Origin of the sequence: Halomonas salsilacus (assembly GCF_051216275.1) — a bacterium.
In the GTDB taxonomy this organism is placed as follows: domain Bacteria; phylum Pseudomonadota; class Gammaproteobacteria; order Pseudomonadales; family Halomonadaceae; genus Halomonas.
In genome coordinates this window covers 224,776-278,944 of sequence record NZ_JBPKAQ010000004.1, presented here as the reverse complement: position 1 = coordinate 278,944, position 54,169 = coordinate 224,776, and the positions used below count along the sequence as shown (strand labels likewise).

Annotated in this window: 56 protein-coding genes and 2 tRNA genes (1 of these 58 cut by a window edge); 21 read left to right on the top strand and 37 right to left on the bottom strand. The window is 67.1% G+C overall.

Going from position 1 to position 54,169, the window contains the following annotated elements:
• The 4 genes from gpt to ACR80S_RS08460 all read right to left on the bottom strand — a co-directional run.
• A protein-coding gene (gene gpt, locus ACR80S_RS08475) for a xanthine phosphoribosyltransferase (protein ID WP_435399835.1) crosses the window boundary here: on the bottom strand, nucleotides 1-165 show its 5' end (the start). Its footprint begins 315 nt before the window's first position; 165 of the gene's 480 nt are visible here — the first part of the coding sequence; its start codon is at nucleotides 163-165; the stop codon falls past the left edge of the window.
• Nucleotides 166-169: 4 nt separating this feature from the next.
• Nucleotides 170-715, bottom strand: coding sequence for an adenine phosphoribosyltransferase (locus tag ACR80S_RS08470; RefSeq protein WP_435399836.1), 546 nt, complete (start codon nucleotides 713-715; stop codon nucleotides 170-172).
• Nucleotides 716-751: 36 nt separating this feature from the next.
• Nucleotides 752-2,056: an NCS2 family permease gene (locus ACR80S_RS08465; RefSeq protein ID WP_435399837.1), complete on the bottom strand. Its 1,305-nt coding sequence runs from the start codon at nucleotides 2,054-2,056 to the stop codon at nucleotides 752-754.
• Nucleotides 2,057-2,270: 214 nt separating this feature from the next.
• A complete protein-coding gene (locus ACR80S_RS08460; protein WP_435399838.1) occupies nucleotides 2,271-2,900 on the bottom strand; it encodes a riboflavin synthase subunit alpha in 630 nt (209 codons plus the stop codon).
• Nucleotides 2,901-3,339: 439 nt separating this feature from the next.
• Here ACR80S_RS08460 and ACR80S_RS08455 point away from each other — a divergent pair, with 439 nt between their 5' ends.
• The 4 genes from ACR80S_RS08455 (at nucleotide 3,340) to ACR80S_RS08440 (ending at nucleotide 6,472) form a co-directional block, all read left to right on the top strand.
• Entirely contained in the window at nucleotides 3,340-4,425 is a 1,086-nt protein-coding gene (locus tag ACR80S_RS08455; RefSeq protein WP_435403004.1) for a methionine ABC transporter ATP-binding protein, read from the top strand.
• On the top strand, nucleotides 4,406-5,059 hold the full coding sequence (locus ACR80S_RS08450) for a methionine ABC transporter permease (RefSeq protein ID WP_435399840.1): 654 nt from the start codon (nucleotides 4,406-4,408) through the stop codon (nucleotides 5,057-5,059). The genes ACR80S_RS08455 and ACR80S_RS08450 overlap by 20 nt, the downstream gene beginning before the upstream one ends.
• A gap of 91 nt (nucleotides 5,060-5,150) precedes the next feature.
• Entirely contained in the window at nucleotides 5,151-5,945 is a 795-nt protein-coding gene (locus tag ACR80S_RS08445; protein ID WP_435403003.1) for a MetQ/NlpA family ABC transporter substrate-binding protein, read from the top strand.
• Nucleotides 5,946-6,004: 59 nt separating this feature from the next.
• Nucleotides 6,005-6,472 (top strand): GAF domain-containing protein, encoded by a 468-nt coding sequence (locus ACR80S_RS08440; RefSeq protein ID WP_435403002.1) that lies wholly within the window; start codon nucleotides 6,005-6,007, stop codon nucleotides 6,470-6,472.
• A gap of 53 nt (nucleotides 6,473-6,525) precedes the next feature.
• Here the strand turns inward: ACR80S_RS08440 and ACR80S_RS08435 are convergent.
• The 3 genes from ACR80S_RS08435 to glpK all read right to left on the bottom strand — a co-directional run bounded on the left by ACR80S_RS08435 (nucleotide 6,526) and on the right by glpK (nucleotide 8,266).
• A tRNA-Val gene (locus ACR80S_RS08435) sits at nucleotides 6,526-6,602 on the bottom strand.
• 20 nt (nucleotides 6,603-6,622) lie between these two features.
• A tRNA-Val gene (locus ACR80S_RS08430) sits at nucleotides 6,623-6,699 on the bottom strand.
• Between the two features lie 79 nt (nucleotides 6,700-6,778).
• Nucleotides 6,779-8,266: a glycerol kinase GlpK gene (glpK, locus tag ACR80S_RS08425; RefSeq protein WP_435403001.1), complete on the bottom strand. Its 1,488-nt coding sequence runs from the start codon at nucleotides 8,264-8,266 to the stop codon at nucleotides 6,779-6,781.
• A 170-nt stretch (nucleotides 8,267-8,436) separates the two neighbouring features.
• Between glpK and ACR80S_RS08420 the strand changes: the two genes are divergently transcribed.
• The 7 genes from ACR80S_RS08420 to ACR80S_RS08390 all read left to right on the top strand — a co-directional run bounded on the left by ACR80S_RS08420 (nucleotide 8,437) and on the right by ACR80S_RS08390 (nucleotide 14,434).
• Complete coding sequence (locus ACR80S_RS08420; RefSeq protein WP_435403000.1) at nucleotides 8,437-9,198, top strand: DeoR/GlpR family transcriptional regulator; 762 nt, start codon at nucleotides 8,437-8,439, stop codon at nucleotides 9,196-9,198.
• A gap of 187 nt (nucleotides 9,199-9,385) precedes the next feature.
• On the top strand, nucleotides 9,386-9,523 hold the full coding sequence (locus ACR80S_RS08415) for a hypothetical protein (protein ID WP_435399845.1): 138 nt from the start codon (nucleotides 9,386-9,388) through the stop codon (nucleotides 9,521-9,523).
• Nucleotides 9,524-9,769: 246 nt separating this feature from the next.
• On the top strand, nucleotides 9,770-10,792 hold the full coding sequence (gene phnD / locus ACR80S_RS08410) for a phosphate/phosphite/phosphonate ABC transporter substrate-binding protein (RefSeq protein ID WP_435402999.1): 1,023 nt from the start codon (nucleotides 9,770-9,772) through the stop codon (nucleotides 10,790-10,792).
• Nucleotides 10,793-10,859: 67 nt separating this feature from the next.
• Entirely contained in the window at nucleotides 10,860-11,678 is an 819-nt protein-coding gene (phnC, locus tag ACR80S_RS08405) for a phosphonate ABC transporter ATP-binding protein (protein WP_435402998.1), read from the top strand.
• Nucleotides 11,665-12,477, top strand: a complete 813-nt coding sequence (phnE, locus tag ACR80S_RS08400; RefSeq protein WP_435399848.1) for a phosphonate ABC transporter, permease protein PhnE — start codon at nucleotides 11,665-11,667, stop codon at nucleotides 12,475-12,477. Before phnC ends, phnE (ACR80S_RS08400) begins: the two co-directional genes overlap by 14 nt.
• Entirely contained in the window at nucleotides 12,471-13,280 is an 810-nt protein-coding gene (phnE, locus tag ACR80S_RS08395) for a phosphonate ABC transporter, permease protein PhnE (RefSeq protein ID WP_435399849.1), read from the top strand. The genes phnE (ACR80S_RS08400) and phnE (ACR80S_RS08395) overlap by 7 nt, the downstream gene beginning before the upstream one ends.
• 89 nt (nucleotides 13,281-13,369) lie before the next feature.
• Nucleotides 13,370-14,434 carry an endonuclease/exonuclease/phosphatase family protein gene (locus ACR80S_RS08390; protein WP_435399850.1) on the top strand — a complete coding sequence of 355 codons (1,065 nt, stop codon included), beginning with the start codon at nucleotides 13,370-13,372 and terminating at the stop codon, nucleotides 14,432-14,434.
• 3 nt (nucleotides 14,435-14,437) lie between these two features.
• On the opposite strand, the gene ACR80S_RS08385 is transcribed toward ACR80S_RS08390, so the two are convergent.
• Nucleotides 14,438-15,817 carry a class II fumarate hydratase gene (locus ACR80S_RS08385; protein WP_435402997.1) on the bottom strand — a complete coding sequence of 460 codons (1,380 nt, stop codon included), beginning with the start codon at nucleotides 15,815-15,817 and terminating at the stop codon, nucleotides 14,438-14,440.
• A 218-nt stretch (nucleotides 15,818-16,035) separates the two neighbouring features.
• On the opposite strand from ACR80S_RS08385, the gene ACR80S_RS08380 reads away from it, so the two are divergent.
• The 3 genes from ACR80S_RS08380 to ehuB all read left to right on the top strand — a co-directional run bounded on the left by ACR80S_RS08380 (nucleotide 16,036) and on the right by ehuB (nucleotide 18,110).
• Nucleotides 16,036-16,419, top strand: a complete 384-nt coding sequence (locus ACR80S_RS08380; RefSeq protein ID WP_435400088.1) for a phasin family protein — start codon at nucleotides 16,036-16,038, stop codon at nucleotides 16,417-16,419.
• Nucleotides 16,420-16,585: 166 nt separating this feature from the next.
• Nucleotides 16,586-17,140, top strand: a complete 555-nt coding sequence (locus ACR80S_RS08375; protein WP_435399852.1) for a carboxypeptidase-like regulatory domain-containing protein — start codon at nucleotides 16,586-16,588, stop codon at nucleotides 17,138-17,140.
• A 103-nt stretch (nucleotides 17,141-17,243) separates the two neighbouring features.
• Nucleotides 17,244-18,110 (top strand): ectoine/hydroxyectoine ABC transporter substrate-binding protein EhuB, encoded by an 867-nt coding sequence (ehuB, locus tag ACR80S_RS08370; protein ID WP_435402996.1) that lies wholly within the window; start codon nucleotides 17,244-17,246, stop codon nucleotides 18,108-18,110.
• 2 nt (nucleotides 18,111-18,112) lie between these two features.
• Here ehuB and hda read toward each other — a convergent pair whose 3' ends face one another.
• Together hda and ACR80S_RS08360 are read right to left on the bottom strand one after the other, a co-directional pair.
• Nucleotides 18,113-18,814, bottom strand: a complete 702-nt coding sequence (gene hda / locus ACR80S_RS08365; RefSeq protein ID WP_435402995.1) for a DnaA regulatory inactivator Hda — start codon at nucleotides 18,812-18,814, stop codon at nucleotides 18,113-18,115.
• The gene (locus tag ACR80S_RS08360) at nucleotides 18,811-19,887 is read right to left on the bottom strand and encodes an AI-2E family transporter (protein ID WP_435399855.1); all 1,077 of its coding nucleotides are present in this window, start codon (nucleotides 19,885-19,887) and stop codon (nucleotides 18,811-18,813) included. The genes hda and ACR80S_RS08360 overlap by 4 nt, the downstream gene beginning before the upstream one ends.
• 177 nt (nucleotides 19,888-20,064) lie before the next feature.
• On the opposite strand from ACR80S_RS08360, the gene purM reads away from it, so the two are divergent.
• On the top strand, nucleotides 20,065-21,132 hold the full coding sequence (purM, locus tag ACR80S_RS08355) for a phosphoribosylformylglycinamidine cyclo-ligase (RefSeq protein WP_435399856.1): 1,068 nt from the start codon (nucleotides 20,065-20,067) through the stop codon (nucleotides 21,130-21,132).
• On the top strand, nucleotides 21,129-21,875 hold the full coding sequence (gene purN / locus ACR80S_RS08350) for a phosphoribosylglycinamide formyltransferase (protein WP_435402994.1): 747 nt from the start codon (nucleotides 21,129-21,131) through the stop codon (nucleotides 21,873-21,875). The genes purM and purN overlap by 4 nt, the downstream gene beginning before the upstream one ends.
• Nucleotides 21,876-21,929: 54 nt before the next feature.
• Here the strand turns inward: purN and ACR80S_RS08345 are convergent, their stop codons facing one another.
• The 6 genes from ACR80S_RS08345 to ACR80S_RS08320 form a co-directional block, all read right to left on the bottom strand.
• Nucleotides 21,930-23,858, bottom strand: coding sequence for an autotransporter domain-containing protein (locus tag ACR80S_RS08345; protein ID WP_435402993.1), 1,929 nt, complete (start codon nucleotides 23,856-23,858; stop codon nucleotides 21,930-21,932).
• A gap of 138 nt (nucleotides 23,859-23,996) precedes the next feature.
• Nucleotides 23,997-24,563, bottom strand: a complete 567-nt coding sequence (gene dcd / locus ACR80S_RS08340; protein WP_435399859.1) for a dCTP deaminase — start codon at nucleotides 24,561-24,563, stop codon at nucleotides 23,997-23,999.
• 93 nt (nucleotides 24,564-24,656) lie between these two features.
• On the bottom strand, nucleotides 24,657-25,457 hold the full coding sequence (gene apbC, locus ACR80S_RS08335) for an iron-sulfur cluster carrier protein ApbC (RefSeq protein ID WP_435400089.1): 801 nt from the start codon (nucleotides 25,455-25,457) through the stop codon (nucleotides 24,657-24,659).
• Between the two features lie 171 nt (nucleotides 25,458-25,628).
• A complete protein-coding gene (locus ACR80S_RS08330; RefSeq protein WP_435402992.1) occupies nucleotides 25,629-26,693 on the bottom strand; it encodes a coiled-coil domain-containing protein in 1,065 nt (354 codons plus the stop codon).
• Between the two features lie 179 nt (nucleotides 26,694-26,872).
• Nucleotides 26,873-27,616, bottom strand: coding sequence for an RNA pseudouridine synthase (locus ACR80S_RS08325; RefSeq protein WP_435402991.1), 744 nt, complete (start codon nucleotides 27,614-27,616; stop codon nucleotides 26,873-26,875).
• A gap of 25 nt (nucleotides 27,617-27,641) precedes the next feature.
• A complete protein-coding gene (locus ACR80S_RS08320; protein WP_435399862.1) occupies nucleotides 27,642-28,316 on the bottom strand; it encodes a spermine/spermidine synthase domain-containing protein in 675 nt (224 codons plus the stop codon).
• 92 nt (nucleotides 28,317-28,408) lie between these two features.
• Here ACR80S_RS08320 and ACR80S_RS08315 point away from each other — a divergent pair, with 92 nt between their 5' ends.
• Nucleotides 28,409-29,452: a serine hydrolase domain-containing protein gene (locus ACR80S_RS08315; protein WP_435402990.1), complete on the top strand. Its 1,044-nt coding sequence runs from the start codon at nucleotides 28,409-28,411 to the stop codon at nucleotides 29,450-29,452.
• Here ACR80S_RS08315 and ACR80S_RS08310 read toward each other — a convergent pair whose 3' ends face one another.
• From ACR80S_RS08310 to ACR80S_RS08290, 5 genes are read right to left on the bottom strand one after another with little or no spacing between them, the layout of a single operon-like run.
• Nucleotides 29,453-30,874 carry a glycosyltransferase family 2 protein gene (locus ACR80S_RS08310; RefSeq protein ID WP_435399864.1) on the bottom strand — a complete coding sequence of 474 codons (1,422 nt, stop codon included), beginning with the start codon at nucleotides 30,872-30,874 and terminating at the stop codon, nucleotides 29,453-29,455.
• Nucleotides 30,871-31,998: a HEAT repeat domain-containing protein gene (locus tag ACR80S_RS08305; protein WP_435402989.1), complete on the bottom strand. Its 1,128-nt coding sequence runs from the start codon at nucleotides 31,996-31,998 to the stop codon at nucleotides 30,871-30,873. Before ACR80S_RS08305 ends, ACR80S_RS08310 begins: the two co-directional genes overlap by 4 nt.
• Nucleotides 31,988-32,788, bottom strand: coding sequence for a YaiO family outer membrane beta-barrel protein (locus ACR80S_RS08300; protein ID WP_435399866.1), 801 nt, complete (start codon nucleotides 32,786-32,788; stop codon nucleotides 31,988-31,990). Before ACR80S_RS08300 ends, ACR80S_RS08305 begins: the two co-directional genes overlap by 11 nt.
• Entirely contained in the window at nucleotides 32,788-33,177 is a 390-nt protein-coding gene (locus ACR80S_RS08295) for a response regulator transcription factor (RefSeq protein ID WP_435402988.1), read from the bottom strand. The genes ACR80S_RS08300 and ACR80S_RS08295 overlap by 1 nt, the downstream gene beginning before the upstream one ends.
• The gene (locus tag ACR80S_RS08290; protein WP_435402987.1) at nucleotides 33,170-34,720 is read right to left on the bottom strand and encodes a GAF domain-containing sensor histidine kinase; all 1,551 of its coding nucleotides are present in this window, start codon (nucleotides 34,718-34,720) and stop codon (nucleotides 33,170-33,172) included. The genes ACR80S_RS08295 and ACR80S_RS08290 overlap by 8 nt, the downstream gene beginning before the upstream one ends.
• A 229-nt stretch (nucleotides 34,721-34,949) precedes the next feature.
• Here ACR80S_RS08290 and ACR80S_RS08285 point away from each other — a divergent pair, with 229 nt between their 5' ends.
• Nucleotides 34,950-35,882: a YihY/virulence factor BrkB family protein gene (locus tag ACR80S_RS08285; protein WP_435399869.1), complete on the top strand. Its 933-nt coding sequence runs from the start codon at nucleotides 34,950-34,952 to the stop codon at nucleotides 35,880-35,882.
• A 34-nt stretch (nucleotides 35,883-35,916) separates the two neighbouring features.
• Here the strand turns inward: ACR80S_RS08285 and ACR80S_RS08280 are convergent, their stop codons facing one another.
• Both ACR80S_RS08280 and ACR80S_RS08275 read right to left on the bottom strand, forming a co-directional pair.
• Nucleotides 35,917-36,144 carry a LapA family protein gene (locus ACR80S_RS08280; protein WP_435399870.1) on the bottom strand — a complete coding sequence of 76 codons (228 nt, stop codon included), beginning with the start codon at nucleotides 36,142-36,144 and terminating at the stop codon, nucleotides 35,917-35,919.
• 97 nt (nucleotides 36,145-36,241) lie between these two features.
• Complete coding sequence (locus ACR80S_RS08275) at nucleotides 36,242-37,666, bottom strand: phospholipase D family protein (protein WP_435402986.1); 1,425 nt, start codon at nucleotides 37,664-37,666, stop codon at nucleotides 36,242-36,244.
• Between the two features lie 340 nt (nucleotides 37,667-38,006).
• On the opposite strand from ACR80S_RS08275, the gene ACR80S_RS08270 reads away from it, so the two are divergent.
• Nucleotides 38,007-39,425: a xanthine/uracil/vitamin C permease gene (locus tag ACR80S_RS08270; protein ID WP_435399872.1), complete on the top strand. Its 1,419-nt coding sequence runs from the start codon at nucleotides 38,007-38,009 to the stop codon at nucleotides 39,423-39,425.
• 88 nt (nucleotides 39,426-39,513) lie between these two features.
• Here the strand turns inward: ACR80S_RS08270 and ACR80S_RS08265 are convergent, their stop codons facing one another.
• Nucleotides 39,514-40,272, bottom strand: coding sequence for a glycerophosphodiester phosphodiesterase family protein (locus ACR80S_RS08265; RefSeq protein WP_435400090.1), 759 nt, complete (start codon nucleotides 40,270-40,272; stop codon nucleotides 39,514-39,516).
• Nucleotides 40,273-40,490: 218 nt separating this feature from the next.
• Here ACR80S_RS08265 and ACR80S_RS08260 point away from each other — a divergent pair, with 218 nt between their 5' ends.
• On the top strand, nucleotides 40,491-41,045 hold the full coding sequence (locus tag ACR80S_RS08260; RefSeq protein ID WP_435399873.1) for a hypothetical protein: 555 nt from the start codon (nucleotides 40,491-40,493) through the stop codon (nucleotides 41,043-41,045).
• Between the two features lie 114 nt (nucleotides 41,046-41,159).
• Entirely contained in the window at nucleotides 41,160-42,137 is a 978-nt protein-coding gene (locus tag ACR80S_RS08255; RefSeq protein ID WP_435402985.1) for an NADPH:quinone reductase, read from the top strand.
• Between the two features lie 74 nt (nucleotides 42,138-42,211).
• Here the strand turns inward: ACR80S_RS08255 and ACR80S_RS08250 are convergent, their stop codons facing one another.
• The 13 genes from ACR80S_RS08250 to urtA all read right to left on the bottom strand — a co-directional run bounded on the left by ACR80S_RS08250 (nucleotide 42,212) and on the right by urtA (nucleotide 53,858).
• A complete protein-coding gene (locus tag ACR80S_RS08250; protein ID WP_435402984.1) occupies nucleotides 42,212-42,499 on the bottom strand; it encodes a hypothetical protein in 288 nt (95 codons plus the stop codon).
• Between the two features lie 41 nt (nucleotides 42,500-42,540).
• A complete protein-coding gene (gene ureG / locus ACR80S_RS08245; RefSeq protein WP_435402983.1) occupies nucleotides 42,541-43,182 on the bottom strand; it encodes an urease accessory protein UreG in 642 nt (213 codons plus the stop codon).
• A gap of 25 nt (nucleotides 43,183-43,207) precedes the next feature.
• On the bottom strand, nucleotides 43,208-43,930 hold the full coding sequence (locus ACR80S_RS08240; protein WP_435403027.1) for an urease accessory protein UreF: 723 nt from the start codon (nucleotides 43,928-43,930) through the stop codon (nucleotides 43,208-43,210).
• Entirely contained in the window at nucleotides 43,920-44,441 is a 522-nt protein-coding gene (ureE, locus tag ACR80S_RS08235; protein WP_435402982.1) for an urease accessory protein UreE, read from the bottom strand. The genes ACR80S_RS08240 and ureE overlap by 11 nt, the downstream gene beginning before the upstream one ends.
• A gap of 24 nt (nucleotides 44,442-44,465) precedes the next feature.
• Entirely contained in the window at nucleotides 44,466-46,193 is a 1,728-nt protein-coding gene (gene ureC, locus ACR80S_RS08230; protein WP_435399878.1) for an urease subunit alpha, read from the bottom strand.
• The gene (locus ACR80S_RS08225) at nucleotides 46,190-46,510 is read right to left on the bottom strand and encodes an urease subunit beta (RefSeq protein ID WP_435400092.1); all 321 of its coding nucleotides are present in this window, start codon (nucleotides 46,508-46,510) and stop codon (nucleotides 46,190-46,192) included. The genes ureC and ACR80S_RS08225 overlap by 4 nt, the downstream gene beginning before the upstream one ends.
• Before the next feature lie 25 nt (nucleotides 46,511-46,535).
• Nucleotides 46,536-46,838 carry an urease subunit gamma gene (locus tag ACR80S_RS08220; RefSeq protein ID WP_435399879.1) on the bottom strand — a complete coding sequence of 101 codons (303 nt, stop codon included), beginning with the start codon at nucleotides 46,836-46,838 and terminating at the stop codon, nucleotides 46,536-46,538.
• 23 nt (nucleotides 46,839-46,861) lie between these two features.
• Nucleotides 46,862-47,755: an urease accessory protein UreD gene (locus ACR80S_RS08215; RefSeq protein ID WP_435402981.1), complete on the bottom strand. Its 894-nt coding sequence runs from the start codon at nucleotides 47,753-47,755 to the stop codon at nucleotides 46,862-46,864.
• A 323-nt stretch (nucleotides 47,756-48,078) separates the two neighbouring features.
• Nucleotides 48,079-48,777, bottom strand: coding sequence for an urea ABC transporter ATP-binding subunit UrtE (urtE, locus tag ACR80S_RS08210; protein WP_435402980.1), 699 nt, complete (start codon nucleotides 48,775-48,777; stop codon nucleotides 48,079-48,081).
• Nucleotides 48,777-49,601, bottom strand: coding sequence for an urea ABC transporter ATP-binding protein UrtD (gene urtD, locus ACR80S_RS08205; RefSeq protein WP_435402979.1), 825 nt, complete (start codon nucleotides 49,599-49,601; stop codon nucleotides 48,777-48,779). Before urtD ends, urtE begins: the two co-directional genes overlap by 1 nt.
• Nucleotides 49,598-50,761, bottom strand: coding sequence for an urea ABC transporter permease subunit UrtC (urtC, locus tag ACR80S_RS08200; RefSeq protein WP_435402978.1), 1,164 nt, complete (start codon nucleotides 50,759-50,761; stop codon nucleotides 49,598-49,600). Before urtC ends, urtD begins: the two co-directional genes overlap by 4 nt.
• Before the next feature lie 3 nt (nucleotides 50,762-50,764).
• On the bottom strand, nucleotides 50,765-52,429 hold the full coding sequence (gene urtB, locus ACR80S_RS08195) for an urea ABC transporter permease subunit UrtB (RefSeq protein WP_435402977.1): 1,665 nt from the start codon (nucleotides 52,427-52,429) through the stop codon (nucleotides 50,765-50,767).
• Nucleotides 52,430-52,514: 85 nt separating this feature from the next.
• Entirely contained in the window at nucleotides 52,515-53,858 is a 1,344-nt protein-coding gene (gene urtA, locus ACR80S_RS08190; RefSeq protein WP_435399884.1) for an urea ABC transporter substrate-binding protein, read from the bottom strand.
• Between the last annotated feature and the right edge of the window lie 311 nt (nucleotides 53,859-54,169).

Sequence of the window (54,169 nt, the reverse complement as noted above, 5' to 3'; positions counted from 1 at the left end):
GTTGAGCTCGCGGGCGATCAGCGCCGCGGGGATCAGCCCGCCGCGGGTGATGGCGACGATCCCCTTGAAGTCGCGCTCCACCAACTGGTGGCAGAGCTCGCGGACGTCGCGGTGCAACTGGTCCCATGAGACGGTGAAGTGCTTGTGGTAGCGGTTGCTGCTCATGGGGTCACTCGTCCTCGGTGAATGAACAGACGGCGAAGACGTTGTAGCCCGCCTCGTGGATGCGCCGAGAGCCACCAAGGTCCGGCAGATCGACGATGGTGGCGGTCTCCACCACCTGGCCGCCGCTGCGGGTGATCAGCTTGGCGGCAGCCAGCATGGTGCCACCGGTGGCGATCAGGTCATCGACGATCAGGATGCGATCCCCCTGCCTGAAGGCGTCGGAATGCAGCTCCACCTCGGCCTCGCCGTACTCCAGGGTGTAGGTCTCGCTGATGGTACGGAACGGCAGCTTGCCCTTCTTGCGCACAGGCACAAAGCTGCAGCCGAGCTCATAGGCCACCGGTGCACCAACGATGAAGCCGCGGGCATCGATGGCGGCGATGGCGTCGAGGTCCATCTCCTGGTAACGGTGCACGAAGCTGTCGATCAGCTTGCGAAAGGCCGCGCTGTTCTGCAGCAGCGGCGTGATATCGCGGAAGTTGACCCCCGGGTGCGGCCAGTCGGGGACGGTGCGGATCACGGACTTGATGTAGTCGCCGTAGATGCTCATCGATTCGGGTCTCGGTGAGTGGATGCAATGGGTGGATCAGTCGAGGAACAGGAACTTGGCCGCGAACAACAGCGCCAGCACGATCACCGCCGGGTTCAGGTCCTTGAAGCGACCTGACAGGGTCTTGATGGCAGCGTAGCTGATGAAGCCCAGCGCGATGCCCTCGGCAATCGAGAAGGTCAGCGGCATTGCCAGGGCGGCGATCAGTACCGGCGCGGCGTCAGTGGGATCCTCCCAGTTGGCGTGGGCCAGGCTGCCGGCCATCAGCACCGCCACATAGAGCAGCGCCCCGGCGGTGGCATAGGCCGGGATCGAGCCCGCCAGCGGCGCGAAGAACAAGCTGATCAGGAACAGGCCAGCGACCACCACGGCGGTCAGGCCGGTGCGCCCGCCGGAAGCGATGCCGGCGGTGGACTCGATGTAGCTGGTGGTGGTCGAGGTACCGAGCACCGCACCGGCCATGGAGGCGCCGCTGTCGGCCATCATGGCGCGGCCGATGCGCGGCAGTTTGCCATCCTTGTCGAGCAGCTTGCCGCGATGGGCCACGCCCACCAGGGTGCCGGAGGTATCAAACAGATCGACGAACAGGAAGGCAAAGATCACGCTGAGCATGGCGATGTCCAGCGCGCCCCACAGGTCCAGCGCCATGAAGGTAGGCGCGATGGAGGGCGGCATGGCCATGATGCCGCCGTACTCGTTGTGGCCCAGCAGCATGGCGATCACGGTGATGCCGAGGATGCCGATCATCACGGCCCCGGTAACCTTCAGGTAGGCGAGCGCAGTGATCACGAAGAAGCCCAGCAGCGCATAGATGGCGGCCGGCTCGGAGAGATCCCCCAGGGAGACATAGGTGGCCGGGTTGGCGACCACGATGCCGGCGTTCTTCAGTGCGATCATTGCCAGGAAGAGGCCGATACCCGCGGCGATCCCCAGGCGCAGGGAGAGCGGGATCGAGTTGATGATCCACTCGCGCACCTTGAAGATGCTGAGCAGGAAGAAGCAGAGGCCGGAGAAGAACACCGCACCCAGCGCCTCCTCCCAGGTGTAGCCCATGCCCAGCACCACGCCGTAGGTGAAAAAGGCGTTGAGCCCCATGCCCGGTGCCTGGGCGATGGGGTAGTTGGCCCATAGCCCCATGATCAGACAGCCCACTGCCGCAGCCAGACAGGTGGCGACGAAGACCGCACCATAGTCCATGCCCGCCTCGGAGAGGATGCTGGGGTTGACGAAGATGATATAGGCCATGGTCAGGAAGGTGGTGATCCCGGCGATGACCTCGGTCTTCACGTTGGTGTTGTGCTCGGCCAGCTTGAACTGGTTGTCAATCAGGCGTTTCAGCATGTTGGTCGTTCCTGCGCGCGTGGACGGTGTGATGGTCCCGGGGTGCGAGAAAGGCGGCGAGAAAAGCCGACTATGTTACCCAAAGCGTCTCGGGGATGCGAGATGGCCGCGGGCGGACCATCCCGTGACTGCCCCCTGTATAAGCAACCTCCGGGCCAACCGCCAGCTGGCCCGCCAACGCAGACCTGGTAAAACGATCAACTCATCGCCAGGCTCAGACGCCGCGGGTCGCCAGCACCCGCTCGACGGTCTCGACGATGGCCTGGGTCTGGGGATCGATCTCGATGTTGACGCGATCCCCAGGCACCCGGTCCACCAGGGTGGTGCGCGCCAGGGTCTCGGGGATCAGGTTGACGCAGAAGCGCGGCCCGTGGGACGCATCGGCCCCACGCACCTCGCCGATGGTCAGACTGATGCCATCGACGCCGATGTAGCCCTTGTCGAACAGGAAGCGGCCCAGGGCGTGGGGCAGCTCGAACCACAGCCGGCGATTGTTGGGCGCCTCGTCGAGCTCCACGAGTTCGGCCGCCGCCATCACGTGGCCGGACATGGCGTGCCCGCCGATCTCGTCGCCGAAGCGGGCGGCGCGCTCGATATTGACGCGGCTTCCCACCGTCACTGCACCGAGATTGGTCACCTTGAGCGTCTCGTGCATCAGGTCGAAGCTGACCCGCTTGCCCTCGATGGCGGTCACCGTCAGGCAGACCCCGTTGTGGGCCACCGAGGCCCCGATCTCCAGCCCCTTGCGCAGGGCCTTGGGCAGGGCAATGACGTGGGTGCGAAACAGCTCCGCCTCTTCAATGGCAACCACCTTGGCGGTGCCCTGCACGATACCGGTGAACATGGCGTCTCCTCGACTGACTGGCACCCCGGCGCGGGGCACAAGGGGCACACAGTGTAAGGAATCCGCGCCGACCACGTCCATGACAGGGCACGCCACCCTACAGTCGGGCAGGCGCCCCTGTGGCATCGGCCAGTCATTAGCGCCCGAATGATTCTCACTCTTCAGAGGATCTTGCTGAATATCAACCCGGCTCCGACAGCATGCACCATTCACGTTGACTCGCGCCCACGCGCGCCCTATTCTTTCGCGCACATTTTGACGGCGCCGATTTGACCCCGGATTGCGGGCGCCAACGTCGTGGCCCCCTCGCGGAGGTCGCGACGTGAAGTGCAGCTAAAAGGGTGTGTTCAGCGTTGATGACCACCCGCCAGGGTGGCCTCTCCTTGTCCAGCGCCCTGCCCTGCACCGCCCGCCACGGCGCCTCTCTGCGGTGGCTTCCATGATACGACTCCACAACGTTTCCAAGACTTTTGTCATCAAGGGTCGCAAGCGACGCCAGGGCACCGACGAGCCCGATGGCGGCGCCAGTACGGTGCAGGCCCTCAGCAACGTCGACCTGCACGTACCCCAGGGCCAGATTCATGGGGTGATCGGCCTCTCGGGTGCCGGAAAGTCGACCCTGATCCGCTGCGTCAACCTGCTCGAGCGCCCGACCAGCGGCAGCGTCAGCGTGGATGGCCAGGAGCTCACCGGGCTCTCGCGCTCGGCGCTCAACCAGGCGCGCCATCGCATCGGCATGATCTTCCAGCACTTCAACCTGCTCACCAACCGCACGGTGTTCGCCAACGTGGCGCTGCCGCTTGAACTGATGGGCATGAAGCGATCAGAGATCCGCGAGCGGGTGACGCCGCTGCTCGACCTGGTGGGGCTTTCCGACAAGGCCAGCCAGTACCCGGCCCAGCTCTCCGGCGGGCAGAAGCAGCGCGTGGCCATCGCCCGGGCACTCGCCAGCCGCCCCAAGGTGCTGCTCTGTGACGAGGCCACCTCGGCGCTGGACCCCCAGACCACCGGCTCGATCCTCGCCCTGCTGCGCGACATCAATCACCAGCTCGGCCTGACCATCCTGCTGATCACCCACGAGATGGAGGTGGTCAAGTCGATCTGCCACCGGGTCAGCCTGATCTCCGACGGCGAGTTGGTGGAAGAGGCCGACGTGGGCGACTTCTTCACCGCCCCCAGGACGCAGCTGGGGCGAGAATTCCTCAACGACTTTCTCAAGCTGGAGCCGCCCCGCGCCCTGATCGACCAGCTTCAGGACGCCCCCGGTAAGAACACTCACCCGGTGGTGCGCCTGGCCTTCTCCGGCGACGCGGTTTCCACCCCGCTGATCTCGCGGCTGGCCAGGGAGTGCGGCGTCGATGTCAGCATCCTGCAGGCCAAGGTGGAGTCGATTCAGGAACGCACCCTGGGGCTGATGATCGCCGAACTGATGGGCCCGCCGGAGAAAACCCGCGAGGCCATCGACTACCTCGAATCCCATGATCTTCACGTGGAGGTGCTCGGCCATGTCCAGCGCACTGCTTGACTTGATCCTGCGGGCCACCCTGGACACCCTTTATATGGTGGCCGTCTCCGGGGTCCTCGCCGCCCTGGTGGGCATCCCGCTCGGGGTGCTGCTCTATGTGACCCGGCCCGGCCAGGTGCTGGCCCAGCCGGTGCTGAGCGGCGTGCTCGGCATCGTCACCAACATCGGCCGCTCGATCCCCTTCATCATCCTGATGGTGGCGATCATCCCCTTCACCCGCATGCTGGTGGGCACCTCCATCGGCACCAACGCCGCCGCGGTGCCTCTGACCATCGCCGCCATTCCCTTCATCGCCCGCCTGGTGGAGGGCGCGCTGAACGAGATCAACCCAGGCCTGGTGGAGGCCGCCCAGTCCATGGGCGCCACCCCCTGGCAGATCATCACCCGGGTGCTGCTGCCCGAGGCCCGCGGCGGCATCTTCACGGCGCTCACCGTCACCGTGGTGACCCTGGTGAGCTATTCGGCCATGGCCGGCGCCGTGGGTGGCGGGGGCCTCGGCGATCTGGGCATCCGTTACGGTTACAACCGCTTCAACCCCACCATCATGCTGATCACCGTGGCAATACTCGTGGTCATGGTGCAGGGCTTCCAGAGCCTGGGGGACTATCTGGTGCGCAAGAGCGATCACAAGTAGGGGAAGCCTTGCTCCGCAAATAGCAAAAAGCTATTTAAACTATTTTTTTTATTCCGTTATTATTACAGCAACACCACAGGAGATCCGTTCCATGCGCAAGACCCTGATCCACACCCTGCTCGCCTCCAGCCTCGCCCTGGGTGCCACCACCGCGATGGCCGACGAGCATTCCATCAAGGTTGGTACCGTGGCCGGCCCGGAGACCGACGTGATGCAGGTCGCCGCCGAGATCGCCCTGCGCGAGTACGGCCTGACGGTCGAGATCATCGAGTTCACCGACTACGTGACCCCCAATGCCGCCCTGGCCGACGGCAGCCTGGACGCCAATGCCTACCAGCACGAGCCCTACCTGCAGGCCATGGTCAACGACCGCGGCTACGACCTCGCCATCGCCGGGCTCACCTTCGTCTACCCGATCGGCGCCTACTCAGGGAAGTACGCAAGCGTCGACGAGCTGCCCGATCGCGCCCAGATCGCCCTGCCCAACGACCCCTCCAATGAGGGACGCTCGCTGATCCTGATGCACAACGAGGGCCTGATCCTGCTCGACGACCCGGAGAACCTCGAGGCCACTCCGCTCAACGTGGTGGAGAATCCGCGAAACTTCCGCTTCCGCGAGATCGAGGCCGCCCAGCTGCCCCGCGTGCTGCCTGACGTGGACATGGCCTTCATCAACAACACCTTCGCCCAGCCCGCCGGCCTCAGCCTGGACGACGCCCTGATCAAGGAGGGGCCGGAATCGCCCTACGTCAACCTGATCGCCGTGCGGGGTGGCGACCAGGAGCGCGAGGAGATCCAGCAGCTGGTGCGCGCCTACCAGACCGAGGCAGTGAAGGCCAAGGCGGCCGAGTTGTTTGGGCCGGCAGCAGTGCCCGGCTGGGAGTAAGTCCTTCTCAAGCAGTCTGGGCCGGCCATAGCGCCGGCCCTCTCGTTTCTGGAGACATCATGACACCCGACTACACCCTGCTCGCCCGCCAACTCGAGGCGCTGCTCGACACCCGCGACTGGCTGACCAACAGCGCCCAGACCTGCGCCTTCCTGATGCAGGAGCTCCCGGAGCTCAACTGGGCCGGCTTCTACCTGCATCGAAAGCCCCAGACGCTCTGCCTTGGGCCCTTCCAGGGCAAGCCGGCCTGCCACCCCATCCCCTTCGCCAAGGGAGTGTGCGGTGCGGCGGCGCGCACCCTCACCACCCAGCGAATCGACGATGTCCACGCCGTGGCCGACCATATCGCCTGCGACGCGGCCTCCCGTGCCGAGCTGGTCGTCCCCATCGTCGTGGAGGACCACCTGTGGGGCGTGCTCGACCTGGACAGCCCCGTGATGGGACGCTTCAGCGAGCAGGACCAGGCCGGCATCGAGACGCTGGTCGGCGTGTTCATGACGCGCACCGACCTCATGGCGAGGCCGTAACGGACGCCCACAGCAAGTCGCCCCGCAGCAGGGCTGCGGGGTGACTCGAAATCTGGTAGGACCAGGCGGATTTGAACCGCCGACCTCCACGATGTCAACGTGGCGCTCTAACCAACTGAGCTATGGTCCTGCTGTGACGTGATGCGAGGCTGGTAGGACCAGGCGGATTTGAACCGCCGACCTCCACGATGTCAACGTGGCGCTCTAACCAACTGAGCTATGGTCCTGCTACAGCGTCGATTACCGGCGCACATCGCCCCGGCAACGGATGCACATCATACCCATCGGGCCGGATTTTGCAAGCCTTCAGCGATCACTCTTGACCCGCTCCACGGCCTCTTGCCAGCCGCGGTAGAGCCGCTCACGCTCCGCCTCGGGCATATGCGGCGTGAAGCGACGCTCGCACTGCCAGAGCTCGGCGATCTCGTCGAGGTCGCGGTACCAGCCCAGGCGCAGCCCGGCCAGATAGGCGGCCCCCAGGGCGGTGGTCTCCAGCACCGTGGGCCGGTCCACGGCCAACCCCAGCATGTCGGCGAGGAACTGCATCACCCAGTTGTTGGCCACCATGCCACCATCGACGCGCAGGGTGTCGGGCTCCGCGGCCATGTCGTCGCTCATGCAGGCCTGAAGGTCGCGGGTCTGGTAGCAGACCGCCTGCAGCCCCGCCGCCACGATCTCGGCGATGCCGGTATCCCGGGTCAGGCCGAAGATGGCGCCTCGCGCCTTGGGATCCCAGTGCGGTGCGCCGAGCCCGGTGAAGGCGGGCACCAGGTAGACACTGTGGCCGCTGCGCATGTTGCGGGCCAGCGCCTCGGTCTCGGCGGCGTCGGCGAACAGCTGCAGGCCGTCTCGCAGCCACTGCACCGTGGCACCGGCCACGAAGATGCTCCCCTCCATGGCGTAGGTGGTCCTACCACCGATGCGGTAGCCCACGGTGGTCAGCAGCCGATTGCGCGACAGCTCGGCCTTGTCGCCGGTGTTGACGATCATGAAGCAGCCGGTTCCGTAGGTGCTCTTGCCCATGCCCGGTGAGAAGCAGGCCTGGCCCACCAGGGCCGCCTGCTGGTCACCGGCCACCCCGGCGATGGGCAACTCGGCGCCGAGCCACTCGGCATCCACCACGCCGAAGTCGTCGCTGGAGTCCTTCACCTCGGGCAGCAGCGACTCGGGAACCCCGAACAGCTCGAGCAGTACCGGGTCCCAGCGCTGTTCATGGATGTTGAACAGCGCCGTGCGCGAGGCATTGGTGGCGTCGGTGGCATGCACCTTGCCTCCCGTGAGGCGCCAGATCAGGAAGGTATCCACGGTACCGAAGGCGAGATCGCCGCGCTCGGCTCGCTCCCTGGCCCCCTCCACGTGGTCGAGGATCCAGGCGAGCTTGGTGGCCGAGAAGTAGGGATCGAGGAGCAGGCCCGTCCGTGCCTGGACTTCCTCCAGATGCCCGGCCTCGCGCAGCGCCTGGCAGGCATCCGCGGTACGCCGGTCCTGCCAGACGATGGCGTTGTAGAGCGGCTCCCCGGTCTCGCGGTCCCACACCAGGGTAGTCTCGCGCTGGTTAGTGATGCCCACCCCGATGACGGCGTTGAGCCCTACGCCAGCGCGCTCGATGGCCTCGCGACAGGTGGTCAGCACGGTGGACCAGAGGGACGCCGGATCATGCTCGACCCAGCCGTCGCTCGGGAAGATCTGGGGGAACTCCCGCTGCGCTGAGGCGATGTTGTGACCTTCTCGATCGAAGAGGATGGCGCGCGAACTGGTGGTGCCCTGGTCAATGGCAAGCAGATAGTCGGCCATGGAGGCTCCTGTCGTTTATCGTTGTAATGTCGATCAAATGTTCGTTTTTGATCACCAAGAGTACTGCAGCGTGTTCGAAATGCTCTACCACCTTGGTCGGACACCACTCTGGAAGCGGCTGCCGGACGCGGCAATCATCGCCTACAATGGCATGATCACAAGGAGCCAGCATGAACCAGCCACAGCGACAGGAAGCCATCGTCGGCCTGGTGCGTCGCCAGGGCTATGCCAGCATCGAACAGCTGACCGAGCATTTTGCGGTCACCCCCCAGACAATTCGCCGCGACCTCAATGCCCTGGCCGGGGAGGGCCTGATCCGCCGCGTCCACGGCGGCGCCGGCCTGGAATCGAGCACGGTCAACACCGCCTATAGCACCCGCAAGACCCTTAACCTCGACGCCAAGCAGCGGATCGCGGCGCTACTGGCCAGGCAGGTTCCAGACGGCTCCTCGCTGTTCATCAACATCGGGACCAGCAACGAGGTGGTAGCTGAGGCCCTGCTGGAGCACCGCGACCTCGAGGTGATCACCAACAACCTCAACGTGGCCGCTATCCTCCAACACAAGGAGGACTTTAACGTGATCATCGCCGGCGGCCAGGTGCGATCACGGGACGGCGGGATCATCGGCGAGGCTACCATCGACTTCATCAACCAGTTCAAGGTCGACTACGGCATCATCGGCATCAGCGGCATCGACGAGGATGGCTCATTGCTGGAGTTCGACTACCAGGAGGTTCGTGTCGCCCAGGCGATCATCCGCAATTCCCGGCAGGTCTATCTCGCCGCCGATCACTCCAAGTTCCATCGCAACCCCTCGGTGCGCCAGGGCAACATCGCCCAGATCGACGCGCTGTTTACCGACCGCCGCCCGCCCCAGGCCATCTGCCAGCTGATGGCCAGTCATGACGTGACGATGCATATCGCCGACTGACCCTTTAACGGCCTCGCTGACGGGGCCCGATGCACCTGCCCACAGCTCACACGGCCGAACCGGATAAATCGACTGTTCGGACGCTCGATGTCGCCTCTTGATGTTCGCTTGTGAATTCAATATGTTCGATTTCAATCATCACGTGGCGACGGCCCCTGCAGGATGAGCGACATTGGCGGAGCGGGACATGACGACGACACCACAGCCAGGGCTTCTCGATCTCTTCGTGATCGGCGGCGGCATCAACGGCGCGGGCATCGCCAGCGATTACCTGGCGGCGACCGGAGCGGCGCCGACCGGGGACGCCGCGACGACGTCGGCGTGAGACGGCCAGCGATGGCAGTGCCGCGACCTGGGTGGCCCCCTTCGAGGCGCTGCCGAGAACAGGCCGGCGCATGGCGTGAGGCGACCTGACCAGTCGGGTAAAGTGATTGACATCGATTCGTCACAAAACCTAGATTGAAGAGCAATCTTTCGAATGCACTCACCACCGGGTGGGGCATGTCGAGTTTCGAGCATCGCCCTGTCGACTCAACCGCAAGACTCAACAACAACAATCCAGAGGCACGCCATGCAAATCGTCTCCGTGAAGTCAACAAATGCGTCACCCGTCGCATCAAGAAGATTCCCCCTCACTGCCCTGGCGGCCTCCGCCCTGTTGCCGCTGTCGATGCTGATGGCTGCGCCTGCGCTGGCCGACTGCCCCCGCGGCGATCTGGACGCCATCTTCTGCGACGAGGACGGTGACATGGTTGCCGACCTGCCCGCCGACGAGTCCGAGTGGGCCAATCCCGACACCCTGATCTTCGCTTATACGCCGGTGGAAGACCCGGCCATCTACTCGGACATCTGGCAGCCCTTCATCAACCACCTCGAGGAGGTGACCGAACGCGACGTGCGCTTCTTCGCCGTGCAGTCCAACGCCGCCCAGGTCGAGGCCATGCGCAGCGGTCGCCTGCACATCGCCGGTTTCTCCACGGGACCGACGCCCTTCGCCGTCAACCTGGCCGGCGCCGTGCCCTTTGCGCTGATGGGCTCCGACGATGGCCAGTTCGGCTACACCCTGCAGGTCTATACCCACGTCGATTCCGGCATCGACGAACTCACCGACCTCGCCGGCAAGCGGGTGGCCCACACCTCGCCAACCTCCAACTCCGGCAACCTGGCCCCGCGAGCCCTCTTCCCCGAACTCGGCATCGTCCCCGACGAGGACTACGAGGTGGTCTACTCCGGCAGCCACGACCAGTCGATGCTGGGCGTGGTGGCGCGGGACTACGACGCGGCCCCGGTAGCCTCCGAGGTGGTCGAGCGCATGGCGGCCCGCGGCCTCTATGACGAGGAGGACGTCAAGATCATCTACGAGACCGACGCCTTCCCCACCACCTCCTACAACTACGCCCACAACCTGCATCCCGACCTGGTCGAGAAGATCAAGGAGGCCTTCTTCAGCTTCGATTTCGTCGGCACGGCCCTCGGCGACGAATTCGAGGGGGTCGAGAAGTTTGTCCCGATCAACTACAGGGACAATTGGCAGGTCATCCGCACCATACAGGCGGCCAACGACGTTCGCTATACCCGCGACAACCTCGAGTGACCTCTGTCGCTGCCCCCGCACACCCGGGGGCAGCGCCGCTTGCGAATCGTCATGGCGAGGTGGATGAATGCTGGAAATCTCGAAGCTGGTCAAGCGCTACGGTCATGACGAGCCCGTCCTCCAGGGGCTGGATCTGGTCGTGGAAGACAACAGCGTGGTCTCCATCGTCGGGGCCTCCGGGGCCGGCAAGAGCACCATGCTGCGCTGTATCAATCGCCTGGTGGAGCCCACCTCTGGCTCGATTCGGCTCAACGGCACCGAGCTGGTGACGCTCAAGGGCTCGGCGTTACGCCGCGCCCGCCGCAAGATCGGCATGGTCTTCCAGGGCTTCAACCTGATCGACAGGCTCACGGTGATGGAGAACGTGCTGGCCGGCCGGCTCGGCTACGTGAACCTCTACCAGGCCATCTCCCGTCGCTATCCCCGCGAGGATATCGAGCGGGCCTTCACCCTCATGGAGCGGGTAGGCATCGCCAACTATGCCAACAAGCGCGCCGACGCCCTGTCCGGCGGCGAGCGCCAGCGCGTCGGCGTGGTACGGGCGCTGATGCAGGAACCAGAGGTGCTGCTCGCCGACGAGCCCACCGCCTCCCTGGACCCACGCACCTCCGAGCAGATCATGATCCTGCTGCAGAGCCTGGCGAGCGAGCTATCGCTGCCGGTGCTGATCAACATCCATAACGTCGCCCAGGCCAGGACCTACACCGAGCGCATCGTCGGCCTGCGCCATGGCAGGATGATCTTCGATGGCGCCCCCGACGACTTCACCCGGGATGCCCTGGACGCCATCTACGGCGGCATCGAGTCCCCCGAGGAGGAGCCGACGGCAACGTCCGCCCCCTCCCCCGCCCAGGCCAAGCGAGGCGTGCCCCATGACCCGCTCTGACCGCGAGGGCGCCATCCCCCGCACCTGGCGCAAGCCCCCCTTCATCGCCAATCCCTGGTTGCGCTACGGCGCCTGGCTGGTGCTACTGGTCTACCTGGTCTGGGCCTTCGGCAGCCTGCCGTTCAACTGGGCGCGGATCGGCGAGGGCCTGCCCCGGGCCGCACGCATCTTCGGCGGCGGCTTTCCACCGAGTTTCGAGCGCGGCGCCCTGCTGCTGACCGGCTTCAAGGAGAGCTTCCAGATCGCCATCCTGGCCACCCTGCTTGGGGTGGCGCTGTCGATTCCCTTCGCGGTGATGGCGGCACGCAACGTTGCCCCGCTGCCGGTCTACCTGTTCGGCCGCGCGGTGATCATCATCTCGCGCAGCTTCCACCCGGTGATTGTCGCCATCCTATTCGTCGCCGCGGTGGGCTTCGGTCCGCTGGCCGGGATCCTCACTCTGACCCTCTACTCCATCGGCTTCGTCGGCAAGCTGCTCGCCGAGGAGATCGAGGAGATCGACTGGGGCCAGGTGGAGGCGATGCGCGCCACCGGCGCCGGCTACCTGGCCATCCTGTTCTATGCGGTGTTTCCGCAGATCCTGCCGCGCCAGGTGGGGCTCTCGATGTACCAGCTCGACAGCAACCTGCGCGCCTCGGCCGTGGTGGGGATTGTCGGGGCCGGCGGCATCGGCGGCACCCTGATGAACGCCTTCGGACGCTACGACTATGACTTCGCCTTCGCCATCCTGCTGATCATCATCGCGGTGATCCTGGTCAGCGAGGGCATCAGCGGCTGGGTGAGGAAGAAGATATGGTAGATCATGCCGACGCCCTGGCCGACCGCGTCTGGCGACGCTACGACCGCCGGGAGCGCCTGACCCGCTATGCCGTGCTGCTGGTGACGCTGATGGTGGTCGTCTGGGCGGTGCGCGACATCGATATCTTCTGGCCCTGGGTGTGGGATGCGCCCAACCAGATCTCGAACCTCGGGGCGCGCATGTGGCCCCCGGACCCCAGCGGCCTCGGGCAGATTCTGACCGCCATGATCGAGACGGTTCATATCGCCACCCTGGCCACCCTGCTGACGATCTTCATCGCCCTGCCGGTCTCCTACATTGCCGCCCAGAACACTACCCCCAATCGCGCCTGCCTGTGGCTGGGGCGCTTCATCCTGGTGTCGAGCCGTTCGGTGAACACCATCATCTGGGCCCTGCTGTTCGTGGCGATCTTCGGCCCCGGGGTGCTGGCGGGGATATTGGCGATCATGTTCCGGTCGATCGGCTTCATCGGCAAGCTAATGGGTGAGGCGATCGAGGAGATCGACCGCCGCCCCGTGGAGGCCATGGAGGCCACCGGTGCCTCCAAGCTCAAGGTGATCGCCTACGCCGTGGTGCCCCAGGTGATGCCGGCCTTCTTCGCCATCGTCATCCTGCGCTGGGACATCAACATCCGCGAGTCCACGGTGCTGGGGCTGGTGGGGGCCGGCGGCATCGGGGTACTGCTGCAAGGTGCCATCGACACCTTCGCCTGGCCCACCGTGGCCACCATCCTGATCGCCATCGTGGTCCTGGTGCTGATCGGCGAGGCGATCACCTGGCTCCTGCGCCGCAAGGTGATCTAGCCAGGCATTAACGACCAGGCATTCACGACCGGTGACATCCGGCGTACGCTGAGCCCTGGACGTCACCGAGACCACCGAGAGGTCATGTCGTGTTCTCCATCCTGCTTGCGGTGCTCGCCATCGCGCTGCTGGCTGCCACCCTGGTCGCGAGATCGCCGTTGAACTGGTGGTGGATCCGCGCCTGCGAGTTCCCACGACTGCAGCTGGCCGCCCTGGCGACGGTGTCCGCGCTGCTGGTTCCGCTGGCCGATCCGCCCTGGTCATGGATCGCCCTCGTGGCGAGCCTCGCCACCCTGGGACTTCAGGCGGTCCGCATCCTGCCCTGGACACCGCTGTGGCGGGTACAGGTACAGCGCGCCGAACCGGGGCAGGAGAACCGCTGCCTGACGCTGCTGGTCGCCAATGTGCTCACGACCAACCGCGACGCCGAGTCATTGACCCGGCTGATTCTCCAGCACCGGCCCGATCTGGTGCTGACCCTGGAGTCCGACGCCTGGTGGCAGGAACGGCTGGACACGGCACTGGACGAGGGCTGGCCCCACGCGGTGCGGGTACCGCTGGACAACCTCTACGGCATGCACCTCTATTCGCACCGACCGCTGGTCGACCCCGAAATCAGGTGGTTGATCCAGGACGATATCCCCTCGATCCATACCGGCGTCACCCTGCCCAGCGGTGAGGTGATCCGATTGCATGCCCTGCATCCCCGCCCCCCGGCCCCGAACGAGAGCGAGGAGTCCCTGTGGCGAGATGCCGAGCTGCTGCTGGTGGGCAAGGCGATTCATGAGGACCCGACCCCCGCCCTGGTGGCCGGGGATCTCAACGACGTGGCCTGGTCGCGCACCACCCGGCTCTTCTGCCGCGTCAGTGGCATGCTCGACCCGCGACGCGGGCGCGGCATGTTCAGCACCTTCCACGCCGATTACCCGCTGCTGCGCTGGCCCCTGGACCATGTCTTCAGCAGCGAACACTTCACCCTGGCGGCCATGCGGCGCCTGCCGCACATCGGCTCCGACCACTTCCCGATCCTGGTGACTCTCTGCTACCGGCCCTCTCGCTCAGACGAGCACGAGACGCCCAAGGCCGACCGGGAGGAGCGCCGCGACGCCCGGGAGACCATCAAGGAAGGCAAGGAGCGGGATCAGGAAGCCTGAGCCCTACTCCGGAATGCCGCCACGGGTCAGCGCCGCCGGGTCCAGCAGGCGCTCGAGCTCCTCTCGGGAGAGCTCGGTCTGCTCCTCGGCCACGTCCAGGATCGGCCGTCCCGCCTGATAGGCCTGCTTGGCGATGGCCGCGGCGGTGTTGTAACCGATCACGGCGTTGAGCGCCGTGACCAGGATCGGGTTGCGCGCCAGGGGCCCCGCCAGGTTCTCCTCGCGCACCTTGAAGGTGGCGATGGCCCGGTTGCCAAGCAGCCAGGCGGTGTTGCTCATCAGGGTGATCGAGGTGAGCAGGTTGTGGGCCACCAGCGGCAGCATCACGTTGAGCTGGAAGTTGCCGCTCTGCCCGGCGATCGTCACGGCGCTGTCGAGGCCAATCACCTGGGCGGCGGCCTGGGCGGCGGATTCCGGAATCACGGGATTGACCTTGCCCGGCATGATGGAGCTCCCCGGCTGCAACGCCTCAAGCTCGATCTCGCCGAGCCCCGCCAGCGGGCCGGAGTTCATCCAGCGCAGGTCGTTGGCGATCTTCATGACCACGCAGGCCAGCCCGCGCAGCTGCCCGGAGAGCTCCACCGCGGCGTCCTGGGAAGAGAGGCTGGCGAAGAAACTCTCGCTGGGGGCGAAGGCCAGTCCAGTCTGCTGCGACAAGTCCGCCGCCATGCACTCGGCAAACTCGGGATGGGCGTTGATGCCGGTGCCCACCGCCGTGCCGCCCTGGGCAAGGCGGCAAAGCCGCACCAGGGCGCTGTCCAGCCGCTCGATGGCATGGCCCACCTGGCTCGCCCAGCCGCCCAGCTCCTGGCTCATGCGCAGCGGCATGGCATCCATCAGGTGGGTTCGGCCGGTCTTCACCACGCCGTCGAGCTCGACCGCCCGCGCCTCGATGGTCTCGCGCAGGTGGACCAGGGCCGGGCGCAGCCGTCCGGTGACCTCCAGCGCCGCCGAGACGTGGATCGCCGTGGGGATCACGTCGTTGCTCGACTGGCCCATGTTGACGTGGTCGTTGGGCCCTACCTCGATGCCCTGGCGGCTCGCCAGGTTGGCCAGCACCTCGTTGACATTCATGTTGCTGGAGGTGCCGGAGCCGGTCTGAAAGAGGTCCACCGGGAACTGATCGTCATGATCCCCGCGGATCACCGCCTCGGCGGCGGCGGCGATCGCCTCGGCCCGGGGGGCATCGAGCAGGCCAAGCCGGGCGTTGACCCGGGCCGCCGCCAGCTTGATGCGGGCGATGGCGTGAATGAAGGCCGGCGGCATCGGCTGGCCAGAGACCGGAAAGTTGTTGACGGCGCGCTGGGTCTGGGCGCCGTAGAGGGCGTCGGCCGGCACTTCCAGCTCGCCCATGCTGTCTCGCTCGAGTCGCGTCTTGTTCATGGCTGGCTCCCTATACAGGCGGCGTTGGCGTTCGGCTTCAGCCTGGCGTCGACGCCCCTGCACCGCAAGTTCGGCGCGGTGCAATGTCGCTAAACTGGGGTATGAGATTTTTCATCACGGGAGGATGTTGCAGCGCACAAACCGCTCTGCTATTGTGCATTGCAACAGGGCAGGCTTCCTGCTCCTCAACACCAGATGAACCAGGAGGTTTTACCATGATGAACGCATTCAACTTCGACACCAAGCAGTTCGATACCCAGCAGTTTGACGCCCTCTTCTTCGGCCCGGCCCGCGCTTACGCCAGCCTGGCGGTAGACTACACCGAGAAGCTGGCCCACGCCCAACTGGACGCCACTAAAGCCTACACCGACACCGGCCTGGCCCAGCTGCGCACCCTGATGACCGTCAAGGATGCCGAAGGCCTGAAGAGCTACATGGAAGGCCAGCAGAAGGTCGCCAAGGACCTCGCCGAGCGCCTGAAGGGCGATGCCGAGAAGGTCGTCGCCCTGCAGCAGGACTTCGCCCAGCAGAGCCAGAAGCTGACCGAAGAGAACGTCAAGCAGGTCCAGGCTACGGCCACCAAGGCCACTGCCCAGAAGTAAGCCGCCGCTGCCGGCCAAGGCCGGCAGACGCCGCACTTCGAAAAGCCGCCGCCCTCCGGGGCGGCGGCTTTTGCGTGTCGGCAAATGGGAAGGTTTCATGGACCCTGGCCTGCGCTATGCTGGCACGGGCACAGGGCGCCGATAAATCTTCTCAGGGAGTGACACCATGAAACGCTGGATACCGATGCTGCTGCCGGGGCTCTTGCTGGCGGGCTGCGAGATCATGCCCCCCGCCCCGTCGCCCACCGATCGCATCGAGGTCATCGACCGCGAGGTCGAGCCCGCGGAAACACGGCCCGCGCCCGAGGAGCCCCGCGAGATTCCATCGGGGCGCGTAGCCCGTCAGGTGGCCTTCCCCGCCGCGGAGTATGCCTCCCTCGAGAAGACGGGCAGCGCGGTGATCAGCGGCCAGCTGACCATCGGCGGTCGCGCCGTGCCCAACGCCGGCGTCTCGGTGGCCCCGGTGACCACCTACTCCGCCGAGGCGGCAGAGAAGGCGCTGGCCGGCATCGCCGTGGAGCCCGCCGACCCGCGGGCCCGGGAGTACACCCACACCACCCGCACCGACGGCAACGGGCGGTTTCGCCTGACCGGCCTGCCCGCGGGGGAGTTCTACCTCTCCGGCGCCGGCCCCGACCCGGCCAGCGGCCAGGCACGGGTAGTGATCCGCCAGGTGCAGCTGCGAAGCGGCCAGCAGTTGGAGACAGACCTGAGCCGCTGAGGCGACGGCTGGCAGGGCCGCGGTGCGTCTCCTATGTTGATGCCTATGGACCCGCCTGCTGGCGGAGCATAACCACGGCCCTTTTAACTGCTGGAGTTTCCTGATGCTCCATGACCGCTTCTCCGTCTGGTCAGTGCGTCTGGCCATGATTACCGTGCTGCTCGCCATGTCGTCGGCCAGCGTTGCGGCCAGCCTGGACGAACTCCGCGAGCGCGGCGGTATCCGTATCGCCGTGGCCAACGAGGTGCCATACGGCTATCTGGACGCCGAGGGCCAGGCCCGTGGCGCCGGCCCGGAGGTGGCTCAACACCTGATCGACCGGCTGGAGCTCGGCGAGATCGAATGGGTGGAAACCGACTTCGGAGAGCTGATTGCCGGCCTGCGCGCAGGTGAGTTCGACATGGCGGCCGCCGAGATGGCCATCCTGCCGGAGCGCTGCGAGCTGATCCTCTACTCAGAGCCCAATACCACCTACGGTGAGGGACTGCTGGTGAGGGCTGGCAATCCTCTGGAGCTCAACGCCTTTGACACTTTCGCGGACCGCAACGACTACCGGGTGGCCGTCATGGCAGGCGCCGATCAGCGCGAGATTCTGATGGCCCTCGGCGTGCCCGAGGTGAAGTTTGTCACCATCACCCGCAACGAGGAGGCAATCGAGGTAATCGTCAACGGCGAGGCCGATGCCTACGCCGCCACTGGTCTTACGGTCACCGCACTGGACGAGGCGAGCCAGGAGGTGGAGGCGGCGATGGATTTTGTCGACCCTGTACTCGATGGTGAGGAGGTGCGCAGTTGGGGCGGTTTCGCCTTCGGTCCCGATGCCGAGGCGCTGCGCGATGCCATCAACGAGGCATTGCTTGATTTCAAGCCGACTCAGGCATGGGAGCAGATTCTCATCGACAGTGGCTTCAGTCAGGAGGACGTGCTCAACTCCTTCAAGTACCCCACCGAGCGACTTTGTCGCCGCTGACCCTACCAGCCCAGCGCCTGCTTGACGAAGGGAATGGTGAGCCTACGTTGGGCCGACAGCGAGGCGCTGTCCAGGGTACTCAGCAGCTCGAACAGCTCCCCCAGCCGGCGTGGCCCGCGATGCAGGATGAATCGGGCTACCTCGTCGGGCAGCGCCATGCCGCGCCCCCGGGCGCGCAGCTGCAGCGCGGCCAGGCGGCCGGGGTCGTCCAGCCCTTGGACGTTGAAGGTGACGCCCCAGGTCAGCCGCGAGGCGAGATCGGGCAGTGTGACCGGCAGCTGCCGGGGGGCGGCGTCGGCCGCAACCACCAGGCGCTTGCCCGCATCGCGCAGGCGGTTGAAGGCGTGGAACAGCGCCTCCTCCCAGCGCTTGCGTCCCAACACCTTCTCCAGGTCATCGATGGCCACCAGGTCGAGGCGCTCAATCTCCTCGAGCATCAGCGGCGGGAAGTGGCCGAGTTCGGCCAGGGGCAGGTAGAGCGCGCGCAGCTCGCGATCCGAGGCGGCGTGACAGGCGGCCTGCAGCAGGTGGCTGCGCCCCACGCCCTCCCCGCCCCACAGATAGAAGAAGGGCTCGCCGCCCTGGTCCAACTGCTGGGTGAGGCGAGCGACCAGGCTGGCATTGGGACCGGGATGGTAGTTGGCGAAGGTGGCGTCGTCGCGCAGGCCGACGCCTAGCGGCAGCTGCGCCGGGGCCCTGCTCATGGCGCCTCCTCGTCGTCGCGTCGTGCCAGGGTGGCATCGTACAAGGTGCTGTTCTTGTAGCGTTCGTTGAGTTCACGCAAGAGTACCATGATCACCGCCGCCGCCGGCAGCGCCAGCAGCACCCCGGTGAAGCCGAACAGGTTGCCGCCGGCCAGCACGGCGAAGATCACCGCCACCGGATGCAGGCCGATGCGATCGCCCAGAAGCTTGGGCTGCAGCAGCGTGCTCTCGATCACCTGGCCGGTGCTGAATACCGCCACCACGCCGAGCAGCGCCAGCCAGGTGCCGAACTGGAAAAAGGCCACCACCAGCGCAATGCTCATGCCGACGATGAAACCCAGGAACGGCACAATGCTGGCGAGCCCCGAGATCAGACCGATCAGCACCCCGAAGCTCACCCCCATCAGGGTAAGACCCAGGCCGTAGATCACCCCCAGGCTGAGCATCACCAGCAGTTGCCCGCGCAGGAAGGCCGAGAGCACCTCGTCGCAGCGCTTAGCCAGGCGCACCGTATCGGCTTCCCAGGCCCGCGGCAGCAGGCGGCGCAGGCTGGTCATCAGTGACTTCCAGTCGAGCAGTAGATAGAAGGTCACCACCGGGATCATCGATACATAGGTCACCCAGGTGACGAAGGCCATGCCCGAACGACCCACCTGCCCGAGCACCTGAGCAAGGTAACCCCCCGCATCCTGCCAGTGCTCGGCCAATGTCTCCTGCACGTTCTCCAGTTCACCGGCCACATCGAAGCCCGTCCAGGCCTGGATCTGCGGCGCCAGCACCGTCTCCAGCCACTCGAAGATCCCCGGCGTCACCTCACCGAACTGACGCATCTGCTGCACCAGCAGCGGAATCAGCACCAGCAGCCCCAGCGCCAGCACCACCAGCAGCACCAGGAACACCGCGCTGACCGCCAGCGCCCGCGACAGCCCCCAGCGCTCCAGCCGGTTGGCGAGCGGATCCGCCAGGTAGGCCAGGATCATGCCGGCGATGAAGGGCATCAGCATCGCCTCAAGCCGCATCAGCAGCCACACCAGGGCCACCGCCGCCGCCAGCACCCACCATTCTCTGCGCATCGTCCTCTCCCTGTCAGGGCCGCACCGGCATGCCCTCACGGCTGCCTGCACGACGTCTTGATGCTACAATCCCGCATCCAATCTTGATTCAGCACCCGAGCCTGCCCACCCGCCTGGCCCACGCCTGCGCTGGCGGCATGGCCGACCCACGCCGACGACCTATCGACAGGACCCGAGATGACCGACACCCCTTCTTCCCTCCCCTCGCTCAGCTACAAGGATGCCGGCGTCGACATCGATGCCGGCAATGCCCTGATCGACCGCATCAAGGGCGTCGCCATGCGCACTACCCGCCCCGAGGTGATGGGCGGCCTGGGTGGTTTCGGCGCGCTGTGCCAGCTGCCGAGCGGCTACCGGGAGCCGGTGCTGGTCTCCGGTACCGACGGCGTGGGCACCAAGCTGCGCCTGGCCATGGACCTGGGACGCCACGACACCATCGGCATCGACCTGGTGGCCATGTGCGTCAATGATCTGATCGTCGCCGGCGCCGAGCCGCTGTTCTTCCTCGACTACTATGCCACGGGCAGGCTCGACGTGGACATCGCCGCCGACGTGGTGACCGGCATCGGCGAGGGCTGCGAGCAGGCCGGTTGCGCCCTGGTCGGCGGCGAAACCGCCGAAATGCCCGGCATGTACGAGGGCAGCGACTACGACCTGGCCGGCTTCTGTGTCGGCGTGGTGGAGAAGGCCGAGATCCTCGACGGCAAGCGCGTCGCCGAGGGCGACGTGCTGCTGGGCATGGCCTCCTCCGGCCCCCACTCCAACGGCTACTCGCTGATCCGCAAGATCCTCGAGGTCTCGGGTACCAGCCTCGATACCGCCATCGACGGTGTCTCCCTGGGCGACGCCCTGATGGCGCCCACCCGCATCTACGTCAAGTCGCTGCTGTCGCTGATCAAGGAGAGCGGCGTGCCGGTGCATGCGCTTTCCCATATCACCGGCGGCGGCCTGACCGAAAACCTGCCCCGGGTGCTGCCCGAGGACCTCGCCGCCCGGGTCGATGTGGCCAGCTGGGCCCGCCCGGCGGTGTTCGACTGGCTGCAGCAGCAGGGCAACGTCACCGAGGAGGAGATGCACCGGGTGCTCAACTGCGGCATCGGCATGGTGATCGTGGTGCCGGCCGAGAAGGCCGACCAGGCCCGCGCTCACCTGCAGGCCCTGGGCGAGACGGTGCATCGCATCGGCGAGATCGTCGCCCGGCACGGCGATGAGCCCCAGGTGCGGCTGGAGAACCTCGAGGCATGAACGAGAGAGGCCCTTCCCGCGACACCCTGAACGACTTCGCCTCGGAGCCGGCCAGCACCCGCCGGGTCGTGGTGCTGATCTCCGGCAGCGGCAGCAACCTGCAGGCGCTGATCGACGAGCAGACCCATGACCGCCTGGGCGGCGAGATCGTCGCGGTGATTTCCAACCAGCCCACCGCCTTCGGCCTGATTCGCGCCAAGGAGGCCGGCATCGACGCCGTGGTGCTGCCCCACCGCGAGTACGACAGCCGCGAGGCCTACGACGGCGCACTGATCAAGGTGATCGAGCGCCACGAGCCGGACCTGATCGTGCTGGCCGGCTTCATGCGCATCCTCACCCCGCGCTTCGTACAGCGTTTCCTGGGGCGGATGCTCAACATCCACCCCTCGCTGCTGCCTGCCTACCAGGGCCTCCATACCCACGCCCGGGCGCTGGCCGACGGGGTGGCCGAGCACGGCTGCAGCGTGCACTTCGTCACCGAGGAACTCGACGGCGGCCCGGTGGTGATCCAGGCGGCCGTCGAGGTGGCCGAGGGCGAGACCGAGGCGACCCTCAAGGAGAAGGTGCACGCCCGCGAACACCTGATCTACCCCATCGCCGTGAAGTGGTGTCTCGAGGGGCGCCTGCAGTTCACGCCCGAGGGGGCCACCCTGGACGGCATGCCGCTACCGCCCCGGGGCGTTTGCCTCTCCCACGCCGACGCGGCGGAAGAGCTGGACGAGGACCCCGACGTGCGAGCGTGACCCTGCGGCTCCGCTGCCGGGACCCCGGGCCATCCTGGGTGTCGGTCGGAAACGTCAGAAGGTGTACCCCGCGCTCAACTGGAAATGCGGCTCCAGCCTGTCCCAGCCCTGCACGCCCGCACCCGCCTGGAGCCTGGCATTCCCGAGCCGTATGCGCAGTCCCGTATCGATGCGAAGGTAATAGTCCTCCTCGCGTTCCGTCGCCATACGCGACCAGCGGTTGGTCGGCAGCGAGGCCAGCCTCACCTCGGCACCCGGCTGTTCGTCATCCAGGTACTCGCCCCCGGCGACCTCGCCGAAGAAGCCGATAACGCCCTCCGGCGAGCGATCCAGCATCAACCCCGCCTCCACCCGGCGTTCCTTGAAGTCGCGGTCCGAGACGAGCAATGCATTCGCTGCCGAGCCCTGTTCACGATAGCCTTCGATGTCAATATTGACATGCCGATAGGCCACGAAGGGAGCGGTATACCAGGGGGAGCCGCTTGCCGTCAGCCGGTAGTCGAGGCGTAACTCGCCCGCCCAGCTCTCGGCAGTGGTATCCCCTGTCAGCGATCGCTCCGCCATCCCCAGCGACACCCGGCGGCGCAGTACGAGATCGAAATCACCTCGGCTGAGAATGGCCTGCGCCCCGACTCGCCCCAGATGCTGTCGTGCGAACAGACTGAACGTCAGGCCCTCGAGTTCGAAGTCGGCCGGTGCGTCGAGCTCGGCCTCACGCCGAGTCACGGTGGCGCCCAGCCACCCGCTCCCGAGGGGCATGACCACACCGATACCCGCACCGCGTTGCGATGCCTCGGGCCTGCCGGTGTGACTGAACGCATTGGATTGCTCAAGCTGGTAGTCCCCATGCGCAAAGAGGCGCCATGTCTCGCTCTGCTGGCCTGGGCGCAATTCGCTGGTCACCAACCGCAGCTGGGCTGCCATGCTGCCTGATACCAACCCGCCGGCGAGTGACAGGAGGCGTGGCGCCTCGATCAGCGCATAGGCGTAATCGGACAGAATCTGCTGCCCGACCGCAGTCGGATGGACAGTGTCGTTGAACAGTAGCCGGGAGGGATCAGGATTGCCCGCCGCCAGTCCGTAAGCCGACACATCGCAGAAAGGAACACTGAAGCAGACGTCGGGTAATGCAATCTCTGTTGCCAGACCGAAATCCGCCGGCGCGCCGATCACCTCGTCGAAGAGCGCACCGACATCGAGACGGATGATATCCGCCCGGCCGTCGTGGCGCGCCAGGCGCTCGCCAAGGGCCTGATTGAAGACTTGCGTCAAGGCCGAGAAGGCATCGCGCTGACCACTCGCCGCCCCGGCCGGCGTCGCCCCCACATCCGGCAGATTCGAGACCACGATCGTCCGCGCGCCCGCGGTCACCAGGGCATCGATGCCATCAGCCAGCGTACCCGCACTGGTTATCGCAGCGGCGGGATCGGTGACCCGCCCATCGAGGAAATCATTACCGCCGCCGTTGAGGTAGTAGAGCGCCTCGGGATCGGCCGCCCCAGCTTCGATCAGATAGCCATCTCGGCTGCGCGCCGAGACGCCTGCCCGACCGACCACCGATCCCGCCGGCCGGGTGATCGATGCCAGGATATCGACGGTGGTGTAGTCGCCGGTGGCATAGTTGGTGCCATCGGGCAGTCCCAGCAGGTCACGCACGACCGATGTGGAGGGCAGCAGCGGACCCAGCCCCAGGGCATCGGCCAGACGCTGGATGCTGACCTCTTCATAAGGCGAAGGTGCCAGGAACGTCGGCCCGAGTCGATTGGTGAAGCGGAGGCTCCCTACCTCGCCCAGTGCCAGGCTCTCCAGATCGGGAAACTGCCCCGAATCACTCAGGCTATCGCCGAACACGATCACCTGTGAATAGCCCGATGCCAGGCCGGGCACCAGCGCCAGGCCGAAGAACAGGGCCAGCCAATGGGACGTGCCGAGCCGCCGGCGGCCATCGGCCCGAGTGGAATGAGAAACGAGTGGAACCGCCATGGCAGGGGTCCTCCAACCGGAAAGGGGTCCATGGCCGTGACTTAGCGAGCCATGTTCTTTCCAGCGTAGAGGAAGCCCCTCCGATGGCCAGCGAAAATAACCGCCCGCTCGGCGGCTGGCCTCGACAGCGGAGTCTCGTTAGGTCCTCGGCAGGGTCACGCCGCGCTGTCCCATGTACTTGCCGCCGCGGTCCTTGTAGGAGATGTCACACACCTCGTCGGACTCCAGGAACAGCATCTGAGCCACGCCCTCGTTGGCGTAGATCTTGGCCGGCAAGTTGGTGGTGTTGGAGAACTCCAGGGTGACGTGCCCTTCCCACTCGGGCTCCAGCGGCGTCACGTTGACGATGATGCCACAGCGCGCGTAGGTGGACTTGCCCAGGCAGATGGTCAGCACGCTGCGCGGGATGCGGAAGTACTCAACGGTGCGCGCCAGGGCGAAGGAGTTCGGCGGGATCACGCAGACATCGCCCTTGATGTCGACGAAGCTCTTCTCGTCGAAGGCCTTGGGGTCCACCACCGCGGAGTGGATATTGGTAAACACCTTGAAGTCATCGGCGCAGCGCACGTCGTAGCCGTAACTGGAGGTGCCGTAGGAGATCACCCGACGATCGTTCACATAGCGAATCTGGTCGGCCTCGAAAGGCTCGATCATGCCCTCCTGCGCGGCCATGCGGCGGATCCACTTGTCGGACTTGATGCTCATCGGGACGTTTCCTGCTGAAGTGAAGTCTTGGGCCTGGGCACCAGGCCATGATAGCGGCCCCGTGCACGGGCGTCACCTAAGTGCCGTCGTCGCTCAGTCGCTGAAGGAGATGCTCGGCCCCTCGGCGGCCGGACCCTGCACCTGCTCCGCCACCTGGCGGGCCATGTCGCGGAAGGTGGCGGTCACCTCGCCGTCCGGTTCGGCGACCACCGTGGGTCGCCCGCCGTCGACCTGCTCGCGAATGGAAAGCGCCAGCGGCAGCCGACCCAACAGGCGAGTCTCGTACTCATTCGCGATGCGCTCACCGCCGCCCTCGCCGAAGATCGGCTCGGCGTGGCCACAGCTCGAGCAGACGTGAAGGCTCATGTTCTCCACCACGCCGAACACCGGCACATTGACCTTGCGGAACATCTCGATGCCCTTGCGGGCATCCAGCAGGGCGATGTCCTGGGGCGTGGTGACGATCACCGCGCCATCCACCGGCACCTTCTGGGCCAGGGTCAGTTGGATGTCACCGGTGCCCGGCGGCATGTCGATGAACAGGAAGTCCAGATTGTCCCACTGGGTCTGGGTCAGCAGCTGCTGGAAGGCGCCGGCCACCATGGGCCCACGCCACACCATGGGCTCGCGCACGTCGACCATGAAGGCCATGGACATCGCCTGGAGGCCGTGGGCCTCGAGGGGAAGCATGCGGTTCTCGCCGGCAGACTGAGGGCGCACCCCCTCACCCACGCCCAGCATCTGGGCCTGGCTCGGGCCATAGATATCGGCATCCAGGATACCCACCCGGTAGCCTTCGGCGGCCATGGCCAGCGCCAGGTTGGCGGTGACGGTGGACTTGCCCACCCCGCCCTTGCCGGATGCCACGGCGACGATATGCTTGACCCCTTCGATCACGGACTGCTCCTTTCGCTAATTGTCGGCCGAGGCGAAACGTCGTCGCCCCGTCATATCAGAAATTGGCTATCGGGCCAGTATACGCACGAGGCCTGACGCCGTCCCGGTTCCCCAACGGCAAACGGCGGGCCGAGGCCCGCCGTCGCATTGGCATCATCCTGGGGAGGATTACTCCTCGTCGGCCTCGGTCTCCTCGGTGGTGACGCCAGTCTCCTCGGTGGTGACGCCAGTCTCCTCGGTGGTGAGGCTGGTCTCGAGGTCGGCCAGTTCACTGCGCCAGCTGGCCAGCTGGGCCTCGAGGCGTTCGAGCTGTTCCTCGCGACGCTCCGCTTCGGCCTCGACGGTGGCGACCTCGTCACGGCCGATGCCGATGGCGATCATCAGGTCGTCTAGCTCGGTGCGGGCCTCCTGCACCTCAGCGCGAGCAGCGTCTCGCTCCTCGCGGGCCTGGCCAACCTCCTCGGCCACCTCGTCGCGCCAGACCTCCAGCGCCTCGATCTCCTCCTCGAGGGCCTCGAGGTAAGCCTGGCGCTCTTCGAGCTCGGCCTCGGCGCCGGCCACCTGCGCCTCGGTCTCCTGGACCCGCTCGCGCAGCGACTCCAACTGAGCCTCGGCCTCATCGCGGGCCGACTCGGCCTGCTCACGGGTATCGACCGCCTGCTGGCGCTCCTCCTCGGCCTCCTGACGAGCGGCTTCCGTCTCCTGGCGAGCCTCTTCGGCGTCCTGGCGGGCGGCCTCGGCGTCATCGCGGGCCTGCTCCACGGCCGCAACCTCTTCACCCAGCGCCTCGAGGGACGCCTGGAGCTCGGCCTGCTGCGCCTCGAGGGCCTCGATCTCCTCCTGGAGGGCATTGCGCTGCTCGGTGAGGGCCTCGAGCTGCGTCTCGGCCTCGCCAATCGCCTCGTTCAGGCGCTCGATATCGGCACGGGCCTCGGATTGCTCCTCGGCCATGGCGGCTTCGGCGGCATCGCGTTCTTCCTGCAGCCCGGCCAGGCGCGCCTGCAGGGCTTCGATCTCTTCACCGGTCTCATCGCGCTCATCCAGCTGGCTGACCAGCGCCTGGTTGCGCGACTCAAGGGCGGCGAGCTCGGACGCCAGGGCCTCACGGGCCTCGCGATGAGAGCCGGAGTTGGACTGGGCGACGATGGCCCAGATAACGGCGATGGCGGCGACGCCTGCCAGCCCCCTGACACGATTATCCTTGAACGGTGACGTCTGGGAGGTTTCCGACATGGATGCATCCTCTCTGATTCAACCTCGGGATCGGGACCGACCGGCATGGGCCGAACGGCCAAGCACTTTAAATCCAGCCTACTTCGAATCCAGCCTACTTCAAGTTCAGCCTACCAGGAACTCAGCATACAGAGCGGGCCACCTAGGGAAAAGGAACCTTCCTTTGCTCGGCTCAACGCTCAGAAACGCTCTCCGGGTTTCAGGTAGCGCCACTCGCCGAACGGCACCCGACCCAGCGACACCCCGCCGATGCGCAGCCGCCGGGTGGCGACCACGGTCAGCCCCACAGACCGGCATATCAGCTCGAGCTGTCCGGGCACCATGCCCTTCAGCGCGAAGCGCAGGCGTGTCTCGCTCTGCCAGCTGACCTTGCCCGGCGCCAGCTGCCGCCCGGGCACCGCCGAGCCATCCCGCAGCGACGCAAGCTGGCGCTCGTTCAGGCTGCCAATCACCTCCACCTGCCACTCCTCCTCTAACCGCATGCGGCCCTCATCGAGGCGGCGAGCCACGCCGCGGTCCTGGGTGAACACCAGCAGCCCCTCCTCGCCGGGGGCCAGCGGCAGCAGCGTTGCCAGGCCACGAAAGTGCGCCTTGAGGGGCGCCAGACCGGCGGGATCCTGCGCCCAATGGGTGGCCTTTCGGATCAGCCGCCTGGCCAGGTCCTCGCCTTGTGCCTTGACCTCACCGGAAGCGATATTGGCCGGTGCGTTGAACAGCAGCGTGGCCGACGGAATCTCCCGGGGCGTGGCGCCAGGGGCCAGCTCGATGGGCTGATCGCCGACCTTGAACTGGGGCTCCTCGACGGTGAGGCCATCGACCTTCACCCAGCCACCGGCGATGTAGAGCTCGGCCTCGCGTCGCGAACAGGGCAGCTCCCGGGCCAACCGCTTGGAGAGCCGCTCGTCGGCATCCTTATCACTCATGTCTCGTCCCTCATTCATCGCCATCTCAATACGCCAGCCAGATGCAGTGCTTGGCCCCCTTGCCGGGACGGTGGGCGCGCACCGTGACCGTCTCGACCAGCAAGCCGATGCGCCTCAGGCGCTCGGTGAAGGCCGGGTCCTGGCCCGCCGACCATACCGCCAGGACACCGTCCGGACGCAGCGCCTGCTGCGCGGCGGCCAGCCCCTTGGGGGAGTAGAGCCAGTCGTTCTCGCGTCGGGTCAGCCCCTCGGGGCCGTTGTCCACGTCGAGCATGATGGCGTCGAATCCGCCGGGCTCGCGGCGCAGCAGCTCGCCCACGTCGCCCAGGCTGACCCGGGTTCGCGGATCGTTCAGCGGATAGCCGGCGGCGCCGCCGAGCGGGCCCCGGTTCCACTCCACCACCCCCGGGACCAGTTCGGCCACCACCACCTCGGCGTCCTCGCTCAGGGCGGCCAGCGCCGCGGCCAGGGTGAACCCCATGCCCAGGCCACCCACCAGCACCCGAACGCCGGGGCGGTCGGCGATCCGCTGGCAGGCCAGCTCGGCCAAGGCATCCTCGGAGCCGTGCAGGCGCGTGTTCATCAACTCGCCGGTGGTCCCGGCGATGCGGATGGAGAATTCGTCGTTGCGCTGCAGCAGCCGCAGCTCACTGCCCTTGCCAGGTATGCTGGCGGTACCGATCAGTTCGAACTTGGCCATGGTCTCTCGCTGGCAATAATTGATGGGTGGGGGAACCCAGCCGACGCTGGCGCCTCGAATATCGGGCCCACCCAAGCGGACAAGGAATCCCGATGCCGAAGTTGCGCCCCCTGACTGCCCTTCGCCCCCTGCTGGGGGCGGTCATTATGCTGGCTGTCACCGCGGCATACCATGCGCAGGCCGACGAGACCTCACGCCCACCGCTGCTCAGCCATGCCGGCCTGGAGCGCCTCGACGCGCAGGCCGCCCGCCTCGGGCGCCTGCACGCCGTGGTGGTGGCTGAGGATGGTGAGATCCGTTTCGAGCGCGCCTATGCCGGGCCCGGGGTCGACCAGCCGGCCAACATCAAGTCGCTCTCCAAGACGGTCCTGGCGGCCCTGGTCGGCGCCGCCATCCAGGAAGGCGTGATCGACTCTCCCGACCAGTCCGTGGCAGAACTGCTCGGCTCCCGGGTGCCGGCCGGGGCCGACCCGCGGGTCCTGGAGATCACCGTCGGTCACCTGCTGTCGCTGCAGGCCGGGCTCGAACGCACCTCCGGCGGCAACTACGGCAGTTGGGTGGCCAGCCCCGACTGGGTGCGCGATGCCCTGTCGCGCCCCTTCGTCGATGAGCCGGGCGGGCGCATGCTCTACTCCACCGGCTCGAGCCACCTGCTCTCGGCGGCGCTGACCCGGGCCGGCGGAGAAAGCACCCTGGCGCTGGCCCAGCGGCTGCTGGGTAAGCCCCTGGGCATCGCCATCCCCGCCTGGCCCCGGGATCCGCAGGGCGTCTACTTCGGCGGCAACGACATGCGCCTCTCGCCGCGGGCGCTGGTGAGGATCGGCGAGCTCTACCGCCTGGACGGCGTCATCGACGGCCGGCGCGTGCTGCCCGAGGGCTGGGTCGAGGCGTCCTGGCAGCCGCGCGGCACCTCGCAGTGGACCGGCGACGGCTATGGCTACGGCTGGTTTGTCACCGAACTGGCCGGCGAGCGCGTCTACTACGGCCGCGGCTTCGGCGGCCAGGCGCTCTTCGTCATTCCCGAGCGGGCGATATCCATCGCCATCACCGCGGACCCCCACCCACCTTCTCCCGGTGGAGAATTCCAGCAGGAGCTCAATGCTCTGGTGGCCACACTGCTTGGCGAGGCGCCCTGATCACTGCCCCCACTGGCCGGAGCGCTTCATGGCGCCCCACTGGTGCTTGCGCCGCGTGAACCACTGCCACATGCCGCGGCAGCGCCAGAGCGTGTTGAGCTGGCGATAGCCGACGTTCTCGAGGATCGCCACCAGGAAGAGCCGGAGCATGTCGCGGCGGCGACGATAGACCCGGAACGAGAGGGTCTCCAGCAGAAGGCCGTTGACCGACAGCAGGATGCCCATGCCGATGGCAACCAGCAGGAAGGCGGTGAGCGCCGCCGGCGACACCACTCCGAAGGCGAAGCCCCAGATCATGAAAAGGTAGCCTGCCAGCTCGACCAGCGGGCCGAGCCACTCGAACAGGGTCATGAAGGGCCAGGCCAGGTGTCCCGCCGCCCCGCCCCTGGGGCTGGCCGCCAGGGGCGCGTGACGGCTGAGGCTCTCGGCCAGGCCACGCTGCCAGCGGCTGCGCTGCTTGCCCAGGGTGGCGAGGTCTTCCGGCGCCTCGGTCCAGCAGATCGGGTCGGGCAGGTAGCGGATGCGATAGGGCAGCCGTTTCTCGCGGTGATAGCGATGCAGCCTGACCACCAGCTCCATGTCCTCGCCGACGGTGGCGGTGCTGTAGCCGCCCACCGCCACCACCCGCTCACGGTCGAAGAGGCCGAAGGCACCGGAGATGATCAGCACCGCATTCATCGGCGACCAGCCGAGGCGTCCGAACAGGAAGGCGCGCAGGTACTCGACGATCTGAAAGCGCGCCAGCAGGCTCTTCGGGATGCCCGCCTCCAGCAGGAAGCCCCCTTCCACGCGGGAGCCGTTGGCGATGCGCACGGTGCCTCCCGCCGCCACGGTGCGCTCATCCTCCAGGAAGGGCTGGACCACCCGCAGCAGGCTGTCACGCTGCAGGATGGAGTCGGCATCCACGGCGCAGAAAAGCCCGTGACGAGCCGCGTTGATGCCGGCATTGAGCGCATCGGCCTTGCCGCCGTTGCGCTTGTCGATCACCCGCAGGTTGGCGTGACGCCGCGAGCGATAGATACCGAGGACCTCCTGATGGGGCACCCCGAGCCGCAGAGGCTCCGGGTGCGCCTCGAGCTCGAAGGCCTCGCGCAACACCTCGAGGGTCTCGTCCTTCGAGCCGTCGTTGATGACCACTACCTCGTAGTCCGGGTACTGCAGCTGCAGCAGCGACAGCACCGAGGTGCGGATCGTCGCCGCCTCGTTGTAGGCGGGCACCAGCAGCGACACCGAGGGTTCGATGCCCAGGTAGGGGGCCTCGGCGCCCAGCTCGGCGCGCAGGCGCATGTAGCGGCGCAGGCTGATCATGGAGAGCAGGTTGAGCAGCAGGTAGCCGCCGTTGAGCAGCAGGAAGTAGCCGATGAACCCCACCTGCGCCCACCAGGCCCAGTCGACGACCGGCCATCCCTCGAACAGGCTCATGGGCGCGCCCCCTCGGCCATGGCCCGCCGCAGGGCGTCGCGACCGTAGCGGTCCTCGCACGCTTCACACAGCGCCTCGAGACGCTCACGGGGGATGCCGGGCAGCCCGACCAGGGAGTCCGCCGCCGCCTGGCGCACCCACCAGTCGCGATCGCCAAGGTGCGGCAACAGCAGCGCTTCATCCTCGCGCCTGGCCTGGCGTCGCAGCGCCCTGAGGGCGGCGAAGCGCACCCTTGGAGAGTCGCTGACGAGGCAGGCGCTCAGCAGGGCATGGTCCCGGGGATCGCCAAGCTCCCCCAGGCAGGCCAGGGCCGCGCAGCACAGTGCCTCGCTCACGGTGTCCCGCTCGGCCAGGCAGCGCCGCGCCCAGGGCGCCACCCGGGCCGGCTCGGCGCCGCCCAGCAGCGCCGCGAGGCGGTCTCGATGTGGCGTGGCCGCCGTGGCCAGCCCTTCCAGCAGCGGCGGCGTCACCGCTGCGGGCCCCGCCTGCCGGCACAACGCCTGCAGGCGGGGCATGGCCAGGTCGCGGCGCCGGGCGATCAGTGGTACCAGCCGGGCCATGGCCCGGCGTGGGTCCATGGCCACCAGCGCCTGGGCCGACGCCAGGGCCACCAGTGGGTTGCGGGCCTCCAGCAGCGGAGTGACATCCGACCAGAACCGGTCGCTGCCCAGATGGCCCAGGCAGGCCAGGGCCACCAGGCGCCGATGCGCCCGGCGCGAGTCGAGCATTGAAAGCACGACACCGGTCATGTCCAGGGAGAAGAAGAGCGCATTCAGGCGCTCCCGAGCCACCCCGCGCAGCTGGCGATGGAGTCGTGCCCAGAGCAGCAGGAACCAGAGGACCTCCCGCTCCCGCCTGGGCGGTGTCGTCGCGGGCGCCTCCTCGGCCAGGGTCCAGCCCACCAGCCGCGGACGCCACTCGGCCACGAACGCCTTCTGGCGCCGCTCGCGTCGGGCGGCCAGTTCCGAGACCACCAGCACCTGGGCCATGACCAGCAGGGTCAGACCGCCCAGGGCCATGGCGGAATAGACGGCAAGGCGAAGCACCGGGTCCTCCGGCAGGCTGGCGGCGCCCTGCAGCCACTCGGGCCAGGGCACACCGTACAACAACAAGTCAGAAGGCATGGCGAACGCCCAGCTGGACACCGTAGCGATCATAGAGATCGCCCTGGCTCAGGGTGCCGACCTCCCAGCTCAACGCCCAGTCCGGGTGCCACCAATGCCGGCCGCGCAGGGCGACGGCGGTCACGTCGGAGGTGACCACCTCCCCGCCCGGCAGCCCCTCCTCCTCGCGGCCGAGACTGGCACGCAGGCCGATCACGCTGCGCTCGCCGTAGTAGTGGTCCAGCGCCAGGGCATGGCCCACCGGAGTGCCCGCGGTGGAGACATCGCTGACGTTGAGGGTATAGCCGGCACGCCAGGGGCCCCAATAGCGCTCCATTCCCAGCGCCAGACGGTCGACCCGGGAGGCCTCGTACTCGGTGCGGCGCACGCTAAGCGCACCCATCAGGCCCTCGGGCAGCCGCCGCTGGAGCCTCAGGTCGGCGTACCAGCGCGGCAGGAAATCGGCATCGACGGTGCCACCCGCCTCGGGCTGGAGCACCCAGTTGGCGTCCAGGGGCAGCGCGGCCCCCAGTTCCACTCCCTCGTCGCGAAGGTCGTAGCGTCGATCGCGGGTCGCGGCGCCATACCAGGTGGTGTCACCCGGGCGGGTGGACTGCAATTCCAGGCGCTGTCCCTGCCAGTTGGCGAACCCGCTGTCCAGCTGGTCGACGCGTTGAGACAGCTCCATCTCGAGCCGCCGCGGCTCCGCCGCCGCTGGCTGAGCCAGGACCAGGTTCACGTTCAACGCGGCCAGAAGACAGCCGAGGCCGGCCAGCCGTCGATTCCCGCGCGCGCTCACACTCCCTTGCATCAACGCCTCCTCATCAGGCGGCGCAGTCGCGCCAGCAGTTCATCCGGTTGAAAGGGCTTGGTCACGTAGTCGTCAGCGCCCAGCTCCAGGGCACGCACCACGTCGGACTCTCTCGCCTTGGCGGTCAGCATCAGCACCGGCACCGCCTGCCATGCGGGCCGCTGGCGCAGTCGCTCCAGCACCTCCAGGCCGTCATGAAAGGGCAGCATGACGTCCAGAAGCACGAGATCCGGGGGGGCGCCCTCGCCCAGCGCCGCCAACGCCTGGCGGCCGTCGGCAGCATGCTGGACCGCATAGCCGTGGCGCTCCAGCAGGAAGCGGAGCAGAAAGGCGATATCTTCCTCATCCTCCACCATCAGGATGCTGGGCTGGGGGGCGGAATCACTCATGGGTCTCCTCCTTGATAGACGTGAATGGCGGTTGTGCGCGGGGCAACCATAGACAAAAGCGGGTCCCCTTCCCGGGCACCGAGGTGAAGCTGACCTCCCCCTGCATCAGCGCCACCAGGCGGCGGGTAATGGCAAGGCCCAGGCCGGTCCCGCCGGTGCGGCGTCGATCCGAGCCATCCGCCTGGGCAAACCGCTCGAAGACCCTGGGCTGGAACGCCAGCGGAATGCCTGCCCCCTGGTCGACCACCGCCACCTCGAACCCCTCGCGCCCGGCCAAGGCCCGTGGCGCCAGCTCCACCCGCACCTCCCCGCCAGCAGGCGAATGCTTGATGGCGTTAGAGAGCAGGTTGGCCATCGCCTGGGCGAAGCGGTCGGGGTCGACGCCGACCCGATCCTCGGCCGGTAGCGGCCGCACCAGGTCGAGCCCCACGGAGAAGCTCTCGGCATAGGGAGCGTTGTCGAGCAGCGCCTGCGCCACCAGCTCGCCCAGGGGAGCGATGCGTGGATGCATGACCAGCTGCCCCGCCTCCAGCTTTTCCATGTCGAGGATGTCGTCGATCAGCCGCGCCAGGCGCCCGCCGTTCTTGTCGGCCACCGCCACCAGGGAGCGGGCATCGTAGGGCAGCGGGCCGGCCATCCCCTGGACCAGCATCCCCAGGGCGCCGCGAATCGCCGTCAGGGGCGTGCGAAGCTCGTGGCTGACCGTCGAGACGAACTCGGCCTTCATTCGCTCGATCTGGTGCCGCTCCGTGACATCCCGGGCGATGGCCAGGTGTTCGCCATCCTGCGTGGGGAGCAGTCGCACCTCGAAGACAGGACCATCGTCGCCCTCCTGCCAGGTAAAGGTGCGAATATCGCTCACCCCGTCGATATCCGAGCGCTGCTTCCTCAACGCATCGGCGAAGGCGTCGCTCACCGGGTCGTCACCATCCAGGCGAGACACGTCACCTGCAACGCCCACCAGATAGAGAGGATCGGGAATCGCCCGCAGCAGGGCTCCCAGACGTTGAGTCGTGCTCGCCAGTGTCCGTTTCTGCTCGAGCAGCCTGACGCGCAGCTGATGCTCGCGCAGCAGCTCCTCCGCCTGAGAGGCCAGCAGGGAAAGTCGCCGGTGGTCGGCGACGGAGAACGTGCGGGGCCTGGGGTCGAGCAGGCAGAGAGTGCCCAGGGCGTGGCGACCGTCGGGCCGCAGCAGCTGACCGGCATAGAAGCGAATATGGGGGGAGGATACGACCAATGGGTTGTCGTGGAAACGCTCGTCTTGCAGGGCATCCTCCACGACCAGCGTCCTGTCATCGGCCACGGCGTGGGCACAGAAGGAGATGTCGCGAGGCGTTTCGCAACTCTCCAGACCATAGTGGGATTTGAACCACTGGCGATGCTCGTCCACCAGGGAGACCAGAGCGATCGGGACATCGAAGAGATCGCTGGCAAGTTCTGTCAGGCGATCGAAGCCGGGATCCCGCGAGGTATCGAGTATCTCAATCTCATACAGGGCGTTTAGCCGATGAAGTTCCCCTCCGGGCCTGGCGGGTGTTCGCATGGCATGGCCTTTGTCGTCAGAACCTAGCGGATATCATGTCAGCCGATAATACCAACCGAACCATGCCTCTCAAAATCAGCCTTTCAACTTCACGGACTCAGGCTCCTCATTTTTTCCTCCATAAGTGGCTCCTGCTCTTCCAGGCACCCTGGCTAACAGGCCCGGGCTTCGCTTGACGCTGGATGATACCGGAGGACTATCATGAACCTCATCCATGGAAGGCCAGGCCATGACGCCTAACCACCGAAAGCTATCGCGCCATGCACTCTTCACCCTGGTGCCGAGGGTGTCTCGCTTTCTGTGGCGGGTGATCACCGCCTTCCTGCGCAATCGCGGCATCCTGCTGGCGGGCGGCGTGGGCTATAACATCCTGCTCTCCATCGTGCCGCTGTTCGCGCTGCTGGTGGTCCTGCTGGCCCGGGTGGTGGACGAGACCCACCTGCTGGGGGTGCTGAGCGTACAGGCGCAGCACCTGGCCCCGGCCCACGCCGAAGTACTGCTCGATGCGGTGCGCGCCCTGCTCGATACCCGTGAGGTGATCGGCATTCTCGGCTTCCCGGTGCTGTTGCTGTTCAGCTCTTTCGCCTTTCGCATGCTTGAGGACGCCCTGGCGATCATCTTCCACGCCCCGGACACCCACCAGCATGGTCGCAGCGCCTGGGTCTCGGTACTGCTGCCCTATGCCTTCATGGTGGTGCTGGGGGCGGGGCTGATGGCGCTGACCCTGCTGGTGACCCTGGCCAGTTCCCTCAACGCCCTGTGGCTGGCACTGTTTGACCGCGAACTGCCCATGGCCGGGTTCTCGAACCCGGTGCTCAACCTCGCCAGCTTCCTCGGGGTCTTCCTGCTGTTCAGCGCCATCTACAAGGTGCTGCCGGTGGTTCAGGTCGCCCTGCGCCGGGCGATCATCGGCGGACTGGTCGCCGCCCTGCTGTGGGAGGGGGTGCGTCTGCTGCTGGTCTACTACTTCGCCAACATCTCCTTCGTCAACGCCGTCTACGGCTCCCTGGCCACCCTGATCGTGGTGCTGCTGAGCCTGGAGATAGGCGCCATCATCCTGCTACTCGGCGCCCAGGTGATCGCCGAACTGGAGCGCAATGCCCGGCTCGGCCTGCCCTGGTACGTCGACCCCCGCCGCCAGGCGGTGACCCACGTGGAATAAGGGGGGTGAGGATGAGGGGGCAGGCCCGGAGCACTCAGCGCCTGCTGGGTTCTGACCTGCCTCGGCCCAGCCTGCGGATCAAGTGCATCAAGCTCTTGCCGCTGATCATTCCCAGCAGATAGATCGCCATCAGCAGCAGGGCCATGGGCAGCGACAGACTCCAGGTCAGGAAGCGCACCTCCACCATGACGATGTTCTGCACGAAGAGAATCAGTACCAGTGCCGTGATGATCAGCTTCACGGCCAGCAACAGCTTGTCCATGTCCGGTCTCCCTCTCGAATTGGCCCTTCCAAGCTGGGCGGCGACCCGGCGGCTGTCAAGCGATACAGCGGCCTGGAGGCTAGAGAACCATCAGGGTCTAGAAGGTGGAAAGCCCAGTGGCCTCCATGATCCGGTAGCGCACCCGCTGCCAGGTCGTGGCGTCATCAAAGTCCGCGAAGGGCTCGCTGGTGGTGCGCTCGGGGGAGCTGTGCCAGCGCCGTTCGAAGAAGGCCGCGGCCTCGTCCAGGGCGGGTGAATCGAGGTCGCCCAGTAGCCGCACGCTGGTCTCCAGGTTGAGGTTGTCGAGGTTGCGCCGGGTGAAATTGGCCGAGCCGAGGATCAGCTCCGCCTCGCTTCCATTCGCGGGGCGGCGCAGCAGCAGTTTGCTGTGGCACTGCTCGCCCCGGGTGGCGCACCAGCGCACCGCGATGCCGGCCTCGACCAGTTCGCGCCCCACCGGCCGGTTGGGGATACCGCCCTTCTCCAGCCCGAAGGCGTCGCGATTGAGATCCAGCAGGGCGCGCACCTCGGCGCCCCTCTGCCGGGCCTGCTTGAGCGCTTCGATCACGCCGCGGTGGGCGAGGTAGAAGACCGCCAGGTCGAGACGGTCTCCCTTCCCGCTGGCCTCGATCGCCGTCAGCAGGGCGTCACGGATCGCCCCTTCAGTGAGCAGCTGTAGCCGGGGGCCCTCGACGTTTGCCAGGGCAGGCAGTGGCCGCGGGCCCGGCAGGCCGACGCCGGACCAGGCGGCCACCGTGCGCTCGGAGGCCAGCAGGTCCAGGGCCGCGGCGCCCTCGAAGCGCAGGGCGACGTTGCCGTGGAGGCTGCTGGCGTCGTGGGGATTGGCCGAGGTCACCAACCCCGCCCAGCCATCTCCGCGGTCCACTACTAGGGTCTTGCGGTGGTTGGCATTGAAGTTGAGCAGCGCCAGGTAGCTTCGCAGGGTGACCCGCCCAGGTCCCAGGGCGTTGGGCAGCCAGCCCGCCCGGGCGCTGTTGCCCAGCCAGCGCGGCCCCAGGTGCCAGAGCCCCGACCACAGCGGGTTGGAGGCCCGCAGCCGGTCGAGATCGGTCAGTACCACGGTGATGCCGGCATGGCGCAGCACCTCGAGGTGGTCGGGCTCGATGCCGCCGTAGAGGGTGTTGAGCGGATCGCTGATCACCACTGCCTCGAGGTTGGGATGGCGGCGCTTCTGCTCGACCAGGGCATGGGTCAGCTCGGTGGAGAGCGGGCGCAGGCTATCCGCCTCGCTAGCGCCGGCGAAGTCGTTGAACAGGAACATGTCCACCACCACCAGACGCCGGGCCTGGCCGATCAGCGCCAGCATCTCGTCGAAGATCGCCTGCTCGAGGTGGCGTTCTCCCCGGGCATCGAACCAGGACTCGTCGGCCAGGAAGCGCACCTCATCGACCGAATGCGCCGGCCAGGCCAGGCCGACCCCCTTCGGCAACGGCTTGACGAGTTGCCAGAGTCCCATGGCGATCCAGACCGCCAGTACCGCCGTCACGATCCATGGCCACATGCGCTGCCTCCTCGTTTTTTCCACGTCCCGCCCCTCGTACAATCCCTGACCATGACCCATTGGACCAAAGTTTACGTTTACGTAAAGCGACAGCATGGCGTGGGACGTGTCGACAACAATGTCCTCATTTTACGGCTTTTTAGCGTCATGACGGCGTCATTTTGCGATTTTTTCACGAATCGGCCTCCCGATTGTCGACACTGGCCACAGGCCCGGAATGAACCGCCTCGTTACAAGGTCGAATGTTCCCACCCGGTCGCCACAAGTAAAAACCTCACAGCCAACAACAACAGCAAGCGAGGAATGCCCATGTACAGCCAGAACCGCTGAGGTTATCGACGTGCTACTCAAACGAAAGTATGGTGAAGAACAACCCTACTGGCCCGCGGGTCCCTTCAAGGTCCGCCTCCCCTTCATCCATTTCCCCTGGGCCATCCCGGAGACCATCCAGGCGCTGGTGATGTTCGTCATCTCCCTGGGCATGATCCCGTTGCTGGAACAGTATCTCGGCATTCCCTACGAGGTGGCACTGGCCTTCGTGGTGGTGTGCGGCATCGGCTTCATCCTCCCGCCACTGCTGGGCATCCCCTTCATCGCCGGTTGGATCACGCCGGCCATTCCGGTGGTGCTGCTGTTCATTGGCCAGCATGAGCCGGGGCCGGACGCCCTCAAGGCGATGATCGCCCTGCAACTGATGGTCACCGCCATCTTCCTGTTCATGGCCGTCACGCGCCTTGGCACCAAGCTGGTCAACAACGTCCCCGACTCCATCAAGGCGGGCATCCTGCTGGGCGCCGGCATCGCCGCCATCAGCGGCGAGATCAGCGTGGGCGGCCGGCTCTACAATACCCCCATCTCGCTGGGCATCGGCGGACTGATCACCCTCTACGTGCTGTTCTCGCTCTCCTTCCGCGACCTGGCCGAAAAGTACCGCTGGGCGCGCAACATCGTCGCCTACGGCATGGTCCCGGGCATGCTGATCACCATGGCCATCGGCTGGGGCGTGGGCGAGTACCCCCTGCCCAAGGTGGAATGGGGCATCGCCATCCCCGACTTCGCCGGCATCTGGGCCTACCTGCCCTTCTCCATCGGCGCACCCGGCCCCGAACTCATGATCGCCGCGATTCCCACCGCCATCATCGCCTATATCATCGCCTTCGGTGACATCATCGTCGGCCAGACCCTGATCAAGCGCGTTGACCACCTGCGTCCCGACGAGAAGATCGAGGTGGATGTCGATCGCGTGCACCTGATCACCGGCCTGCGCAACCTGATGCACTCCCTGCTGGCCCCCTACCCGGGCCTGGCCGGTCCGCTGTTCACTGGCGGCATGGCCACGGTCACCGAGCGCTACCGCTATGGCCGCAAGGCCATGGAGACCATCTACTCCGGCACCGGCGTGTTCTGGATCGTCGGCTTCTTCGCGCTCTTCCTGCTGCCGCTGGTCACGGGGTTCCGTCCGGTACTGCCCATCGCCCTCTCCATCACCCTGCTGATCACCGGCTACCTGTGCATCGCCGTGGCCGTGGAACAGATCAAGAACGCCACCGCCATGGGCGTGGCAGGCATCATGGGCGTTGTCCTGGCCACCCACGGCGCCGCCTGGGGCCTGGGCATCGGCCTGATCCTCTACTTCCTGATCGAGCACCGCGCGCGCAGCGTGCGCGACGCCAAGGACGAGGAGCCCATCCACGTCGAGGATGACATGGTCGTGGAGCAGGATGACGGCCGCGACGAGACCGCACCGGCTCCACGCTGAGCCGGGTGCCTGAAGCTTGGCCATCTCGGCTATCAACAGACGGGCCGCCTCCTGGGGCGGCCCGACTGCATTGAGGAGCGTCGACGGTTCAGGCTTCGGGCGGCAGATGCCCCGCGAAGCAGGCGGGATCGTCGCTGATAACGCTGGCCACGCCCCAGGCCCACTGGTGAGAGAAGGCCGCCGGATCGTTGGCGGTGTAGCAAAGCAGCGGGTAGCCCGCCTCAATGACCGCCAGGGCGCCACGCCGACTCAGGCGTGTCCAGTCGGCGTGGACGCTGAAGGCGTCCAGCCCCTCGCAGCGCTGCCGCCAGCCGTCGGGAATCCCTTCGAACAGCACCCCCAGGGCAAGCCTGGCCGCGGGCGCCAGGTCCCGGGCGCAGGCCAGCGCCTCGTCGTTGAAGGAAGAGACGATCAGCCGCTCGGGCGGCAAGGCGTCCAGCGCCGCGGGTACCGCCTCTTCCACCAGGGCCGCAGCGCTGCGGCCACGGTTCACCTTGAGCTCAAGGTTGAGGCCAAGCCCCAGGGCCTCGACGAGAGCGAGCATCTCGGACAGGGTGGCAATACGCTCGCCGCGGAACTTATCGCCGAACCAGCCGCCCACGTCCAGCCGGCGGGCACGGGGAAGATCCAGGTCCGCGAGCCGCGCGCGACCGTCCGAGCAGCGCTTGACCGTGGCGTCATGCCAGATCACCGGCGTGCCGTCGCCCAGCAGTTGCACGTCCAACTCGACCCAGCGGCAGTCGGCCGCATGGGCGGCGCGCACCGCGGAAAGGGTGTTCTCGGGAGCCCGAGCCGACAGGCCGCGGTGGGCGATCAGGCGTGGCAGGGCAATGGCGGGATGAGTCATGGCGGCATGGGGCGTGATGGATAGGGTCATGGGGGCCTCTCGCGTCCTTGAGGGGGCAGGCCGCCGCGGGGCGATGGCAGTAGCGACCAGCGTTGGACGACAGCATAGCGAGATGCCGGGCACAGGCACAGGCCCCGCCGGGTCCGGGTGGCGTCCGGGTGTTGGTGACCCAGTGTGGTAGACTTCGCACGATAACATCACGAGAGCGGAGAGAATCCATGAAGGTGGTGAGTCTCGAGGCTGGCGCCAGGCGCGATGCCTGGCTGGCCCGGCTGTGTGCGGCGGTCCACGGCACCCAGGCCGGACTGGCCCCGCTGGTCGCCTTCAGCGGCACCCGTCACCTGCTGTTTTCCACCGAGGCAGCCCGCCTCTGGGCGTTGCTTGATGACCAGGGCCAACCCCTGGCGCTGGCGCTGCTGGTCATGGACGAACGCGGCGAGGGGATGGCCCTCGGGCTCGCCGCCTCCCTCGAGAAGAGCCGCGAGCCCCTGCGGCGCCTGATCCGCGACCTGTCCCTCAACGCGCCCCTCTGCGCGACCCCGAGCGAGACTCTCGACGAGGCCTTCCTGCGCGAGTGCGGGCTCACCCGCTGGATCGAGGACGGCCGGGGGCAGCGGGTGGGTCTCGCCTTCCAGCACCCGGCCGAGCTGTCCGGCAGGCTGGCGCCGCCGCTGACCTTCGACGACCAGGCGGTGCTGCGCCGCTTCAAGCAGGAACGGGCCTTCTTCGAGGCGGAAAAGCGCGCCTTCGTCGAGGGGCTCGACGCCGCCTGAGGCCGCCACCGGCGATGCCGACTTGACCACAGGGGCGATCGGCGTTTGGATGATTCCCTTATCCCGACCGTCACTCATCCCGTACAGCTTTCATTAAAACAAGGACCTATCGACATGGCCAAGCGTATCCAGTTTGCCCGCACCGGCGGCTCCGAGGTGCTCGACCTCGTCGAGGCCGCCCCCATCGAGCCCGGCCCGGGCCAAGTGCGGATCGCCAACCGCGCCATCGGCCTCAACTTCATCGACATCTACTTCCGCACCGGGCTCTACCCGGCCCCATCGCTGCCCTCCGGCCTCGGCACCGAGGGGGCCGGCGTGGTCGACGCCGTGGGCGAAGGGGTCTGCCACCTCAAGCCCGGCGATCGCGTCGCCTACGCTCAGGGCCCGCTGGGCGCCTATACCGAGTTGCACACCCTGCCCGCCGAGAAGGTCGTGGCGCTTCCCGAGGCCATCGATTTCGAGACCGCCGCGGCCAGCATGCTCAAGGGCCTGACGGTGCAGTACCTGATGCGCCAGACCCATGCGCTCAAGGGGGGAGAGACCATCCTGTGGCACGCTGCCGCCGGCGGCGTGGGCTCGATCGCCTGCCAGTGGGCCAGGGCGCTGGGCGTGAAACTGATCGGCACCGTGAGCTCCCCGGAGAAGGCGGCGATCGCCGAGAAGAACGGTGCCTGGGCCACCATCGACTACACGAAGGAGGACGTGGTGGCGAGGGTGCGCGAACTGACCGACGGCGCCATGTGCGACGTGGTCTACGACTCGGTAGGCAAGGACACCTGGGAAACCTCGCTGGACTGCCTCAAGCCGCGCTCTCTGATGGTCAGCTTCGGCAACGCCTCCGGCGCGGTGGAGGGCGTCAATATCGGCATCCTCAACCAGAAGGGCTCGTTGTTCGTCACCCGCCCCAGTCTCAACGGCTATGCCGATACGCCCGAGCGGCTGCAGGGCATGGCCGACGAGCTCTTCGCCATGCTCGAAAGCGGCAAGCTCGAGGTCGATGTCTCGCACCGCTATCCCCTGGCGGAAGCCGGCAAGGCCCAGGACGCCCTGCAGGGTCGCCAGACCACCGGCTCCACCATCCTGCTGCCCTGAGGCAACAACCGACCCGATCGACGCAGAACGCCCGGCCTCTGCCGGGCGTTCTGCGTCGCGGGTCAAGGGTGAGTTCAGCGCTGGCGCTGCAGCCGGCGCTGATGCAGCCCCCGCCGGGCCAGCGGGACCAGCGGGACCAGCGCCGCCAGGCCGAGCACCGAGATGGCCAGCACCGCCAGCAGCAGCGGACTGCCGGTGTGGGCGTGCACCGCGGGGGCGTCGTGGCCGGGATGGGCGTGGGCCACACCGGCCAGCAGGAGTGCGATAGCCGCTGCGAGTGCGGTGGCACGGGCGGTACGCGCGACTCGTGTCGAAAGAGATGGCGAGAGAGATGTCGAGAGATAAGTCGAGAGAGCGGTCATGGGGGTGGTCTCCTTGCGGACAGGGTCATTGATCAAGGGCATCAGGCGGTGGCAGCAGCGGTGGCATCGGGACGGCGCTCCGGCAGCATGCCGCGGTCGAGAATGAACTGAATGATCGTCTCGAGCCCCACGCCGTCGTAGAGGTTGGTGAAGACAAAGGGGCGCTCGCCGCGCATCATCTTCGAGTCGCGCTCCATCACCGCAAGCGACGCGTGCACCTGCTCGGCGATATCGATCTTGTTGATGATCAGCAGGTCCGACTTGGTGATCCCCGGCCCCCCCTTGCGCGGGATCTTGTCGCCGGCGGAGACGTCGATCACGTAGAGGGTCAGGTCCGAGAGCTCGGGGCTGAAGGTGGCCGAGAGGTTATCGCCGCCGGACTCGACCAGTACCAGTTCCAGTCCCGGGTGGCGTTCCTGAAGCTCATCGATGGCCGCCAGGTTCATGGAGGCGTCCTCCCGGATGGCGGTGTGGGGGCAACCGCCGGTCTCCACGCCGAGGATACGATCCGCAGCCAGGGCCTCGTGCTTGAGCAGGAAGTCGGCGTCCTCGCGCGTATAGATGTCGTTGGTGACCACGGCGATATCATAGTGGTCACGCAGCGCCAGGCAGAGCTGCTTGAGCAGGGCCGTCTTGCCGGAGCCCACCGGGCCACCGACGCCGACACGCAGGCAATGGGTCATGGTCTTTTCTCCTGGTTGTTCATCACTAGCTTCGAAAGAGCCGCGAATACTGGGTTTCATGCAGGCCGCTGGCGAGCGCCAGGCCGGGCAGCGCCGGGCCGAGGTCGTCGTCGGCAATGACAAACGCCTGATCCACCGCGGCGACCAAGGCCGGGCGCAGGCGCTCCACCAGCCGCTGGGCGGCGGTGTGGCCGAGCGGCAGCGCCTTGCAGGCAACGGCCAGTTGGTTCTCCAGCCAGGCCCAGGCGAAGCCGAGCAGCGCCTGGCGCACCGGCACCCCGCGGGCATGGGCCGTCCAGGCGAAGAGCGTGACGTAGCCGGCTCCCGTCGGCAGAGCCGGCGCCCCACGCGCCGTGCTGGTAGGCAGCAGCTCCAGGCTACCCAGCAGCCGCGTGAGCGAGGCGCCGAGCCGCGCATCCTCGGCGGCGAGCTCGGCGGTCTCGCGGTTGGCGGCAAGCCACTGGTCCCACTCGGCCACCGCCTCGCCGTCGCCCGCCGCCCAGGCCGCCTGCAGGCGCGAAAGCGCCGGCAGCTCGCAGCGCGTCAGGCCATCCTCGAGCACCCCTTCGAGCCAGTCGCCGAGGCTCGCCTCGTCCGCGACCCAGCCCAGCTCGAAGGCGCTCTCCAGCCCCTGGGAGAAGGCGAAGGCGCCGATGGGCAGCGCGGGGCTGACCAGCTGCAGCAGCCCCAGCAGCGCCAGGTCGTCGCCCTGCCCCGCTGCCGGCGTCATGGCGGCCTCAGTGGGCATGGGGGTGGTCTGGGTCATGATCGTGGTGGTGAGGCTCGTGCCCGTGGTCATGGGGGAACAGATGGCCGCCCGTCTGCCGGTAGGCACCGGGCTCGGGGTCGAAGGTGGCCTCATGGTGCTCGAGCACCGCCCCGAGCCGTTCGGCCAGCGCCTCCAGTACATGGTCGGGCGGAAAGCGCACGAAACCGCCCCGCGCATCTTCTCCCAGCGCCAGCTGCACGTGGCGGTTGCCCAGATGGTAGGCAAGCCGCGCCAGGGGCAGGCCGGATGCAACGCGTGCGGTGACCACCGGCTCGACGGCGGCACGAATGCGCACCAGCTCGCCGCCCTCGGCGCGTAGCCCCTCGCCGTCACGCAGCACGGGGCCGCGATCCAGGAACAGGCCCAGCTCGCGCCCGCTGTCGCTCACCGCCTTGAGGCGTCCCAGCATGCGGCGCTCATAGGGCAGCGTCAGGGTGTCGCTGGCGCGTTCCGCCGCGATGGGCCCAAGGCGTTCGATCAGTGTCAGCATGTCGGGCTCCCATAAGGAGGGTGGTTAGAAGAGGTGGTAGCGTTGAGCCAGGGGCAGCTCAGTGGCGGGCTCGCAGGTCAACAGCTCCCCGTCGCAGTGTACTTCGTAGGTCTGCGGGTCGACGGTGAGTTCGGGGCAGGCGTCGTTGAGCTTCATGTCGCCCTTGCGCACGCCGCGCACATCGCGGCACGCGGAGAGCTCGCTAGTGAGCCCCAGCCGCTCCTTGATGCCGGCGTCCAGCGCCGCCTGGCAGACGAAAGTCAGGCGCGTCTGGCTGGCGGCGCGACCCAAGGCACCGAACATATAGCGGTAGTGCACCGGCTGGGGCGTAGGGATCGAGGCATTGGGGTCGCCCATGGGGGCCGCGGCGATCATCCCGCCCTTGATGATCATGGCGGGCTTGGTGCCGAAGAAGGCCGGCTTCCAGAGCACCAGGTCGGCCAGCTTGCCCACCTCCACGGAGCCCACCTCGTGGCTGATCCCATGGGTGATGGCCTGATTGATAGTGTATTTGGCGATATAGCGCCTGGCGCGGAAGTTGTCGGCGCCGAGCGCTTCGTCTTCGGGGAGAAGGCCACGCTGCACCTTCATCTTGTGGGCGGTCTGCCAGGTCCGGCAGATCGACTCGCCGACCCGACCCATGGCCTGGGAGTCGGAGGCGATCATCGAGATCACCCCCAGGTCGTGCAGGATGTCCTCGGCGGCGATGGTCTCGCGGCGGATGCGCGAGTCGGCGAAGGCCACGTCCTCGGGGATGTTGGGGTCGAGGTGGTGGCACACCATCAGCATGTCCAGATGTTCGTCGATGGTGTTGACCGTGTAGGGCCGCGTCGGGTTGGTGGAGGACGGAAGTACATAGGGCTTCGAGCAGGCGGTGATGATGTCCGGCGCGTGACCGCCCCCGGCCCCCTCGGTGTGGTAGGTGTGGATCCCCCGCTCCTTGAAGGCAGCGAGCGTGTCCTCAACGAAGCCCGACTCGTTCAGAGTGTCGGTGTGGATGGCGACCTGAACGTCGTAGCGTTCGGCAACGGCGAGGCAGTTATCGATGGCCGCCGGTGTGGTGCCCCAGTCCTCGTGCAGCTTGAGGCCCATGGCGCCGGCCTCGAGTTGCGCTTCAAGCGCCTCGGGCAGGCTGGCGTTGCCCTTGCCCAGTAAACCGATGTTCATCGGCAGATCGTCCACCGCCTGGAGCATCTTGCCGAGATGCCACCCCCCCGGGGTGCAGGTGGTGGCATTGGTGCCGGTAGCCGGTCCGGTGCCGCCGCCCAGCATGGTGGTGATGCCGCTCATCAGCGCCTCCTCCACCAGCTGGGGGCAGACGAAGTGGATATGGGCATCCAGGGCGCCGGCGGTGAGGATCTTGCCCTCACCGGCGATGATCTCGGTGCCCGGGCCGATGACGATCTCCACATCGGGCTGGGTGTCGGGATTGCCCGCCTTGCCGATGGCTTTGATCCGCCCGCCCTGAATGCCCACATCGGCCTTGACGATGCCCCACCAGTCGAGGATCAAGGCATTGGTGATCACGGTGTCCATCACTGCGGCGTCGACGCGTTGGCTCTGGCCCATGCCGTCGCGGATCACCTTGCCACCGCCGAACTTCACCTCCTCGCCGTAGTGGGTGGCGTCGCGCTCCACCTCGATCCACAGGTCAGTGTCGCCGAGGCGGACCCGGTCGCCCACCGTCGGGCCATACATGTCGGCATAGGCCTGGCGGCTGATGGTATTGGGACTAGTGTTGGGAGAGCTCATGATTGTCCTCCGTCCAGCTTGCCCATCACCTTGCCCTGAAAGCCGTAGACATGGCGCCGACCAGAATAGGGAATCAGCGTTACCTCGCGGGTCTGGCCCGGCTCGAAGCGGATCGCCGTCCCGGCGGCCACGTCGAGACGATGGCCGCGCACCTTGTCACGATCGAAGGTGAGGGCCGGGTTGGCCTCGGCGAAGTGGTAATGGGAGCCGACCTGGATCGGGCGGTCGCCAGTGTTGGCGACCTCGACGGTGATCCGCTCGCGCTCCTCGCAGAGCGCAATCTCGCCGCCTTTCAACTGATACTCACCGGGAATCATGGGTTCGGACATCGTTGCGGGCTCCTTAGACGATGGGGGTGTGGACGGTGACCAGCTTGGTGCCATCGGGGAAGGTGGCCTCCACCTGCACCTCGTCGACCATCTCGGCCACCCCCTCCATCACGTCGTCGCGGGTGAGGATCTCGCGGCCCTCGCTCATCAGCTCGGCCACCGTGCGCCCGTCGCGAGCGCCCTCCAGGATCTCGAAGCTGATCAGCGCCACGGCCTCGGGGTAGTTGAGCTTGAGGCCCCGGGCGCGGCGGCGCTCGGCCAGCTGGGCCGCCATGAAGAGCAGCAGCTTGTCCTTGTCTCTAGGGGTCAGTTCCATGTCGAATCTCCGTGGAAGGGGAATCAAGTCCGCCAGATACGCGGCGTGTGTGCCTCGAGACCCAACAGCCGAGGGCGAAGGACCCGCCAGGCGGCCTGGCACAGCGCCCAGGCCTCGCGGCACTCCTGGCCCAGGTAGCGCAGCAGCAGCACGCCGTGGCGCACGGTGACCGCCCAGCGGGTCGAGGTACCCAGCGCCTCGCGTAGGGCCTCGACGGCCTCGGTCTCATCAACCAGGCCCACCGCCCAAAGGGTCGCCTGTACGGTGGCGCCACCCTGCCCCCAGCGCCCGCAGAAGCGCGGGTGGGCTGGGTCCAGGGGCTGGCGCTCGATCCACAGCGGTCTGCCGTCGCGGGTCAGCCGGAAGCGCTGGTCGATGCGACCGGTCACATAGGGCAGCTCACTGGCGGGGCGTCCCAGGGCCAGCACCTCCCAGCCCAGGCAGCGGGCACTCCCGGCAAGCGCCAGGGCGGTGGCCTGCTCGCCCCGGGCCCCGTCGAAGGCGATCGTCTCCTGGGGCAGCCACTCGAGAACGGCGCCCTCCTCGACCCTGAGGCGAGCCTGCTGGCGCCAGGCCACGCCGTGGCTGTCGGCGCGATAGAGCTTGTTGGCGGCCGGCGTGGTCAGCAGCGCGTGAGCGCCCTCTTCCACCCCGACATCGATGCTCAGGGCGTCACCGCTGACCAGCCCACCCGGGGGGTGCAGCAGGTAGACGTGACAGGCGCCCCGGGCCTCTTCCGGGTAGAAGGGACGCTGCACCCGCAGCGGCCCACGATGACGCGCGTGCACCAGGCGGGTCACCTCCCGGCGGGAAGCGAAGCTCAGGTCCAGGGAGGCATCCCAGCGCCGCCCGGCATGGAAGCGATGGCCGGAGTCCGTCGGCGGTGTGGCATCCAGGGAGGTCTCGTAAGCGGTCATGGGCGGCTCGTGATCCGGCGTGTCTGCCAAGCTATCAGCAAGCGGCGTACCAGAATGGGGATTGGGATATTTTTCAAATATTATTCAGGAGGTTGAATATCCTCTCGACCACAGGCTAGCGAGCCAACGCCTTATGGAGGTGCGTCTGCGCGAGCCGCTGCGCACCTCGCGGGTGCAGGCGCACGATCGGGCAGGCCAGATAGGTGCAAGGCGCCCCCTGCTAGCCGCAGAGCGCGCCCTGTCACTTGCTGCTTGGTTTCAGGCGCTTGACGCTTGGGGCCCGACGCTCGGGGCCCGACGCGACTGCCCTACACCGTGACTGTCTACACCGTCAGGTGCTCCTTGATCAGCTCATCGGTCAGCTCACCGATCGGACCCCGGGCCACCGGCCGGCCGCGGTTCATGATCACGAAGCGGTCGGCATACTTGCGGGCAAAGGGGAGCTTCTGCTCCACCAGCAGCACGGTGAGGCGGTCCTCCCTGATCAGCCGGCGGATCACCTCTCCGATCAGGGTGACGATATTGGGCTGGATGCCCTCCCCCGGCTCGTCGAGGATCAGCAGCCGCGGCTCGATCACCAGGGCGCGGCCGATGGCCAGCTGCTGCTGCTGGCCGCCGGAGAGATCCCCGCCGCGACGATGCCTCATCTCCTCCAGCACGGGGAAGAGCTCATAGATGCGCTCGGGAATGGTGCGCCGCCCGTCGCTCCGGGCGGCGAGGCCCGTGCGCAGGTTCTCCTCCACGGTGAGCAGCGGGAAGATCTGACGCCCCTGGGGCACGTAGCCGATGCCCAGCCGCGAGCGAGCCTCCACCCGCTGGCGGGTCAACTCCACGTCGTCGGCGTAGCGGATGCTGCCACCGGAGACGGCCACCTCGCCCATGATCGCCTTCATCAGGGTGGTCTTGCCCACCCCGTTGCGACCCATCACGCAGGTGCACTCGCCCCTCGGTACCTCGAGGTCCAGATCCCACAGGGTGTGGCTCTCGCCGTAGTACTGGTTGAGCTTGTCGATGGTCAGCATTACGCCTCCTCGCCCAGGTAGACCTCAATCACCTTCGGGTCGTTGGACACCTGGTCCATGCTGCCCTCCGCCAGCACGCTGCCCTGGTGGAGCACCGTCACCTGGCGGGCAATGGAGCGCACGAAGCCCATGTCGTGCTCCACCACCACCACCGACTGCTGGCCAGCGAGCCCGGTCAACAGCTCGGCGGTGCGCTCCATCTCCTGCTCGGTCATGCCGGCCACCGGCTCGTCCACCAGCAGCAGGCGGGGCCGCTGCATCAGCAGCATGCCGATCTCCAGCCACTGCTTCTGGCCGTGGGAGAGGATGCCTGCCGGGCGCCCGCGCAGCTCGGCCAGGCCGATGGTGCCGAGCACCTGCTCGATGCGGTCGCGGATCTCGCCGCTCATTCGCGCCGTCAGGGTGGGGAGGATGCGCTTGTCGGCGGCCATGGCCAGTTCCAGATTCTCGAACACCGAGAGCGCCTCGAACACCGTGGGCTTCTGGAACTTGCGCCCGATGCCCAGGCTCGCGATCTCCGGCTCCTTCATGGCCAGCAGATCGTGACGGCTGCCGAACCAGACCTGCCCGGTATCGGGGCGGGTCTTGCCGGTGATGATGTCCATCATGGTGGTCTTGCCGGCGCCGTTGGGGCCGATGATGCAACGCAGTTCGCCGTCGTCGATGGTCAGGTTGAGATTGTCGATGGCCTTGAAGCCATCGAAGCTCACCGTGACGTCCTCCAGGTAGAGGATCGGGCCGTGGCGCACGTCCACCGGCGAGGTCGCCGGCACCAGGAAGTCGAAGACGCGATCGCGGTCGGCCAGGGATCTCAGCAGGCTCATGCGGTGGCCTCCTTCGTCGGTGGGTGGACATCTTCATTGTCGGCGCCCCGCCGCCTCAAGCGCGAGCCGGGGAAACGATAGGCGAGCAGGCCCGCCACCCCCCTGGGCAGAAATACCGTGACCAGCACGAAGAGCGCGCCCAGGGCGAACAGCCAGGCGTCGGGCATCACCCCCGTGAAGACGGTCTTGGCGTAGTTGACAAGGATCGCCCCGATCACCGCGCCGTAGAGGGTCGCGCGGCCACCCAATCCCACCCACAGCACGATCTCGATGGAGAACAGCGGCGAGAACTCGCTGGGGTTGATGATGCCCACCTGGGGCACATAGAGGGCCCCGGCCAGGCCCGCCAGCATGGCCGAGACCACGAAGACGAACAGTTGGAAGCGCTCGACCCGGTAGCCGAGGAAGCGGGTGCGGGCCTCGGCGTCGCGGGTCGCCACGCAGACCCGCCCCAGCTTGCTGCCGACGATGGCCCGGCACAGCAGGTAGGCCAGCGCCAGCGCCACGCCGGTGGCCAGGAAGAGCCCGAGCCGGGTCTCGTTGCTTCTCAGATTGAAGCCGAGGATGTCGCGGAAGTCGGTCAGGCCGTTGTTGCCGCCGAAGCCCATCTCGTTGCGGAAGAAGGCAAGCATCAGGGCGAAGGTCATCGCCTGGGTGATGATCGACAGGTACACCCCGGTGACCCGGGAGCGGAAGGCCAGGAAGCCGAACACCAGCGCCAGGGCCCCCGGCGCCAGCAATACCATCAGGAAGGCGAACCAGGCCATGTCGAAGCCGGCCCAGTACCACGGCAGGCTGTCCCAGCTGAGGAACACCATGAAGTCCGGCAGCTCCGGGTGGCCATAGACCCCGCGGTCGCCGATCTGGCGCATCAGGTACATGCCCATGGCGTAGCCGCCGAGTGCGAAGAAGGCCCCGTGGCCCAGGCTCAGGATGCCCAGGTAGCCCCACACCAGATCCACCGCCAAGGCGAGCAGCGCATAGCTCAGGTACTTGCCGAACAGGTTGACGGTATAGGCGTTGACGTGCAACGCATGGCCCTGGGGCACCACCACGTGCAGCAGCGTCACCAGGGTCATGGCGGCCAGCAGCACGGCCAGGAACAGCTGCGTCGAGCGCTCCGCGAAGGGGCGCATCAGCCAGAATCTCGAAGCCAGCATGGATCAGCCCTCCGCCGCACGGCCCTTCTGCGGAAAGAGTCCGCGGGGGCGCTTCTGAATGAACAGGATGATGAAGACGAGCACGATGATCTTGGCCAGCACGGCGCCGGCCCAGGGCTCCAGGACCTGGTTGATCACGCCCAGCGACAGGCCCGCCACCAGGGTGCCCCAGAGGTTCCCGACGCCGCCGAACACCACCACCATGAAGGAGTCGATGATGTAGTTCTGGCCCAGGTTGGGCCCGACGTTGGTGAGCTGGGAGAGCGCCACCCCAGCCAGGCCCGCGACCCCGGAACCCAGGGCGAAGGTGAGGATATCAACCCGGGTCGCGCGGATGCCCATGGAACGGGCCATGGTGCGGTTCTGGGTCACCGCCCGCACCTCGAGCCCCAGCCGGGTGCGGCGCATGATCAGCATCAGGCCAGCGAACACCAGCAGGGCGAAACCGATCACCACCAGGCGGTTGAGCGTCAGCGACAGGGCGTCGTTGATGGCGATGGAACCGCTCATCCACTCCGGCGACACCACCGTGCGGTTCTGCGGCGAGATCACCGTGCGCACCAGCTGCTGCAGGATCAGGCTGATCCCGAAAGTGGCCAGCAGGGTCTCCAGCGGCCGGCCCTTGAGGAACTGGATCACGCCGCGCTCGATGGCGATGCCCGCCAGCGCTGCCACCAGGAAGCCGGCGGGGATCGCCAGGAGCAGCGCCAGGCCGGGCTGCCCCGGCAGCAGCTGCTGCATGGCCCAGGTGGTGTAGGCGCCGAGCATGATCAGCTCACCGTGGGCCATGTTGATCACCCCCATCACCCCGAAGGTGATGGCAAGGCCAATGGCCGCCAGCACCAGCACCGAGCCCAGCGACAGGCCGAAGTAGAGGGTCTCCACCGCGCGGTTGATCTTGAGCAGCTGCTCGATGTCGTTCAGCGCGCCACGCGCCGCATCGGCCAGCACCGCATCGTCGTTAATGGCAGCCCGGTTGAGCGCCACACGCACTCGCGGGTGCAGGCTCCCCTGGAGGTCGACGACGGCGGCCGCCTCGCCCTGTTCCAGGCGGTGGATGGCCAGCGCCTGGACCAGGCGGCTGCGCACTTGCGGATCCTCCTCGCCCTTGATCACCTCGGCCAGAGGGCCGGCCAGGTCGGCGTCCACCTCACCCAGCAGCCGCTCGGCGGAGGCGCGGCGCAGCACGAGGTCGGCCGAGTAGAGGTCCACCACGGCGATGGCGCTGCGCAGCTGGTTACGCAGCGCATTGTTGATACCGATGCGGTCGAGATCACGGCGCGACATCTCCCCCAGCGGCTCGCCGGTCAGGGCATCCTCCACCGGCCAGTCACGGCCGCGGTTGTCGAGCACCAACACGAAGCGGCCCTCCTCGCCGCGTTGCAGGCGGCCGTCGAGCAGGGCCTGCAGCCAGTCCCGGGCGCGGGGATCGTCGCTCTGAACGATGGCGTCGATGGCGCGGGCCTTGTCGGCGAACGAGCGCACGTCGAGGGACTCGAGCAGCCCCCGGGCCTCGGCATCCTCGGGCTGGGCCTGGGCAACCGAGGGCGTCAGCAGCAGGAGCAGAAGCCCCAGCAGCCAGGCCAGCGGGCGTCCGGCACCTGCCAGCGGGGCACGGCCGGTTCGTGTCCTGGCCGAACCTGGCCAGCACGGCGGGAAGTTCCTCATCGGGAGTTCCTCTGGAAGCGGAAGCTAAGGCGTCGAGAAGGCGTGCTCCCCCGCCGCCGGGCGGCGACGGGGGGATGGGTCGGGCTTACTCGGCCAGTGCGGCCTCGGCCTCCTCGGCGGCGGTGCTCCCGCCACAGGAGCCGCTGGCGACGTTGAAGTTGCCGCAGCGCATCGGGGCGCGCCAGTCGGCGATCAGGTCGCGGGAACCCGGCAGGAAGTCGGACCAGGCGTCGCCGACCACGGTGGACGGGGTCTGCCAGACGATATCGAACTGGCCGTTGTCCTGGATCTCGCCGATGAGCACCGGCTTGGTGATGTGGTGGTTGGGCATCATGGCCGCATAGCCGCCGGAGAGGTTGGGCACCGCCACGCCGATGATGGCGTCCTTGACGGCATCCACGTCGGTCGTCCCGGCCTTGCGCACCGCTTCCGCCCACATGTTGAAGCCGATGTAGTGGGCCTCCATGGGGTCGTTGGTCACCGCCTCCTCGTCGCCGGTCCACTCGATCCAGGCGTCGATGAAGTCGTAGTTGGCATCGGTATCGACGCTCATGAAGTAGTTCCAGGCGGCCAGGTGGCCGACCAGCGGGCCGGTGTCGATGCCGGTGAGTTCCTGCTCGCCTACCGAGAAGGCCACCACCGGAATGTCCGCGGCATCGATGCCCTGGTTGGCCAGTTCGCGGTAGAAGGGCACGTTGGCGTCGCCGTTGATGGTGGAAACCACAGCGGTCTTCTTGCCCTCGGCGCCGAAGCGGCGGATCTCGGCGACGATGTTCTGCCAGTCGGAGTGTCCGAAGGGGGTGTAGTTGACCAGGATATCCGCCTCAGCTACCCCGAACTCTTCCTGGAGGTAGGCCTCGAGGATGCGGTTGGTGGTGCGCGGGTAGACGTAGTCGGTGCCCGCCAGCACCCAGCGTTCGATCCCCACCTCGTTATGGAGGTAGTTCACCGCCGGGATCGCCTGCTGGTTGGGCGCCGCCCCGGTGTAGAAGACGTTCTCCGAGGACTCCTCCCCCTCGTACTGTACCGGGTAGAAGAGCAGCCCATTGAGCTCCTCGAACACCGGCAGCACCGCCTTGCGCGATACCGAGGTCCAGTTCCCGAAGACCACGTCCACCTCGTGCTGGGCCAGCAGCTCCCGGGCGCGCTCGGCGAACAGCGGCCAATTGGAGGCCGGGTCCACTACCACCGCCTCGAGCTGGCGGCCGAGCAGGCCGCCCTCGGCGTTCTGCTTCTCGATCAGCATCTCCACGGTGTCCTTGAGCACCGTCTCGCTGATCGCCATGGTGCCCGAGAGCGAATGCAGGATGCCGACCTTGATCGGCGGTTCCTGAGCCAAGGCCTGGCCGCCAGCCCCCAGCAGGGAGGCGGTCAACAGCGCGGCGGTCAGGGGACGAAGCCGCAGCGTCTTGGGATGGGACAGGGTCATGAGAATCTCCTTGCTCCCCGGAGGGGTCGTTGTTGTGGGACAAGGAGACGTTGCAAGGGCTGCGCCACCAGGCGCAATTTTCCATAAAGATCAACAATTACAATCCATTGTCGGATATCACCGCCATACTGGAAGTGGCCGACTGCACACGGACGGTGCAACAGAGGGCGAGGCGGGCGCCGGAACTGCACCGGCCTCACCCTCTTCCATGCACGCCGCCCGCCTCGCCGCGCCCTGGCGGTGCAGCCGTCGGCGGAGACCAGGATGCAACAGGGGCGCCGACGGTGTCGGCGCCCCTGTGAGGGACACGG

Excerpts from the sequence above, each read along its gene's own strand:
- ACR80S_RS08470 (WP_435399836.1), bottom strand. The coding sequence starts at position 715 with ATGAGCATCTACGGCGACTACATCAAGTCCGTGATCCGCACCGTCCCC.
- ACR80S_RS08465 (WP_435399837.1), bottom strand. The coding sequence starts at position 2,056 with ATGCTGAAACGCCTGATTGACAACCAGTTCAAGCTGGCCGAGCACAAC.
- ACR80S_RS08460 (WP_435399838.1), bottom strand. The coding sequence starts at position 2,900 with ATGTTCACCGGTATCGTGCAGGGCACCGCCAAGGTGGTTGCCATTGAA.
- ACR80S_RS08455 (WP_435403004.1), top strand. The coding sequence starts at position 3,340 with ATGATACGACTCCACAACGTTTCCAAGACTTTTGTCATCAAGGGTCGC.
- ACR80S_RS08450 (WP_435399840.1), top strand. The coding sequence starts at position 4,406 with ATGTCCAGCGCACTGCTTGACTTGATCCTGCGGGCCACCCTGGACACC.
- ACR80S_RS08445 (WP_435403003.1), top strand. The coding sequence starts at position 5,151 with ATGCGCAAGACCCTGATCCACACCCTGCTCGCCTCCAGCCTCGCCCTG.
- ACR80S_RS08440 (WP_435403002.1), top strand. The coding sequence starts at position 6,005 with ATGACACCCGACTACACCCTGCTCGCCCGCCAACTCGAGGCGCTGCTC.
- glpK (WP_435403001.1), bottom strand. The coding sequence starts at position 8,266 with ATGGCCGACTATCTGCTTGCCATTGACCAGGGCACCACCAGTTCGCGC.
- ACR80S_RS08420 (WP_435403000.1), top strand. The coding sequence starts at position 8,437 with ATGAACCAGCCACAGCGACAGGAAGCCATCGTCGGCCTGGTGCGTCGC.
- ACR80S_RS08415 (WP_435399845.1), top strand. The coding sequence starts at position 9,386 with ATGACGACGACACCACAGCCAGGGCTTCTCGATCTCTTCGTGATCGGC.
- phnD (WP_435402999.1), top strand. The coding sequence starts at position 9,770 with ATGCAAATCGTCTCCGTGAAGTCAACAAATGCGTCACCCGTCGCATCA.
- phnC (WP_435402998.1), top strand. The coding sequence starts at position 10,860 with ATGCTGGAAATCTCGAAGCTGGTCAAGCGCTACGGTCATGACGAGCCC.
- phnE (WP_435399848.1), top strand. The coding sequence starts at position 11,665 with ATGACCCGCTCTGACCGCGAGGGCGCCATCCCCCGCACCTGGCGCAAG.
- phnE (WP_435399849.1), top strand. The coding sequence starts at position 12,471 with ATGGTAGATCATGCCGACGCCCTGGCCGACCGCGTCTGGCGACGCTAC.
- ACR80S_RS08385 (WP_435402997.1), bottom strand. The coding sequence starts at position 15,817 with ATGAACAAGACGCGACTCGAGCGAGACAGCATGGGCGAGCTGGAAGTG.
- ACR80S_RS08380 (WP_435400088.1), top strand. The coding sequence starts at position 16,036 with ATGAACGCATTCAACTTCGACACCAAGCAGTTCGATACCCAGCAGTTT.
- ACR80S_RS08375 (WP_435399852.1), top strand. The coding sequence starts at position 16,586 with ATGAAACGCTGGATACCGATGCTGCTGCCGGGGCTCTTGCTGGCGGGC.
- ehuB (WP_435402996.1), top strand. The coding sequence starts at position 17,244 with ATGCTCCATGACCGCTTCTCCGTCTGGTCAGTGCGTCTGGCCATGATT.
- hda (WP_435402995.1), bottom strand. The coding sequence starts at position 18,814 with ATGAGCAGGGCCCCGGCGCAGCTGCCGCTAGGCGTCGGCCTGCGCGAC.
- ACR80S_RS08360 (WP_435399855.1), bottom strand. The coding sequence starts at position 19,887 with ATGCGCAGAGAATGGTGGGTGCTGGCGGCGGCGGTGGCCCTGGTGTGG.
- purM (WP_435399856.1), top strand. The coding sequence starts at position 20,065 with ATGACCGACACCCCTTCTTCCCTCCCCTCGCTCAGCTACAAGGATGCC.
- purN (WP_435402994.1), top strand. The coding sequence starts at position 21,129 with ATGAACGAGAGAGGCCCTTCCCGCGACACCCTGAACGACTTCGCCTCG.
- ACR80S_RS08345 (WP_435402993.1), bottom strand. The coding sequence starts at position 23,858 with ATGGCGGTTCCACTCGTTTCTCATTCCACTCGGGCCGATGGCCGCCGG.
- dcd (WP_435399859.1), bottom strand. The coding sequence starts at position 24,563 with ATGAGCATCAAGTCCGACAAGTGGATCCGCCGCATGGCCGCGCAGGAG.
- ACR80S_RS08330 (WP_435402992.1), bottom strand. The coding sequence starts at position 26,693 with ATGTCGGAAACCTCCCAGACGTCACCGTTCAAGGATAATCGTGTCAGG.
- ACR80S_RS08325 (WP_435402991.1), bottom strand. The coding sequence starts at position 27,616 with ATGAGTGATAAGGATGCCGACGAGCGGCTCTCCAAGCGGTTGGCCCGG.
- ACR80S_RS08320 (WP_435399862.1), bottom strand. The coding sequence starts at position 28,316 with ATGGCCAAGTTCGAACTGATCGGTACCGCCAGCATACCTGGCAAGGGC.
- ACR80S_RS08315 (WP_435402990.1), top strand. The coding sequence starts at position 28,409 with ATGCCGAAGTTGCGCCCCCTGACTGCCCTTCGCCCCCTGCTGGGGGCG.
- ACR80S_RS08310 (WP_435399864.1), bottom strand. The coding sequence starts at position 30,874 with ATGAGCCTGTTCGAGGGATGGCCGGTCGTCGACTGGGCCTGGTGGGCG.
- ACR80S_RS08305 (WP_435402989.1), bottom strand. The coding sequence starts at position 31,998 with ATGCCTTCTGACTTGTTGTTGTACGGTGTGCCCTGGCCCGAGTGGCTG.
- ACR80S_RS08300 (WP_435399866.1), bottom strand. The coding sequence starts at position 32,788 with ATGCAAGGGAGTGTGAGCGCGCGCGGGAATCGACGGCTGGCCGGCCTC.
- ACR80S_RS08295 (WP_435402988.1), bottom strand. The coding sequence starts at position 33,177 with ATGAGTGATTCCGCCCCCCAGCCCAGCATCCTGATGGTGGAGGATGAG.
- ACR80S_RS08290 (WP_435402987.1), bottom strand. The coding sequence starts at position 34,720 with ATGCGAACACCCGCCAGGCCCGGAGGGGAACTTCATCGGCTAAACGCC.
- ACR80S_RS08285 (WP_435399869.1), top strand. The coding sequence starts at position 34,950 with ATGACGCCTAACCACCGAAAGCTATCGCGCCATGCACTCTTCACCCTG.
- ACR80S_RS08280 (WP_435399870.1), bottom strand. The coding sequence starts at position 36,144 with ATGGACAAGCTGTTGCTGGCCGTGAAGCTGATCATCACGGCACTGGTA.
- ACR80S_RS08275 (WP_435402986.1), bottom strand. The coding sequence starts at position 37,666 with ATGTGGCCATGGATCGTGACGGCGGTACTGGCGGTCTGGATCGCCATG.
- ACR80S_RS08265 (WP_435400090.1), bottom strand. The coding sequence starts at position 40,272 with ATGACTCATCCCGCCATTGCCCTGCCACGCCTGATCGCCCACCGCGGC.
- ACR80S_RS08260 (WP_435399873.1), top strand. The coding sequence starts at position 40,491 with ATGAAGGTGGTGAGTCTCGAGGCTGGCGCCAGGCGCGATGCCTGGCTG.
- ACR80S_RS08255 (WP_435402985.1), top strand. The coding sequence starts at position 41,160 with ATGGCCAAGCGTATCCAGTTTGCCCGCACCGGCGGCTCCGAGGTGCTC.
- ACR80S_RS08250 (WP_435402984.1), bottom strand. The coding sequence starts at position 42,499 with ATGACCGCTCTCTCGACTTATCTCTCGACATCTCTCTCGCCATCTCTT.
- ureG (WP_435402983.1), bottom strand. The coding sequence starts at position 43,182 with ATGACCCATTGCCTGCGTGTCGGCGTCGGTGGCCCGGTGGGCTCCGGC.
- ACR80S_RS08240 (WP_435403027.1), bottom strand. The coding sequence starts at position 43,930 with ATGCCCACTGAGGCCGCCATGACGCCGGCAGCGGGGCAGGGCGACGAC.
- ureE (WP_435402982.1), bottom strand. The coding sequence starts at position 44,441 with ATGCTGACACTGATCGAACGCCTTGGGCCCATCGCGGCGGAACGCGCC.
- ureC (WP_435399878.1), bottom strand. The coding sequence starts at position 46,193 with ATGAGCTCTCCCAACACTAGTCCCAATACCATCAGCCGCCAGGCCTAT.
- ACR80S_RS08225 (WP_435400092.1), bottom strand. The coding sequence starts at position 46,510 with ATGATTCCCGGTGAGTATCAGTTGAAAGGCGGCGAGATTGCGCTCTGC.
- ACR80S_RS08220 (WP_435399879.1), bottom strand. The coding sequence starts at position 46,838 with ATGGAACTGACCCCTAGAGACAAGGACAAGCTGCTGCTCTTCATGGCG.
- ACR80S_RS08215 (WP_435402981.1), bottom strand. The coding sequence starts at position 47,755 with ATGACCGCTTACGAGACCTCCCTGGATGCCACACCGCCGACGGACTCC.
- urtE (WP_435402980.1), bottom strand. The coding sequence starts at position 48,777 with ATGCTGACCATCGACAAGCTCAACCAGTACTACGGCGAGAGCCACACC.
- urtD (WP_435402979.1), bottom strand. The coding sequence starts at position 49,601 with ATGAGCCTGCTGAGATCCCTGGCCGACCGCGATCGCGTCTTCGACTTC.
- urtC (WP_435402978.1), bottom strand. The coding sequence starts at position 50,761 with ATGCTGGCTTCGAGATTCTGGCTGATGCGCCCCTTCGCGGAGCGCTCG.
- urtB (WP_435402977.1), bottom strand. The coding sequence starts at position 52,429 with ATGAGGAACTTCCCGCCGTGCTGGCCAGGTTCGGCCAGGACACGAACC.
- urtA (WP_435399884.1), bottom strand. The coding sequence starts at position 53,858 with ATGACCCTGTCCCATCCCAAGACGCTGCGGCTTCGTCCCCTGACCGCC.